The sequence below is a fragment of the Halomonas sp. 18071143 genome, from assembly GCF_019211725.1.
GTDB lineage: Bacteria > Pseudomonadota > Gammaproteobacteria > Pseudomonadales > Halomonadaceae > Vreelandella > Vreelandella stevensii.
Map to the genome: position 1 here is coordinate 624716 of NZ_CP078120.1, position 57671 is coordinate 682386.

Annotated in this window: 48 protein-coding genes and 2 tRNA genes (1 of these 50 cut by a window edge); 29 read left to right on the forward strand and 21 right to left on the reverse strand. The window is 62.4% G+C overall.

Annotated elements, in window-relative coordinates; genetic code table 11:
- From ubiB to KVY02_RS03090, 9 genes are all read right to left on the reverse strand, one after another.
- Positions 1-265, reverse strand: the 5' end (the start) of a protein-coding gene (ubiB, locus tag KVY02_RS03050) for a ubiquinone biosynthesis regulatory protein kinase UbiB (RefSeq protein WP_081192698.1). The gene continues 1358 nt to the left of window position 1, outside the view; the window shows 265 of its 1623 coding nt (coding positions 1-265); the start codon lies at positions 263-265; its stop codon lies beyond the left edge, outside the window.
- The gene (locus KVY02_RS03055) at positions 262-924 is read right to left on the reverse strand and encodes a ubiquinone biosynthesis accessory factor UbiJ (RefSeq protein WP_039181658.1); all 663 of its coding nucleotides are present in this window, start codon (positions 922-924) and stop codon (positions 262-264) included. The genes ubiB and KVY02_RS03055 overlap by 4 nt, the downstream gene beginning before the upstream one ends.
- Positions 925-961: 37 nt before the next feature.
- A complete protein-coding gene (gene ubiE, locus KVY02_RS03060; protein WP_100730994.1) occupies positions 962-1717 on the reverse strand; it encodes a bifunctional demethylmenaquinone methyltransferase/2-methoxy-6-polyprenyl-1,4-benzoquinol methylase UbiE in 756 nt (251 codons plus the stop codon).
- 121 nt (positions 1718-1838) lie between these two features.
- Positions 1839-2267, reverse strand: a complete 429-nt coding sequence (locus KVY02_RS03065) for a gamma-butyrobetaine hydroxylase-like domain-containing protein (protein ID WP_016916133.1) — start codon at positions 2265-2267, stop codon at positions 1839-1841.
- Positions 2268-2353: 86 nt separating this feature from the next.
- Positions 2354-3676: an ATP-dependent protease ATPase subunit HslU gene (gene hslU, locus KVY02_RS03070; protein WP_081192694.1), complete on the reverse strand. Its 1323-nt coding sequence runs from the start codon at positions 3674-3676 to the stop codon at positions 2354-2356.
- Positions 3677-3685: 9 nt separating this feature from the next.
- Positions 3686-4219, reverse strand: coding sequence for an ATP-dependent protease subunit HslV (gene hslV, locus KVY02_RS03075; RefSeq protein ID WP_039181652.1), 534 nt, complete (start codon positions 4217-4219; stop codon positions 3686-3688).
- Between the two features lie 170 nt (positions 4220-4389).
- Positions 4390-5184, reverse strand: a complete 795-nt coding sequence (locus tag KVY02_RS03080; RefSeq protein ID WP_081192692.1) for an SPOR domain-containing protein — start codon at positions 5182-5184, stop codon at positions 4390-4392.
- A gap of 3 nt (positions 5185-5187) precedes the next feature.
- Positions 5188-6873, reverse strand: a complete 1686-nt coding sequence (gene argS / locus KVY02_RS03085; RefSeq protein ID WP_218314309.1) for an arginine--tRNA ligase — start codon at positions 6871-6873, stop codon at positions 5188-5190.
- 144 nt (positions 6874-7017) lie between these two features.
- Positions 7018-9273 (reverse strand): primosomal protein N', encoded by a 2256-nt coding sequence (locus KVY02_RS03090; protein ID WP_256357554.1) that lies wholly within the window; start codon positions 9271-9273, stop codon positions 7018-7020.
- 144 nt (positions 9274-9417) lie between these two features.
- Between KVY02_RS03090 and rpmE the strand changes: the two genes are divergently transcribed.
- Positions 9418-9633, forward strand: a complete 216-nt coding sequence (gene rpmE / locus KVY02_RS03095; protein ID WP_016916139.1) for a 50S ribosomal protein L31 — start codon at positions 9418-9420, stop codon at positions 9631-9633.
- A 451-nt stretch (positions 9634-10084) separates the two neighbouring features.
- Positions 10085-11356, forward strand: coding sequence for a malic enzyme-like NAD(P)-binding protein (locus KVY02_RS03100; RefSeq protein WP_218314311.1), 1272 nt, complete (start codon positions 10085-10087; stop codon positions 11354-11356).
- Between the two features lie 99 nt (positions 11357-11455).
- Here KVY02_RS03100 and KVY02_RS03105 read toward each other — a convergent pair whose 3' ends face one another.
- Positions 11456-12277, reverse strand: coding sequence for an acyl-CoA thioesterase (locus tag KVY02_RS03105; RefSeq protein ID WP_218314312.1), 822 nt, complete (start codon positions 12275-12277; stop codon positions 11456-11458).
- Between the two features lie 130 nt (positions 12278-12407).
- Between KVY02_RS03105 and tadA the strand changes: the two genes are divergently transcribed.
- Complete coding sequence (gene tadA, locus KVY02_RS03110) at positions 12408-12839, forward strand: tRNA adenosine(34) deaminase TadA (RefSeq protein WP_256357555.1); 432 nt, start codon at positions 12408-12410, stop codon at positions 12837-12839.
- A 14-nt stretch (positions 12840-12853) separates the two neighbouring features.
- On the opposite strand, the gene mltF is transcribed toward tadA, so the two are convergent.
- Positions 12854-14320, reverse strand: coding sequence for a membrane-bound lytic murein transglycosylase MltF (gene mltF, locus KVY02_RS03115; protein WP_218314314.1), 1467 nt, complete (start codon positions 14318-14320; stop codon positions 12854-12856).
- 175 nt (positions 14321-14495) lie between these two features.
- Here mltF and purL point away from each other — a divergent pair, with 175 nt between their 5' ends.
- A complete protein-coding gene (gene purL / locus KVY02_RS03120) occupies positions 14496-18422 on the forward strand; it encodes a phosphoribosylformylglycinamidine synthase (RefSeq protein ID WP_218314316.1) in 3927 nt (1308 codons plus the stop codon).
- Positions 18423-18517: 95 nt separating this feature from the next.
- On the opposite strand, the gene KVY02_RS03125 is transcribed toward purL, so the two are convergent.
- Entirely contained in the window at positions 18518-18748 is a 231-nt protein-coding gene (locus KVY02_RS03125; RefSeq protein WP_218314318.1) for a hypothetical protein, read from the reverse strand.
- Positions 18749-18870: 122 nt separating this feature from the next.
- Between KVY02_RS03125 and KVY02_RS03130 the strand changes: the two genes are divergently transcribed.
- The 7 genes from KVY02_RS03130 to nadA all read left to right on the forward strand — a co-directional run bounded on the left by KVY02_RS03130 (position 18871) and on the right by nadA (position 25010).
- On the forward strand, positions 18871-20658 hold the full coding sequence (locus KVY02_RS03130; protein ID WP_218314319.1) for a DEAD/DEAH box helicase: 1788 nt from the start codon (positions 18871-18873) through the stop codon (positions 20656-20658).
- Between the two features lie 48 nt (positions 20659-20706).
- Positions 20707-21651, forward strand: coding sequence for a segregation and condensation protein A (locus tag KVY02_RS03135; protein WP_189462511.1), 945 nt, complete (start codon positions 20707-20709; stop codon positions 21649-21651).
- The gene (gene scpB, locus KVY02_RS03140) at positions 21648-22436 is read left to right on the forward strand and encodes an SMC-Scp complex subunit ScpB (protein WP_016916148.1); all 789 of its coding nucleotides are present in this window, start codon (positions 21648-21650) and stop codon (positions 22434-22436) included. The genes KVY02_RS03135 and scpB overlap by 4 nt, the downstream gene beginning before the upstream one ends.
- Entirely contained in the window at positions 22423-23292 is an 870-nt protein-coding gene (gene rluB / locus KVY02_RS03145; protein ID WP_016916149.1) for a 23S rRNA pseudouridine(2605) synthase RluB, read from the forward strand. Before scpB ends, rluB begins: the two co-directional genes overlap by 14 nt.
- A gap of 115 nt (positions 23293-23407) precedes the next feature.
- Positions 23408-23483 (forward strand) — tRNA-Lys (locus KVY02_RS03150).
- Between the two features lie 85 nt (positions 23484-23568).
- A tRNA-Lys gene (locus KVY02_RS03155) sits at positions 23569-23644 on the forward strand.
- Between the two features lie 337 nt (positions 23645-23981).
- Positions 23982-25010 (forward strand): quinolinate synthase NadA, encoded by a 1029-nt coding sequence (gene nadA / locus KVY02_RS03160; RefSeq protein ID WP_218314321.1) that lies wholly within the window; start codon positions 23982-23984, stop codon positions 25008-25010.
- Positions 25011-25097: 87 nt separating this feature from the next.
- Here the strand turns inward: nadA and KVY02_RS03165 are convergent, their stop codons facing one another.
- Positions 25098-26558, reverse strand: coding sequence for a M48 family metalloprotease (locus tag KVY02_RS03165; RefSeq protein ID WP_081136330.1), 1461 nt, complete (start codon positions 26556-26558; stop codon positions 25098-25100).
- Positions 26559-26807: 249 nt separating this feature from the next.
- Here KVY02_RS03165 and KVY02_RS03170 point away from each other — a divergent pair, with 249 nt between their 5' ends.
- Together KVY02_RS03170 and KVY02_RS03175 are read left to right on the forward strand one after the other, a co-directional pair.
- Positions 26808-27086 (forward strand): sulfurtransferase TusA family protein, encoded by a 279-nt coding sequence (locus KVY02_RS03170; protein WP_016916152.1) that lies wholly within the window; start codon positions 26808-26810, stop codon positions 27084-27086.
- On the forward strand, positions 27083-28183 hold the full coding sequence (locus KVY02_RS03175) for an AI-2E family transporter (RefSeq protein ID WP_081136328.1): 1101 nt from the start codon (positions 27083-27085) through the stop codon (positions 28181-28183). The genes KVY02_RS03170 and KVY02_RS03175 overlap by 4 nt, the downstream gene beginning before the upstream one ends.
- Before the next feature lie 60 nt (positions 28184-28243).
- On the opposite strand, the gene KVY02_RS03180 is transcribed toward KVY02_RS03175, so the two are convergent.
- The gene (locus KVY02_RS03180; RefSeq protein WP_016916154.1) at positions 28244-28717 is read right to left on the reverse strand and encodes a peroxiredoxin; all 474 of its coding nucleotides are present in this window, start codon (positions 28715-28717) and stop codon (positions 28244-28246) included.
- 271 nt (positions 28718-28988) lie between these two features.
- Here KVY02_RS03180 and dapA point away from each other — a divergent pair, with 271 nt between their 5' ends.
- The 3 genes from dapA to purC all read left to right on the forward strand — a co-directional run bounded on the left by dapA (position 28989) and on the right by purC (position 31685).
- Positions 28989-29873, forward strand: a complete 885-nt coding sequence (gene dapA, locus KVY02_RS03185) for a 4-hydroxy-tetrahydrodipicolinate synthase (RefSeq protein WP_016916155.1) — start codon at positions 28989-28991, stop codon at positions 29871-29873.
- Between the two features lie 83 nt (positions 29874-29956).
- A complete protein-coding gene (locus KVY02_RS03190; RefSeq protein WP_081136326.1) occupies positions 29957-30937 on the forward strand; it encodes an outer membrane protein assembly factor BamC in 981 nt (326 codons plus the stop codon).
- A gap of 31 nt (positions 30938-30968) precedes the next feature.
- Positions 30969-31685, forward strand: a complete 717-nt coding sequence (purC, locus tag KVY02_RS03195; protein WP_016916157.1) for a phosphoribosylaminoimidazolesuccinocarboxamide synthase — start codon at positions 30969-30971, stop codon at positions 31683-31685.
- 40 nt (positions 31686-31725) lie between these two features.
- Here purC and tsaA read toward each other — a convergent pair whose 3' ends face one another.
- Complete coding sequence (tsaA, locus tag KVY02_RS03200; protein ID WP_016916158.1) at positions 31726-32466, reverse strand: tRNA (N6-threonylcarbamoyladenosine(37)-N6)-methyltransferase TrmO; 741 nt, start codon at positions 32464-32466, stop codon at positions 31726-31728.
- Between the two features lie 174 nt (positions 32467-32640).
- Here tsaA and KVY02_RS03205 point away from each other — a divergent pair, with 174 nt between their 5' ends.
- Positions 32641-33171 carry a GNAT family N-acetyltransferase gene (locus KVY02_RS03205; RefSeq protein WP_218314323.1) on the forward strand — a complete coding sequence of 177 codons (531 nt, stop codon included), beginning with the start codon at positions 32641-32643 and terminating at the stop codon, positions 33169-33171.
- Positions 33172-33174: 3 nt separating this feature from the next.
- Here the strand turns inward: KVY02_RS03205 and nadC are convergent, their stop codons facing one another.
- The gene (nadC, locus tag KVY02_RS03210; RefSeq protein WP_016916160.1) at positions 33175-34029 is read right to left on the reverse strand and encodes a carboxylating nicotinate-nucleotide diphosphorylase; all 855 of its coding nucleotides are present in this window, start codon (positions 34027-34029) and stop codon (positions 33175-33177) included.
- An 83-nt stretch (positions 34030-34112) separates the two neighbouring features.
- Between nadC and ampD the strand changes: the two genes are divergently transcribed.
- The 7 genes from ampD to KVY02_RS03245 all read left to right on the forward strand — a co-directional run bounded on the left by ampD (position 34113) and on the right by KVY02_RS03245 (position 43412).
- Complete coding sequence (gene ampD, locus KVY02_RS03215; protein ID WP_218314325.1) at positions 34113-34712, forward strand: 1,6-anhydro-N-acetylmuramyl-L-alanine amidase AmpD; 600 nt, start codon at positions 34113-34115, stop codon at positions 34710-34712.
- A gap of 387 nt (positions 34713-35099) precedes the next feature.
- Positions 35100-37772: a pyruvate dehydrogenase (acetyl-transferring), homodimeric type gene (aceE, locus tag KVY02_RS03220; RefSeq protein WP_100730984.1), complete on the forward strand. Its 2673-nt coding sequence runs from the start codon at positions 35100-35102 to the stop codon at positions 37770-37772.
- A gap of 58 nt (positions 37773-37830) precedes the next feature.
- Positions 37831-39825 (forward strand): pyruvate dehydrogenase complex dihydrolipoyllysine-residue acetyltransferase, encoded by a 1995-nt coding sequence (gene aceF / locus KVY02_RS03225; protein WP_218314328.1) that lies wholly within the window; start codon positions 37831-37833, stop codon positions 39823-39825.
- A 247-nt stretch (positions 39826-40072) separates the two neighbouring features.
- Positions 40073-40726 carry an adenylate kinase gene (adk, locus tag KVY02_RS03230; RefSeq protein WP_016916164.1) on the forward strand — a complete coding sequence of 218 codons (654 nt, stop codon included), beginning with the start codon at positions 40073-40075 and terminating at the stop codon, positions 40724-40726.
- Positions 40727-40841: 115 nt separating this feature from the next.
- A complete protein-coding gene (tsaB, locus tag KVY02_RS03235) occupies positions 40842-41546 on the forward strand; it encodes a tRNA (adenosine(37)-N6)-threonylcarbamoyltransferase complex dimerization subunit type 1 TsaB (protein ID WP_016916165.1) in 705 nt (234 codons plus the stop codon).
- On the forward strand, positions 41543-42253 hold the full coding sequence (locus KVY02_RS03240; RefSeq protein ID WP_218314331.1) for a class I SAM-dependent methyltransferase: 711 nt from the start codon (positions 41543-41545) through the stop codon (positions 42251-42253). Before tsaB ends, KVY02_RS03240 begins: the two co-directional genes overlap by 4 nt.
- Positions 42254-42290: 37 nt before the next feature.
- Entirely contained in the window at positions 42291-43412 is a 1122-nt protein-coding gene (locus KVY02_RS03245; protein ID WP_218314335.1) for a phospholipase D-like domain-containing protein, read from the forward strand.
- 3 nt (positions 43413-43415) lie between these two features.
- On the opposite strand, the gene KVY02_RS03250 is transcribed toward KVY02_RS03245, so the two are convergent.
- Positions 43416-44090 carry a YecA/YgfB family protein gene (locus KVY02_RS03250; RefSeq protein WP_096921457.1) on the reverse strand — a complete coding sequence of 225 codons (675 nt, stop codon included), beginning with the start codon at positions 44088-44090 and terminating at the stop codon, positions 43416-43418.
- Between the two features lie 58 nt (positions 44091-44148).
- On the opposite strand from KVY02_RS03250, the gene KVY02_RS03255 reads away from it, so the two are divergent.
- The 3 genes from KVY02_RS03255 to KVY02_RS03265 all read left to right on the forward strand — a co-directional run bounded on the left by KVY02_RS03255 (position 44149) and on the right by KVY02_RS03265 (position 47749).
- Positions 44149-44685, forward strand: coding sequence for a SprT-like domain-containing protein (locus tag KVY02_RS03255; protein WP_218314338.1), 537 nt, complete (start codon positions 44149-44151; stop codon positions 44683-44685).
- 181 nt (positions 44686-44866) lie between these two features.
- Positions 44867-46816 (forward strand): acetate--CoA ligase, encoded by a 1950-nt coding sequence (gene acs / locus KVY02_RS03260; RefSeq protein ID WP_218314340.1) that lies wholly within the window; start codon positions 44867-44869, stop codon positions 46814-46816.
- 270 nt (positions 46817-47086) lie between these two features.
- Complete coding sequence (locus KVY02_RS03265; RefSeq protein ID WP_016916171.1) at positions 47087-47749, forward strand: LuxR C-terminal-related transcriptional regulator; 663 nt, start codon at positions 47087-47089, stop codon at positions 47747-47749.
- Between the two features lie 84 nt (positions 47750-47833).
- Here KVY02_RS03265 and KVY02_RS03270 read toward each other — a convergent pair whose 3' ends face one another.
- The 4 genes from KVY02_RS03270 to KVY02_RS03285 all read right to left on the reverse strand — a co-directional run bounded on the left by KVY02_RS03270 (position 47834) and on the right by KVY02_RS03285 (position 54554).
- Complete coding sequence (locus KVY02_RS03270; protein ID WP_218314343.1) at positions 47834-51775, reverse strand: NahK/ErcS family hybrid sensor histidine kinase/response regulator; 3942 nt, start codon at positions 51773-51775, stop codon at positions 47834-47836.
- A gap of 90 nt (positions 51776-51865) precedes the next feature.
- Positions 51866-52393 carry a hypothetical protein gene (locus tag KVY02_RS03275; protein WP_218314344.1) on the reverse strand — a complete coding sequence of 176 codons (528 nt, stop codon included), beginning with the start codon at positions 52391-52393 and terminating at the stop codon, positions 51866-51868.
- A 97-nt stretch (positions 52394-52490) separates the two neighbouring features.
- Positions 52491-54287, reverse strand: a complete 1797-nt coding sequence (locus KVY02_RS03280; RefSeq protein ID WP_218314346.1) for a sodium:solute symporter family protein — start codon at positions 54285-54287, stop codon at positions 52491-52493.
- Between the two features lie 6 nt (positions 54288-54293).
- Positions 54294-54554: a DUF4212 domain-containing protein gene (locus tag KVY02_RS03285; protein ID WP_039181551.1), complete on the reverse strand. Its 261-nt coding sequence runs from the start codon at positions 54552-54554 to the stop codon at positions 54294-54296.
- 618 nt (positions 54555-55172) lie between these two features.
- Between KVY02_RS03285 and KVY02_RS03290 the strand changes: the two genes are divergently transcribed.
- A complete protein-coding gene (locus KVY02_RS03290) occupies positions 55173-57008 on the forward strand; it encodes a DUF294 nucleotidyltransferase-like domain-containing protein (RefSeq protein ID WP_218314349.1) in 1836 nt (611 codons plus the stop codon).
- Between the two features lie 26 nt (positions 57009-57034).
- Complete coding sequence (locus KVY02_RS03295) at positions 57035-57649, forward strand: DNA polymerase III subunit epsilon (protein ID WP_371317396.1); 615 nt, start codon at positions 57035-57037, stop codon at positions 57647-57649.
- Positions 57650-57671 lie beyond the last annotated feature (22 nt).

Below are 57671 nucleotides of genomic sequence, written 5' to 3' on the forward strand. Positions count from 1 at the left end.
GACGTTTCAGCTCGTCGGCAATGTCTTCCGGCAGCAGGTCGCGGCGGGTCGAGAGCATTTGGCCGAATTTGATGAAGATCGGGCCCAGTGCCTCCAACGCCAGCCGCAGCCGCTCGCCGCGGCTGCGCTTGCCCACCGGCACCAGTTGGAGGGGCGAAAAACGGGTCAGCAGCCGCAGCCAGAGTGGCATGCGCTCGGCAGGTACGAGCGTGTCCAAACGGTGCCGCGTGACTACCCAGAGAATCTTGAACAGCCGCAGGCTCATTCGCTCGGCTCCTCGGGCGCATTGGCCTTGGCCAACTGCGTGAGACGCCGATTCAGGCGCTGCAGTCTGGCATCCAGGCGGTCGGTGGCGATTTCCAGCTCGGTGAGGTGGTCGCGCAGCACGTCGCGCTGCTGGCGGCCTGGCAGCAGGCGTGCCTCTTCGAAGACATACTCCGACACATCCTGCAGTAGCTCGTCCTTGGCGCGTAGCCCCCAGCGTGCCGCGCGGCGCAGCCCTTCGGCCAGCGAATGGGCAGGCATGTCGCCCAGCCAGTGTGCCAGCTCACCTTCCCAGTCGACCTCCAGGTCCAGCAGCAGCTCTCGGGTAGCTTCCAATAAGTGGACATGCCCCCGAATGGCCAGCTTGCCCTCGAACATCAGCCGCTCCACGGAGGCACCGCTGAGCCACTCCGAGAGGGTTTCCGGGGTCAGTTCGACCACCGCATCCACGTCGCTTTCATCGACGTCGTCGCCGTGCTGCAGATCCAGTCCGGCATTGTGGTAGCAAAGCAGCAGCGCCAGCTGTGGCTTTTCCAGACGCACCAGCAGGCGGCTGCCCGCCAGCGCGGCCAGCCGCCCAGGGGCAGCAGGGTCACGGGCAAGCAGTGCGTTCAGCGTGCGTTCACAACCGGCCAGCAGCAGGGTCGGGGTGACTAGCATGCGGGCCTCATCGTTCGGTGGGTCAGCGTGCGAGGCGTCATAGCTTGATGCCGCGGTGCAGGGCGACGATGCCGCCGGTCAGGTTGGTGTACTCCACTCGATCGAGCCCGGCGGTTTCCATCATGCCCTTCAGGGTTTCCTGGTCGGGGTGCATGCGGATCGATTCGGCCAGGTAGCGGTAGCTTTCGCCGTCGCCGGCGACCAGTTCGCCCATCTTGGGCAACAGCCGGAACGAGTACTCATCGTAGGCCCTGGAGAGTAGCGGGTTGTTGGGCTTGGAAAACTCCAGCACCAGCAGGCGGCCGCCGGGCTTGAGTACCCGTGCCATGGAGCGCAGCGCGGCGTCCTTGTCGGTCACGTTGCGCAGGCCAAAGGCGATGGTGATGCAGTCGAAACTGTTGTCCGGGAAGGGCAGACACTCGGCATTGGCCTGGACGTACTCAACGTTGCCACCGACGCCGTTGTCCATCAGCTTGTCGCGGCCTACCTTGAGCATGGAGGCGTTGATGTCGGCCAGCACGACCTTGCCGCGGGGGCCGACCAGACGCGAGAACTTGAGGGTCAGGTCCCCCGTGCCGCCAGCGATGTCCAGCACATGATGGCCGGGGCGAACGCCAGCACGCTCGATGGTGAGGCGCTTCCACACACGGTGGATGCCCAGGGACATCAGGTCGTTCATGACGTCGTAGCGGGCGGCGACCGAGTGGAAAACATCGGCGACGCGTGAGGCTTTTTCGTCGACCGGGACTTCCTGGTAGCCAAAATGGGTGGTGCGTTTTTCCGTGGGGCTCATGGGGCTTCAGCTCCCGAGTTCGAGGCGGTAGTAGTCGACCATAAGGTCATCGCAATCATTGATGGCCAACATTGTAGCCTTCTCGAGCCTGCTTTGTCTGCGCCTCAACTGGGGCGTGGCGTCACAGCTGCTTGAATTGAATGCCCGCAGGCTCGCGAGAGGCACCCGCTGCTTCCAGCCGCTCGAGGTAGTTGTTCCAGTAAGCGTGTTGATGCGTCGCGAGGTCGTGCAGGTAGTTCCAGCTGTAGAGGCCGCTGTCGTGGCCATCGTCGAAGTGCAGCTTGAGGGCGTAGTTACCCGCTTGGGTGATGTTCTGCAGGCCGACGTCCTTCTTGCCCACTTGCAGTACCGCCGTGTCGCCACCGTGGCCACGCACTTCGGCAGAGGGAGAGTAGACGCGCAGCAGCTCCACGGGCAGCCGGTAGGTGTCCCCCGAGGCGTAGCCGAGTTCCAACTCGCGGGCCTGCTTGTGGTAGTGCACTCGGGTGGGGACCGGGGCATCGGGAGTAGAGGGGGTGTGGGTAGACGTGTGGGTGTTGGAGGCGTTCATGGTCGGGGCACTCATGGTTGGCGTGACGTCGCTCAGGCACGAGCGACACCTGGCCGGGGTGGCCAGGTGTCGGGGTGCGGCAGAGGTTACAGAATATAGCGGGAGAGATCTTCGTCTACCGCCAGTTCTCCCAACTGCGCGTTAACGTAATCTGCATCGATCACCAGCGGGCTATCCATATCGCCGCCCTTGAACGAGGCCTCTTCCAGCAGCCGCTCCATGACCGTGTGCAGGCGGCGCGCGCCGATGTTCTCGGTCCCTTCGTTGACCTGCCAGGAGATCTCCGCAATGCGCTCGATGCCGTCGGGAGTGAACTCTACGTCCAGCCCTTCGGTGCCCAGCAGCGCCTGATACTGCTTGGTCAGCGAGGCGGAAGGCTCGGTGAGGATGCGCTTGAAATCGCCGGGAGTGAGAGCGTCCAGCTCCACGCGAATGGGCAAGCGACCCTGCAGCTCGGGGATCAGGTCGGAAGGCCGCGCCAAGTGGAAAGCACCGGAGGCGATGAACAGGATATGGTCGGTCTTCACCATGCCATATTTGGTCGACACCGTGGAGCCTTCGATCAGTGGCAGCAGGTCGCGCTGCACGCCCTCGCGTGATACTTCACCACCGCTGGACTGGCCACTGCCCTTGGCCACCTTGTCGATCTCGTCCAGGAAGACGATGCCGTGCTGCTCGACGGCCTCGACGGCGCGGGCCTTGATCTCCTCTTCGTTGACCAGCTTGCCCGCTTCCTCGTCACGCAGCAGCACCAGGGCTTCCTTGACGGTAACGCGACGCTTTTCACGCTTTTGCTGGCCCATGTTGGAGAACAGGCTCTGCAGCTGGCTGGTCATCTCCTCCATGCCCGGCGGCGTCATGATGTCGATGCCCTGGCTCTGGGCGGTGATTTCGATGTCGATTTCCTTGTCGTCCAGCTGGCCTTCGCGCAGTTTCTTGCGGAACAGCTGGCGCGTGCTGTTATCGTCCCGGGGCTGCTCTTCCTGGCCGCGGGGCGGCGGCAGCAGCGCATCGAGAACGCGGTCTTCGGCGGCATCTTCTGCGCGGTGGCCGACTTCTTCCTTGGCGTGCTCGCGCACCATCTTGATGGCGGCTTCCATCAGGTCGCGGATGATCGATTCCACGTCGCGACCCACGTAGCCCACTTCCGTGAACTTGGTGGCTTCGACCTTGATGAAGGGCGCACGGGCCAATTTGGCCAGGCGGCGGGCGATTTCGGTTTTACCCACGCCGGTGGGGCCAATCATCAGAATATTCTTGGGGGTGACTTCCGGGCGCAGATCATCGTCGAGCTGCATGCGCCGCCAACGGTTGCGCAGCGCAATGGCAACGGCGCGTTTGGCATCCTGCTGGCCGATGATGTACTGGTCCAGCGCATGGACGATTTCACGGGGTGTCATCTGAGTCATAAAGGGGCCTCAACGGTCGTCGATGTTCAGCTCTTCGAGCGTGACGTGGTGGTTAGTGAATACGCAGATGTCACCCGCGATTTGCAGGGATTTTTCGGTGATTTCACGGGCGGAGAGATCGGTGTTTTCGAGCAGCGCGCGGGCGCTGGCCTGGGCAAAGTTGCCCCCCGAGCCGATGGCGATGATGCCGCGTTCGGGTTCGACCACGTCACCGTTACCGGTGATGATCAGCGAGGCGCTGTGGTCGGCTACGGCCAGCAGTGCTTCCAGACGGCGCAGGGCGCGGTCGGTGCGCCAATCCTTGGCAAGCTCCACGGCCGCCTTGGTGAGATGGCCCTGATACTTCTCCAGCTGAGCTTCGAAACGTTCGAACAGGGTAAAGGCATCCGCAGTGCCGCCGGCAAAACCGGCCAGTACCTTGCCGCGATAGAGGCGGCGAACCTTGCTGGCGTTGCCTTTCATCACGGTGTTGCCCAGCGATACTTGGCCGTCGCCAGCAAGAGCGACCTGGTTACCGCGGCGAACGGAGACAATGGTGGTCATGGAGATAACTCCTTGGGGGAGACGCGCTCCCGATGACTGATCGGCCACCCTGGGTGGCCGTAAAAAAAGCGATTCCCAACAAAATGCGGGCGGCTGATGAAAAATCAACCGCCCGCTCGAGAAAGCCAGGTGATAAAACCGCGCCTTCAGGCGCGGTCAGGGGGGGTAGCTCAGTTCTGCAGCTGTATCAGCAGGGGTTCGATCCCTTGAGTGCTCATCAGGTCCTGGGCGCGGTTCAGCTCCCGGGTATCCTCGTAAGGGCCTACCTGCACGCGGTGCCAGGTGTCGCCATTGGCCTGCACTTCGCTGATTTGTGCCAGCAAACTCAGGTTGCGCAGCCGGCCGCGCAGCTGCTCGGCGTCGCTGAGGTCGCGAAACGAAGCGGCTTGCAGCATGTAGCGGTTCGGCGTGCTGGCACTACTGCTGGTGCTAGTGCTGCTAGCGGCAGGCGGCTGGGTAGCCGCCACGGCGGCCTGCTCGTTGGGTCGCGTGTTGGCGGCAATGACCTGAGCAATCGGGTCGTTGGCGCTGCTGCCGGTGCTGCCCGGCGAGGCGTCGTCCGCGGCTGCCGCGTTGCTGGCAGCCTCTGTGGCGGCTTCGGCGATCTCAGGCCGAGTGATATTGGCCGGAATGGCGCCTCCCGGAGCGATGACCTCGGTTTCGGGGAGCAGCGTGTAGAACTCGAAGGTGGGCATGGCAGGCTCGGCCGAGGCTGCCTGCCCCGTGCCCTGGGCGTCTCCGCGCTCATCGCTGGAGGGCTTGGGCAGCACCGTGGCCTGGGGCGTGCTGCTCTGCTCCTGCCACGGGGCGGTGCCGTGCTGATGCTGCGCCAGGAAGAAGCCGGCGGCCACCCCGGCCACCCCCCACAGCCAGCCGGGAATACGCCACCCGTCGCCGGAGCGGCGAGCAGATTTACGCTGCGAGGTGGCGCCTCGACGGGACGGCTTGTTACGCGGGCTGGCCATGAATTACATCTCCTCTGGGGCACTGACCCCCATCAGATCCAGCCCGTTGCGCAGCACCTGACGTGTGGCCAGGCCGAGCGCCAGGCGGGTGTTGCGCAGCGTGTCGTCTTCGACCATGACCTTGACGGCGTTGTAGCAGGTGTGGAAGTCGCCCGCCAGATCCAGCAGATACTGGGCCACCTGCTGGGGCTCGCGATTGCGGGTCGCATGTTCGACCACTTCCGGGTAGCGGGCCAGGCGGTTGAGCACGGCTTTTTCCTGATCGCTGTCCAGCAGCGCCAGGTTGGCCATTGCCACGCCGTGGTCGAAGGGCTGGCCTGCCTCTTCGGCCTTGCGCAGCATGCTGCATACCCGAGCATGGGCATACTGGATGTAGTACACCGGGTTATCGTTGGACTGGGAGCGCGCCAGGTCGATATCGAAGGTCAACTGCGAGTCGGCGCGGCGCGCGGCCAGGAAGAAGCGGGTGGCGTCACGGCCGACTTCGTCGATCAGGTCGCGTATGGTGACGTAGCTGCCTGCGCGCTTGGACAGTTTCACTTCCACGCCCGAGCGGGTCACCATGACCATCTGGTGCAGCACATAGTCGGGCCAGCCCTGCGGAATGCCCACGCCGAGTGCCTGCAAGCCTGCACGTACGCGGGTAACGGTAGAGTGGTGATCGGCGCCCTGTTCGTTGATCACGGTCTTGAAGCCGCGCTGCCACTTGTTCAGGTGGTAGGCCACGTCGGGCAGGAAGTAGGTGTAGCCGCCTTCACGCTTGCGCATGACGCGGTCCTTGTCGTCGCCGAAAGCGGTGGTGCGCAGCCACAGCGCGCCATCCTGCTCGTAGGTGTGGCCGTTGGCGACCAGGGTCTCAACAGTGGCCTCGACCTTGCCGTCCTCGTAGAGGGATGATTCGAGGAAGTAGACGTCGAATTCGACGCCGAAGGCCTTGAGGTCCAGATCCTGTTCGCGGCGCAGCCAGGCCACGGCGAACGCCTGAATGGCTTCCAGGTCGTCGGCATCGGCCTTGGCCGTCACCTTGCGGTCGTCGGCGGTGACCGTCTTTCCGGCCATGTAATCGTTGGCCACATCGACGATGTATTCACCGCGATAGCCATCGGCAGGCCAGCTCTCATCCTCGGGGCCCAGCCCCTTGGCACGGGCCTGCACGGAGAGCGCGAGGTTGTTGATTTGCGCGCCCGCGTCGTTGTAGTAGAACTCCCGAGTGACGTCATAGCCGCTGGCTTCCAGCAGGCGGCAGAGGCAGTCGCCAATCGCGGCGCCGCGACCGTGGCCCACGTGCAGCGGGCCCGTGGGGTTGGCCGAGACGAACTCCACCTGCACTTTTTCGCCCTTGCCGATCAGGCTGCGACCAAAGGCGTCGCCGCTATCCAGCACCTGAGCAACGATCTGGGCGGCGGCATCGGCGGCGGCGAAGAAGTTGATGAAGCCGGGGCCTGCAATGTCGGTTTTCTGAATGGCGTCGCTGGCGGGCAGGGCGGCTACCAGGGCGTCGGCCAGCTCTCGGGGCTTCATACTGGCGGGTTTGGCCAGCATCAGGGCCAGGTTGGTGGCGTAGTCGCCGTGGGCTTTGTCCTTGGTGGGGTCGACCTTGATGACCGGCTGTACATCGTTGGGCAGCACGCCTTGGTGTTTGAGCGCATCAACGGCGCCTTCGAGCAAAGCAATAATCGTGTCTTTCATGTCAATATCCGGGTGTCTTCGGTGGCGGCGTGTGCAAGCGCCCAAATGGTGCAGCGTCAAAACGGCCATTATCGGCAATTGGCGCGCAGTTTCAAAGCCGTATTCCCGGCCGGGGCAGGCTGGGCGTCGCGGGTGTGGTCATGGCTAGGCCAGTGTTTGTGGGTCGATGTCCACGGACCAGCGCACCTTGCGCGCATCGCGATGAGCTTCCAGCCACTGTACCAGCCAGTGGGCCGCCGTGTGTCGGTGGCTGCGTTTCTGGGCCGTGATCATGACATGCAGATGGTAGCGATTCTGGCGGCGCTCCATGGGGGCTGGCACTGGCCCCAGGCAGCGTACCGGCAGGTTGGCATCCGTGAGCCAGTGGCGCAAGGCCTGTGCAGCCTGCTGAGCCAGCGCCATGGCAGCAGGCTCCTGGGGGCTTTCGACGCGCAGTAGCGCCATGAAACAGAACGGGGGAAGCTGTGCCAGCCTTCGTTCTTCCAGCAGGTTGCGGGCCAGGGCGCCATAGCCATGTTCGGCCAGCTGGCCCAGATGGGGGTCGTCGGGGTGCAGGGTCTGCACCAGCACGCGGCCGGGATGAGCGGCCCGCCCGGCTCGGCCAGCCACCTGCTCCAGCAGCTGGGCGCTATGCTCCAGCGCGCGGAAATCGGCGGCATAAAGGCCGCCATCGGCATTGACCACCACGACCAGGGTGACGTGGGGCAAGTGGTGGCCCTTGGCCAGCATTTGCGTGCCCACCAGCAGGCAGGGTTCACCGCGATGGATCTCCTTGAGCACCTGTTCGAAGCTCTCTTTCTTGCGGGTGCTGTCGCGGTCGATGCGGTGCACGACGGTGTCAGGAAAGAGCCCCTGCAGGGTCTCTTCGGTACGTTCGGTGCCGCTCCCCAGTGCGCGCAGGTCGCCGCTGCCGCACTCGGGGCAGGCATCGGGCAGGGCGCGTCGGCTGTCGCAGTGGTGGCAGGCCAGCAGAGGGGGCTGCCTGTGCAGCGTCATGCGGGCATCGCACTGATGGCACTCGGCCAGCCAGCCACAGCTGTGGCACGCCAGGCTAGGGGCAAAGCCACGCCGGTTGATGAAGACCAGCGCCTGCTTGCCAGCTTTCAGCGTCTGGCGGATGGCTTGCAGCGCGCCGGGCAGCAGGCCTCCCTGGCGACGTTGATGGCGCATGTCCAGGAGTTCCAGCTTGGCGGGCGGGTGGCGGCTGGGGCGCTGGGTCAGGCGCAGGTGCCGATAGACGCCCGAGAGCGCTTGCTGAAGGCTTTCCAGCGAAGGGGTGGCGCTGCCCAGCAGCAGTGGGATCTGGTGGTGGTGTGCCCGGGCCACGGCGAGATCCCTGGCGTGGTAACGAAGCCCGTCGTGCTGCTTGTAAGAGCCGTCGTGCTCCTCGTCGACGATGATCGCGCCAGGCTTGGCCAGCGGTGTGAAAATGGCCGAGCGGGTGCCGATGATGACCATGGCGCGCCCGCTGGCGGCGGCTTCCCAGACGTCCAGGCGCTCCGGGTCGGTGAGGCCCGAATGTAGGGCCACCACGGGCACCCGGAAGCGGCTCTTGAAGCGCGCCAGGGTTTGCGGCGTCAGGCCGATTTCGGGCACCAGCACCAGCGATTGCTTGCCCTTGGCGGCCAGTGCCTCGATCAACTGCAGGTAGACTTCGGTCTTGCCGCTGCCGGTCACGCCTTCCAGCAGGCATGGGTGGTAGCCGTCCAGCTTTTCGTGCAGCGCCGCCAGGGCCGTGGCCTGCTCACGGTTGAGGGGTAATGACGGCGTTGCCAGCAAGCTGCCGGAGGCGGGCTGCCCCGCCGTCAGGGTGATCTCCTGGGGCTCGGCCAGGCCCTTTTTTTGCAGCGCCTGGAGCTGTTCACGGGTGAACCCGTGGGCACTGATGGCCCGCCCTGCCAGCCCGTGGGGGTGCTGGCGCAACAAGCGGTAGAGCTCGGCCTGCCGCGGCGCGCGCTGTAGCGGCGTGTCATCGCCCTGACGCGCATACCACAGGGTTTGCGTGCGGCCCGCCATGGGGTGGCCCTGGCGCAGGCGTGCGGGCATGGCGTGCTGCATGGTGTCGCCCAGGCTGTGCTGGTAATAGCGGGCGGTGAACTGGCACAGCCACTGCCAGTCTTCGGGGAGCGGCGCGTCGTCCAGCGCTTCACTGACCGCGCGCAGTTGGGCGCGGGGCAGTTCGCTGCCGGACGCCAGAGAGACGACGACCCCCACCACGTCGCGGCGGCCAAACGGTACCCGCACGCGCAGCCCCGGCAGCCAGCCGCAGGCGGGCGCGCGGGGTGCCGGCAGGTAGTCGAACAGGCGGCGCAGCGGCGATGGCAAGGCCACTTTCAGCACCTGGAAAGCGCCCGGAGCGCGCTCTGTCGTGGCGGGTGGGGATGAAACAGAATCAGACAATTGGCCTCCGGCGTTTAGTTTGCTAGAATGCGCGGCCGCTCTCAATCTATCGGATCGAGCGGTTAACCGGTTAGCAGTTTTTCACACCCGTATGCGGTGCCTGGCAGCGGATCAGGTGGCGGCATATAGCTCATGAGGCTCAAGATGAAACAAGGTATCCACCCGAATTACAACACGGTCACCGCCAACTGCTCTTGCGGTGCCAGCTTCCAGGTTGGTTCTACTTCTGGTCAGGACTTCTCTCTGGACGTATGCTCCAACTGCCACCCCTTCTACACGGGCAAGCAGAAGCAGGCGAGCACTGGTGGCCGCGTAGAACGCTTCAACAAGCGTTTTGGCGCTGCTGTCAAGCGCGGCTGATCCCGACGACGGATTCAGCCATCGCAGGCACGCCATGTGCCCTGTGCAAAAACCCACGCTACGGCGTGGGTTTTTTGTCCCTGCCTTATTTTGCCGCTCCCTGGCGGCACCAGCATATGAACGCTGGCCGAACGCTGTGTGATGAAGCCATGGCCCTGAGCCTCCTGTCGTGACATTGTCCACAGCCGCTATTGCGCGGCGGGTGTGGATAAGTCCGAATGTCGTTTTGGAATCTATTTCCAGCTTATGCTGCAGTGCATCCATAATGAAACCGTTATGGGTCAGGGTGCTATGCATAACTTGCAGCAAATGAAGCTGAAAAGTTACGAATGGATGGGAAAAGCCGCTAAAACGCAAGTTTCATAGGCTGGTTGACTAGCGGCTTGAGACGCTTGGGTTTTTTCTATATTCTGATATGACTTTTCTACTTTAGATTGATTGGGCCTTGACCATGACGGATGCAAACAAGCAGGCAGCTCTGGATTATCACGCTAAACCGATCCCCGGTAAGCTCTCCGTGGAGCTGACCAAGCCCACCGCGACGGCGCGGGATCTGGCCCTGGCGTATAGCCCGGGGGTGGCTGAACCGGTTCGCGAAATCGCTCGCGAAGCGGAAAATGCCTACCGTTATACCGGCAAGGGAAATCTGGTAGCGGTCATTTCAGACGGCAGTGCCATTCTGGGCCTGGGGAATCTGGGGCCGCTGGCCAGCAAGCCGGTGATGGAAGGCAAGGGTGTGCTGTTCAAGTGCTTCGCGGGCATCAACTCGGTGGACATCGAAGTGGATGCCGAGAATCCGCAGGCGTTCATCGATACCGTGGCACGCATCGCCGATACCTGGGGCGGTATCAACCTGGAAGACATCAAGGCCCCCGAGTGTTTCGAAATCGAAAAGGCGCTGATCGAACGCTGCAACATTCCCGTGTTTCATGACGACCAGCACGGTACGGCCATCGTCACCGCTGCCGGCATGCTCAATGCCCTGGAAATCGCTGGCAAGCGCATCGAAGACGTGAAGATCGTCTGCATGGGCGCGGGTGCGGCGGCGATTGCCTGCATGCGCCTGCTGATCTCCTGTGGTGCCAAGAAAGAGCATCTGGTCATGCTCGACCGTCGCGGCGTGATCCACACCGACCGCGATGGCATCAACGAGTACAAGGCCGAGTTTGCCCGTGATACCGACATGCGCACCCTGGACGATGCCATCGACGGTGCCGACGTGTTCATCGGCCTGTCTGGCCCCGGGCTGCTGTCTGCCGAACAGGTGAAGAAGATGGCGGCGGATCCGGTCATTTTTGCCTGCACCAACCCGGACCCGGAAATTCATCCGGATGTGGCTCGGGCAGCGCGCCCAGACGTCATCATGGCCACCGGCCGCTCGGATTTCCCGAACCAGGTCAACAACGTGCTGGGCTTCCCGTTCATCTTCCGTGGTGCCCTGGACGTACGCGCCACGCGCATCAATGAAGCGATGAAGCTGGCCGCCGTGCATGCGCTGAAAGATCTGGCCCGCGAGCCGGTGCCCCAGGAAGTGCTGAACGCCTACGAGCGTACCGAGATGAGCTTTGGTCGTGAGTACATCATCCCCACGCCGGTCGATATTCGCCTGCTGGAGCGTGTCTCCTCGGCGGTGGCCCAGGCGGCGGTGGACTCCGGGGTTGCCCGCAAGCCCTACCCGGCGCACTATCCGCTCAAGACCATCAGCGATGTCTACGGCAGTTGAGCGCCGCTCGACACGAGATTGGCTGTTCGAGACGTCATGACGACAACGCCCGCTTTCTGCGGGCGTTGTCGTGTGTGGTGTTCGTGTGGGTGCCGGGCGTCAGGTGAGCGGGTAGCGTACCAGCCCCTCTTGTGCCGTCGAGGCAATCAGCTGCCCATCGCGGCGATAGATATGGCCTCGCGCCAGCCCTCTGGCACTGCCGCTCCAGGGAGAGTCGATGGCGTACAGCAGCCACTCGTCCAGCCGCGTATCTTCGTGCAGCCACAGCGCGTGGTCGAGGCTGGCGATGCGCAGCTTCGGGTCCGTGTACTTGATGCCGTGAGGGATCAACCCGGTGGTCAGCAGGTTGAAGTCCGACGCGTAGGAGAGCAGGTGGCGATGCAGGGCGGGGTCGTCGGGCAGCGGGCCGCCCGCGAACCGGAACCATAGGCACTGCCCGGCAGGCGAGGCGCTGTCCGGATTGTTCTTCAGGTGCAGGAACTCGATGGGGTGGCCTGGGAAACGGGCATGTTTGGCGTCGCCGCTCTCCAGCAGCGCTTCGGGCGTGGGCACGTCAGGCATGGCGCGCTGATGGCTGATGCTCTCTTCAGGGCTTTGAAACGAGGCGCTGCAGAAGAAGATGGGCCGCCCCTTTTGAATGGCGGTGACTCGGCGGGTGGTGAAACTGCCGCCGTCGCGAATGGTATCGACCTGGTAAACCACCGGGCGATGGGGGTCGCCGGGGCGCAGAAAGTAGCCGTGCTGGGAGTGAGGGCGACGCTCCTCGGGGACGGTGCGGGCGGCGGCGGCCAGCGCCTGGCCAAGTACCTGCCCTCCGTACAGCTGGGGAAACCCGAGGTCCTGGCTTTGGCCGCGAAACAGCGTCTCTTCCAGGGGTTCCAGCTCCAGCAAGCTAACCAGTGTCTTCAGCGCATCGTTCATTCTCGGTATCCTTGGTGCTGTCTGCTTGATCACTGAGGAGGCCGCCCTCAGCGTTTGGCGATCACGCCATTGAAACGATCGTTTCGCTACCTTAACGGAGTTCGTCTTGATACGCAGCGATGAATTTTACATGCACCGTGCGCTGGACCAGGCGCACCTGGCGATGGCCGCCGGAGAGGTACCGGTGGGGGCCGTGGTGGTGGACGCCAGGGGGGAGATCGTCGGGGCGGGCCACAATGCACCGCTGTCCAGCTGCGACCCCAGTGGCCATGCGGAAGTGCGTGCGCTGCGCGATGCCGGGCAGCGGCTGGGCAACTACCGTCTGGAGGGCTGTACGCTCTACGTGACCCTGGAGCCCTGCATGATGTGCACCGGCACCATGGTGCATGCCCGCATTCAACGGCTGGTGTACGCTGCCGCCGAGCCACGGGCGGGAATGGTGGAGTCAAAGGCCAATCTGCTCGCCCAGCCCTGGTTCAATCACCATATCGACGTCACTGGCGGGGTGCTGGCGGCGCAAGCCAGCAAGCTGCTCAAGCAGTTCTTTGCCGACAAGCGCTAGCGCTGTCCCCGGTATCACGGGGTGAGCGGTGGCACGATCTCGAACAGCAGCAGCGGTTCTTCACTGGCCGGTATCTGTTCCAGTTGGAAAAACTGCTGTCGACTGCGCTCCACGTATTCGATCATTTCGTAGTAGCGGCGAATGTTGCGCACGTAGATCACCGGCTCCCCGCCACGGGCGTACCCGTGGCGCGTCTGGCTGTGCCACTCGCGTTGTTGCAGCAGCGGCAGCGCGGCGCGCACGTCCTGCCAAAGGTTGGGGTCGCCGCCGCGTCGTTCGGCAATGTTGCGGGCATCATACAGGTGGCCAAGCCCCACGTTGTAAGCCGCCATGGCCATATAGAGGCGGTCTTCGCCGGTGATGCTGTCCGGTAAGCGGTCCTTGATACTGCGCAGATAGCGGGCACCGCCGTCGATGCTCTGGGCGGCATTGGTGCGGTCCGTGACGCCCATCTCACTGGCCGTGGGGTTGGTCAGCATCATCAGGCCACGCACCCCCGTGGGGGAGACGGCATTAGGGTCCCAGTGGGACTCCTGGTAGCCCACGGCGGCCAGCAGTTTCCAGTCGAACCCTGTGTCTCGGGCGGCCTGCTTGAAGAGCTCGGTGTAGCGGGGCAGGCGCTCATCCAGATGGTCTAGAAACGTGCGCGTGCCCACATACTCCAGGTAATCGTCATGGCCAAAATAGCGGCTGATCAGGCGGTCCAGGGTGCCGTTTTCATGCAGCTCCTGCAGGAACTGGTTGGCCGCGTCGAGGAGCCCCAGCCCGCGCCCGCTGGGCAGCGCCCAGACCAGCGAGAGGGGCTCGCCCAGATAGAAACCGCGCTCGACATTGGGAAAGAACAGCCGGTTCAGGCGGAACTGGTGGTCGAAGATGATGGCCGCATCCAGGGTGCCATTCTCTACCTTGGCCATCAATTCGGCTACTTCCAGTTCGTTGGACTCCTTCCAGCTCAGGTTGGGATAATCGCTTTGCAGGGCTTTCAGGGCATCGCTGGTGCCCGCTTCGCTCAGCGTGCCGATGGACAAGCCGACGAGGTCTTCGGGTGCGTTGATGCCATAGAGGCCGCGCCGGTAGACCACCAGTGGCTGCATCTCGATGATCGGACGGGTGTAGTGAATGCCGGGGGTATCGGCCATCAGCGGCAGCGACGCCGCCCCCAGGTCGCCCTGTTCGCGAACGGCAGGCAAGACACCATCCGGGTGGTGGCTGGCGTTCAGGTTGAGGCTGACCCCCAAGGCGTCTGCAAAACGGTGCATCAGTTCATATTCGAACCCGGTTGGCCCCTGGCGGCCTTCGTAGTAGGTGGTGGGGGTATTGCGGGTATGTACGGTGATGAAGTCTTTGGCCAGCACGCGGGCGAGGTGTTCGCCGTCGGGAAAGGTCGATGGGCGCGGTGTCAAAACCAGCAACAAAGTCGCGATCATCGCGAAATATGCCCGATAAAAGGCGCTAAAATGTCGGCAAATCAATGTCGGCATGGTGTCTTGTCGGCGTGGGACGAGCTGCCACGATACCCAGCCTTTATCGCCGTGTCACCTTGTTGATTTCGTGTGGCCGCCGCTTTCCAGTATCATAGTGCGCAGTCCGTGTGTCGGTCGCTTAGCGGCCCGGTGATTTCCTGCTCGACTCTTCCTGCTTTAGAGGCTCCCAGATATGCTCGAACTTCGAGGCGCGCCCGCCCTTTCTGCCTTCCGTCATGAACGGCTGCTAACGGTGTTGCGTGAATGTGTTCCAGAGGTGGAAGCGTTGTCCGCCCACTACGTCCACTTCATTGACCACCACGAAGAGCTCGATACCGCCTCTCAGGAACGGCTGGCCAGGCTGCTCGATTACGGCAGCCGAGCCGCCCAGGAACCCCTTGAACAAGCCCTGCGTTTTCTGGTGGTGCCGCGTCTGGGCACCCAGTCGCCCTGGTCTTCCAAAGCCACGGACATCGCCCATAACTGCGGGCTGAGCCAGATCCATCGCATCGAGCGCGGCGTCGACTACCGCGTCGCATTGCGTGGCACGGCGACGGCAGAGCAGTGGGACGCCATCGGCGCACTGCTCCACGACCGCATGACCGAAAACGTGCTGGCCGACACGGCGGCGGCCAGCCAGCTGTTTGCCCACCACTCACCGGCACCGCTGGGCAGCGTGGATATTCTGGAGGGCGGGCGTGCCGCGCTGGAAGTCGCCAACCGGGAGCTGGGTCTGGCGCTGGCAGACGACGAGATCGACTATCTGGTGGCGGCCTTCGTCGAGCTGGGGCGCAACCCCAGCGACGTGGAGCTGATGATGTTTGCCCAGGCGAACTCGGAGCACTGCCGCCACAAGATCTTCAACGCTGACTGGATCATCGACGGCGAGGCCCAGAGCCATTCGCTGTTCAAGATGATCAAGAACACCTTTGCCACCTCACCGGACAACGTGCTGTCGGCCTACAGTGACAACGCGGCGGTGATCAAGGGCAGCCACGGCGGTCGCTTCTTTCCCACACCGCTGACCGGTGCAGAGGGTGAACGCGCTCACTACGACGCTCATCAGGAGCCCATTCATATCCTGATGAAGGTGGAAACCCACAACCACCCCACGGCGATTGCGCCTTTCCCGGGGGCGGCGACCGGCTCCGGCGGCGAGATTCGCGACGAAGGCGCCACCGGCATCGGCGGCAAGCCGAAGGCGGGCCTGGCGGGTTTCACCGTCTCCAACCTGCGTATCCCCGAGTTCGTGCAGCCCTGGGAGGCTTTCGATTACGGCAAACCCGAGCGCATGCAGTCGGCGCTCAACATCATGCTGGAAGGCCCGATTGGTGGCGCGGCCTTCAATAACGAGTTCGGCCGCCCCAACCTGACCGGCTACTTTCGCACCTACGAGCAGGATGCCCTCAGTGCCAATGGCATCGAGCGGCGCGGTTACCACAAGCCGATCATGATTGCCGGTGGGTACGGCAACATTCGTGCCCAGCACGTCCAGAAGGGCGAGATTCCGGTGGGCGGCAAGCTGATCGTGATGGGCGGTCCGGCGATGCTGATCGGTCTGGGCGGCGGTGCGGCGTCCAGCATGGCGTCGGGGGAATCGAGCGCCGATCTGGATTTCGCCTCGGTGCAGCGGGAAAACCCGGAAATCGAGCGCCGTGCCCAGGAAGTGATCGACCGCTGCTGGGCAATGGGTGAGAAAAACCCCATTCGCTTCATCCACGACGTGGGTGCCGGTGGCCTCTCCAATGCGTTGCCGGAGCTGGTCAAGGACGGTAACCGTGGCGGCCTGTTCGACCTGCGCGCCGTGCCCAACGCCGAGCCGGGCATGAGCCCGCTGGAAATCTGGTGCAACGAAGCCCAGGAACGTTACGTGCTGGCCGTGGCCCCGGAAGACCTCGATACCTTCGATGCGCTGTGCAAACGCGAGCGCTGCCCCTATGCGGTGGTGGGCGAAGCTCAGGCAGAGCACCATCTGGAAGTGCGCGATGGCCACTTCGAAACCAAACCCGTCGATTTGCCCATGAGCGTGCTGTTCGGCAAGCCGCCGAAGATGACCCGCTCGTTCGAGCGCCAGACGCCCGAGCTTTCCGGCGTGATGCTCGACAACCTGGACCTGCGCGAAGCCATGGACCGGGTGCTGCGTCTGCCCACGGTGGCCTCGAAAAGCTTTTTGATTACCATCGGCGACCGTTCGATCACAGGCCAGGTGGCTCGTGATCAGATGGTCGGCCCCTGGCAGGTGCCGGTCGCCGACGTGGCAGTGACCACCGCCAGCTTCGATACCCATGCCGGTGAAGCCATGGCCATGGGCGAGCGCCCGCCGGTGGCGCTGATCGACCCGGCTGCCAGCGCCCGTTTGGCGGTGGCAGAAGCGATTACCAACCTGGCCGCCGCGCCGATCGCCAAGCTCTCGGACATCAAGCTCTCCGCCAACTGGATGAGCGCCGCCGACCACCCTGGTGAAAACCAGGCGCTGTACGACGCCGTGCACGCGGTCGGTATGGAGCTGTGCCCGGCGCTGGGGATTGCCGTGCCGGTGGGCAAGGACTCCATGTCGATGCGTACCGCCTGGCAGGAGGGCGATGATGCCGAAGAGAAGAGCATCACCTCGCCGCTGTCGCTGGTGGTCACTGGCTTTGCGCCGGTCACCGATGCGCTGGCCACGCTGACGCCGCAGATCAACCTGGAGCAGGATGAGTCGGACCTGATCCTGATCGACCTGGGGAACGGTCAGAATCGCCTGGGTGGCTCGGCGCTGGCTCAGGTGTATGGCCAAGTGGGCGACGAATGCCCCGACGTGGACGACCCAGAGGACCTGAAAGCGTTCTTCGAGGTCATTCAGGGCCTGAACCGGGATGGCAAGCTGCTGGCCTACCACGACCGCAGCGACGGTGGCCTGCTGGTCACGCTGCTGGAGATGGCCTTTGCGGGTCATGCCGGTCTCGAAATCAAGCTCGACTGGCTGATCGACGAGCCGGTGGAAGCCTTCAATGCGCTGTTTGCAGAAGAGCTGGGGGCGGTGATCCAGGTCAATCGCCAGCACACCGAAGAAGTGCTGACCCAGTTCGCCATGGCCGGTATCGAAACCTGCGGGGTGATTGCCCGACCGCGCTACGACGATCAGGTACGTGTGACGCTGTTCGAAGAGCCACTGCTGGAAACCACCCGCCAACTGACCCAGCGCACCTGGGCCGAGACCAGCTACCGGTTGCAGGCGCTGCGCGATAACCCCGAATGCGCCAAGAACGAATTCGACAATTTGCTCGACGTGCGCGACCCGGGTCTCAGCGCCGCGCCGACCTTCGATGTCAATGACGACATCACCGCGCCTTACGTCAACACTGCCAAGCCAGCGGTGGCCGTCCTGCGGGAGCAGGGGGTCAATGGTCAGGTGGAAATGGCCTGGGCCTTCCACAAGGCCGGGTTCGATGCGGTGGATGTGCACATGAGCGACATCCTGGAAGGTCGTGTCTCGCTGGATACCTTCCAGGGCCTGGTGGCCTGTGGGGGCTTCTCCTATGGCGACGTGCTGGGGGCAGGCGGCGGCTGGGCCAAGTCGGTGCTGTTCAACGAACGCGCCCGCGAGCAGTTTGCGGCGTTCTTCACCCGAGATGACAGCTTCTCGCTGGGCGTATGCAATGGCTGCCAGATGCTGTCGCAGCTCAAGACGCTGATCCCGGGCGCCGAAAACTGGCCCAGCTTCGTGCGCAACGAATCCGAGCAGTTCGAAGCCCGCGTGGCCATGGTGCGGGTAGAGAAAAGCCCCTCGATTCTGCTGGCCGGCATGGAGGGCTCGACGCTGCCCATCGCCGTGGCCCACGGCGAAGGGCGTGCCGAGTTCCGCGATACGGCGCACCTGCGCAGCATGCAGTCGAGCAGCCAAATTGCCCTGCGCTACATCGACAACTACGGTCAGGTCACCACTCGCTATCCGGCCAACCCCAATGGTTCCCCGTCGGGGATCACGGGGCTGACCACGCCGGATGGCCGTGTGACCATCATGATGCCTCACCCGGAGCGGGTGACGCGGGCAGTGACCAACTCCTGGCGTCCGGCAGAGTGGACCGAGGACGGCGCCTGGCTGCGGCTGTTCCGCAATGCGCGGGTATGGCTGGGTTAAGCGACCTTAAACGGCAAGGCGATCCCTACCCTAACGGCGGCTTTTGGCCGCCGTTAGCGACTGTGCGTTCGATACCCATGGTTTGCTGTGAGACGCTATGAGGATGCGCTGGCGGGCGGCTCCTCGGTGCTGGCCGGTGTGAGCCCCAGCCTGGATTCCAGCGTTTCGAGTTCCAGGCGATAACGCTCGACGAGATACTCGAAGCGTCCCAGGTCGTGGCCGCAATCCATGCAGAAAACATGTGCCGTATCGCGACGGGTGGCGGGCAAGCGCTTCTGGCGGCTACCGCATTTTGGGCATTCGAGGCTGAAATGTTGAGTTGCCATGGTAAACCTCTTTCTCAAGCGACTGCGTAATGGAAGGAGTCGTCAGCGGGGAGCAATAGCCCCTCACTGCTCAGACGCGACGAAAGTCGCAATAGTTCAATAGCAGGCTAATTAATTTGCCGATGCCCAAAACACCCACGTCCTCCCCGCAGCTGCGCGCCTACCAGCAGGAAGCGGTCAAGCGGGTGGTTCACCACTTTCGCGCCACCAGCGACCCGGCGGTGGTCGTGCTGCCCACGGGCAGCGGCAAGTCGCTGGTGATTGCCGAGCTGGCGAGGCTGGCCCGTGGGCGGGTGCTGGTACTGGCCCACGTTCGCGAGCTGGTGGAGCAGAACCACGCCAAGTACCAGGCCTATGGCCTGGTCGCGGATATCTTCAGCGCCGGGTTGAAGCGCAAGGAGGCCAGTCGGCAGGTGGTGTTTGGTTCGGTGCAGTCGGTGGTGCGCAACCTGGCGCAGTTCAACGACGCCAGCTTCACGCTGCTGGTAATCGACGAGTGCCATCGGGTGTCGTTGGAGGAGGATTCCAGCTACCGCCAGGTGATCGACCACCTGCAGCGGCAAAACCCGCAGCTGAAGATTCTCGGCCTCACCGCCACGCCCTTTCGGCTGGGTCAGGGGTTTATCTATCACCGCCACTACCACGGCATGGTGCGCGGGGGAGAAGAGAGTTTCTTCACCGACTGCGTGTTCGAACAGCCGCTGCGCCTGATGGTCAAGCAGGGTTTTCTGGCCGCTCCTCGGCGGCTGGACATGGCCATTGAGGGGTACGACTTTTCGGCGCTTGCTCCCTCTTCCAGCGGGCTGTTTCGGGAAGAAGAGCTTAATCGGGTGGTGGCCGGAAGCCGCGCCACGCCGGGCATCATTGCCCAAGTGGTCGAGCAGGCGGCCGACTGCCAGGGGGTGATGATTTTTGCCGCGACGGTCGCCCACGCCGAAGAGATCATGGGGTATCTGCCTGCCGACCAATCCGCGCTGATCACCGGTGCGACGGTCTCCGCCGAGCGCACCGCGCTGATCGATGCGTTCAAGGCGCGCAAGCTCAAGTATCTGGTCAACGTGGCGGTATTGACCACCGGGTTCGATGCCCCCCATGTGGATCTGATCGCGATCCTGCGCCCCACCGAGTCGGTGAGCCTCTATCAGCAGATCGTGGGGCGCGGACTGCGCCTCTCGCCGGGGAAGGAGGCGTGCCTGATCCTGGATTATGCAGGCAACCCCTGGGACCTCTATGCCCCTGAGGTTGGCGAGCCGCGTCCCGACAGCGATAGCGAGCCGGTGCAGGTCGAGTGCCCCGAGTGTGGGCATGCCAACCTGTTCTGGGGCAAGCGCGACGGTGAGCTGGTGATCGAGCATTTTGGCCGCCGCTGCCAGGGGCTGGTGGAGGACGACACCGGACGCCGTAGCCAGTGCACCTTTCGCTTTCGCTTCAAGGTCTGCGATGCGTGCGGGGCAGAGAACGATATCGCTGCCCGGCGCTGCCATGGCTGCGAGAAGCTGCTGGTGGATGCCGATGACAAGCTCAAGGAGGCGCTGCGGCTCAAGGATGCCAAAGTGCTGCGGGTGAGCGGCATGCAGCTGGAGGCGACCACCAACGGGCGCGGCTTGCCGCGTCTCAAAGTGACCTACCATGACGAAGACGGTGCCAGCCTGAGCGAATGGTTTGCCCTGGAGACCGCCGCCCAGCGCCGCGCCTTTTATGCGGTCTTCTTGCGCGCCCACCTGCGCGCGCCGGGCGTGCCGTGGCAGCCAGCAACGTCAGACGACGTGGTGGCTGCCCAGTCCCGCCTGCGCCATCCCGACTTTGTGGTGGGCAGAAAGGTAGGCCGCCACTTTCAAATCCGCGACAAGCTGTTCGACTATCAGGGCCGCTATCGTAAAGCCGCCGAGGCGGCCGAGATGCCGCGTTGATGGAGCGCTGTTACACTGCCGTTTTCAACTGACAAGGACTCGACCCGCGTGAGCGAGACGCCCAGCGCCGTGCCGGATCAAGACGCGATGCCCTCTACGGTGGAGCCCACCGTGGAGGCCCTTGGGCGCCTGTTCGATGAGCCCATTACGCAGCTGCCGGAAGATCTCTATATTCCCCCCGAGGCGCTACGGGTTTTCCTGGAAGCGTTCGAGGGGCCGCTGGATCTGCTGCTGTATCTGATTCGTCGGCAGAATCTCGACATTCTGAGTATCAACGTGGCGGTGATCACCCATCAGTACATCGAGTACGTGGAGATGATGAAGGCCATGGAGATCGAGCTGGCCGGCGAGTACCTGTTGATGGCGGCCATGCTGGCCGAGATAAAATCACGCACGCTGCTGCCGCGCCCCCCCAAGGCGGAAGGCGAGGAAGAAGAGGACCCCCGGGCGGAGCTGATACGCCGCCTGCAGGAGTACGAGCGTCTCAAGGAGGCCGCTGAAGCGCTGGATGCCCTGCCCAGGGTGGGCCGGGACTGGTTCAGCGTGCAGGCGGGCCTGCCACCGCTGGAAACCCGCGTGATTCATCCCGATGTCGAGCTGGACGAGCTGCTGGGCGCGCTGTCGGACATTCTCAAGCGGGCCGAGCTGGCCCAGGCCCACCAGATCAGCCGAGAGGTGCTCTCGACCCGGGAGCGCATGCTGAAGATCATGGAGCGCTTGCACGAAGATGGCACCCATGGGCGCTATACCCCCTTCGAAGCGCTGTTCTCCCTTGAGGAGGGGCGGGCAGGGGTCGTCGTGACGTTCATGGCCATTCTGGAGCTGGCCAAGGAGTCGATGATCGAAATCGTCCAGAACGCGCCGCTGTCGCCGATCCATGTGCGTGCTCGGCAGGCGGCGCTGGCCGATGAGGACGAGGACCCCTTTGCGCGGGAAAGTGATGACCCTGCGGACGAAGAGTCTGCCTTCGAACCTGACGAGGAGTCACGGTGAGAGACACCACGTTGGACGATATTGTCGAAGCCGCGCTGCTGGCGGCCGGAGAGCCACTGCCCGTGGAGCGGCTGGAGACGCTGTTTCTGGCGGATGAGTGCCCGTCTCGCAAGGCGCTGCGCGACGCCCTCGCGCGGTTGGCCCGGCGCCACGAGGACGGGGCGCTGGAACTGGTCGAAACGGCCTCGGGCTTTCAGCTGCGCATTCGCCCGCGGCTGTCGCACTGGGTGTCGCGTCTGTGGGATGAGCGCCCCCAGCGCTACTCCCGTGCCCTGCTGGAAACCCTGGCGCTGATTGCCTATCGCCAGCCGGTGACCCGGGGCGATATCGAGGAAGTACGGGGCGTCAGCGTCAGCAGTTCGATCATTCGCACGCTGATGGAGCGGGGCTGGGTACGCATCGTCGGGCACCGCGACGTGCCGGGGCGTCCCGCCGTGTATGCCACGACGCGCAGCTTTCTGGATGACTTCGGGCTCAAGACGCTGGATGCCTTGCCGCCCATGCACACGCTGGTGGCCGCCGACGAAGCAGCATTGGCGGAGGAACCGCCCGCTGCGACGCATGTCGCACTGGACGAAGCCGTCGAAACCGTGCAGGATGCGCCACCCCAGCAAGATCAGAACACGTCGGCAGCGAGTGCCGACCCCCACGCCGAGACGGCGTTAACCCAGCCGCTGAGCTTTGCCGATCTGGAGGCACGGCTTGCGGCACGTGCCCAGCGTCGAGATGAGGACGCGGGCACGCAGACCAACGATGTGAGGTCAGACGACCATGAGTCAGAGTAACAACACCACGCCGCCCACCAGCGAAAAACTGCAGAAAGTGCTGGCCCGTGCGGGCCTTGGCTCCCGCCGTGAAATGGAAACCGCGATTGCCGATGGCCGGGTGAAGGTGAACAGCCAGGTGGCCAAGCTGGGTGACCGCGTGGAAGCCCGCGACAAGGTCAGCTTCGATGACCGCCCGGTCACGCTGCGCCCGGAAGAAGAAGTGCCGCGCCGGGTCATCATGTACAACAAGCCGGAAGGCGAGCTGTGTACCCGCAAGGACCCGGAAGGCCGTCGCACGGTCTTCGAGCGTCTGCCGCGCCTGAAAGGCGAGCGCTGGATTGCCATCGGGCGGCTGGATATCAATACCAGCGGCCTGCTGCTGTTCACCACCGACGGTGAACTGGCCAACCGCTTGATGCACCCCTCCACCCAGGTGGAGCGTGAGTACGCGGTGCGGGTCATGGGCGACGTCAAGCGAGAGCATATCGTCGCCATGGTGGATGGCGTCATGCTGGAAGACGGCCCCGCCCGTTTCACCGACGTGCAGGAGTTTGGTGGCGAAGGCATCAACACCTGGTTCCACGTGGTGATTCTGGAAGGCCGCAACCGCGAAGTACGCCGCTTGTGGGAGTCCCAGGGGCTCACCGTCAGCCGCCTGAAGCGCGTGCGCTACGGTAATATCTTCCTCGACAAGCGTGCCAAGGCAGGCGAGTGGGTCGAGCTTTCCCAGGACGAAGTCGACGATCTGGCGACCCTGGCCCACCTGGAAACCCGCAAGGTGCCCGAGCTGACGCCGGACGAGAAAAACCGCTGGAGTCGCGACAAGCACAAGCGTCGCCCGGTTCAGGCCATGCGCAAGCCCAAGCGTCGTTAAGCGATGCTCGCCGCGCGGTGGGGGCACGCCGAGCACCGCGCGGTTTTTTTAGACGAAAGACAAAAAAGGCTTGCTATTGTCGGGTGTGATCCGTACTATATGCATCCGTTCGGACGGGTCGTTAGCTCAGTTGGTAGAGCAGTTGACTTTTAATCAATTGGTCGTAGGTTCGAATCCTACACGACCCACCATTCGAACAGCGGCGATGTTATCAGGTGATACACTACGGTAACGCCGTACAGAGCGGCGAAAGCCCTCAGAAAAGCAGCAGGATTTGGGTCGTTAGCTCAGTTGGTAGAGCAGTTGACTTTTAATCAATTGGTCGTAGGTTCGAATCCTACACGACCCACCAAATTCAACGCCCCTGGTAGCTTGCTGCCAGGGGCGTTCTGCTATGCGCGTTCTGCCCTGGCGATGGGCAGGGTGCATCGGCAAATCATGCCGCACTGCAGCGTGCGGTTCTGCTTGCAGCAGGCAATACTTGTCCACCACAATGGACCTGTAACGATGTGTGGATTTGGCTGTCGATCATGCTCGGCAGCGCTGGCCCGCAGTAGCAGGCCAGATCGGCAACCGGCGAGTGCGACAGACGCAGCGGCCAGTTGCCCCGAGGGCGGCGCATGCGGAGCGCATACGTCGCAACTGGTGTTTAACGGGGGGATTCCCTGTTCGTCACAGTGGTAGACACGATGACTATTCTGACTTCTCAAGTGGCGCTGGAGGCACCGCTTCCCAGCCCGTACTGCCCAACGCGCATCCCGGCGGAAGACGAAGCCCGCGTGGCTGAGATCAAACAGCTGCTCAAGGCCCACAACGCCGTTCTGGTGGCGCACTACTATACCGATGATGCCATTCAACAGCTGGCCGAAGAGACCGGTGGCTGCGTGGCAGACTCCCTCGAAATGGCCCGGTTTGGCGCTCGCCACGACGCCACTACTCTGGTGGTGGCAGGGGTACGCTTCATGGGCGAGACGGCCAAGATCCTCTCCCCGGAAAAGCGGGTGCTGATGCCCACCCTGGAGGCCACCTGCTCACTGGATATCGGCTGCCCCATCGACGAATTCAGCGCGTTCTGTGACGCCCACCCGGATCGCACGGTGGTGGTCTACGCCAACACTTCGGCGGCCGTCAAGGCGCGTGCCGACTGGGTCGTGACCTCCTCGATCGCCGTCGAGGTGATCGAACATCTGCAGGCCAAGGGGGAAAAAATTCTCTGGGCGCCCGACAAGCATCTGGGGGGCTACATCCAGAAAAAAACCGGCGCCGACATGCTGATGTGGGATGGCGCCTGCATCGTCCATGAGGAGTTCAAGGCCAGAGGGGTCGAGGACCTGAAACGCCTGTACCCCGAGGCAGCCGTGCTGGTGCACCCGGAGTCGCCGGAAGCGGTCGTCAAGCTCGCCGATGTGGCTGGTTCGACCTCGCAATTGATCAAGGCAGCGCAAACGCTGCCCAACGACAAGCTGATCGTGGCCACCGACCGCGGCATCTTCTTCAAGATGCAGCAGGCCGTGCCGGGCAAGACGCTGTTCGAAGCGCCGACCGCAGGCAATGGAGCCACCTGCCGTAGCTGTGCCCACTGCCCGTGGATGGCGATGAACGCGCTGGATAACCTGGCGGGCGCGCTGCGCGAAGGCAGCGGCGAAATTTTCGTCGATGCGGCCTTGCGTCAGCAGGCGCTCAAGCCGCTGGAGCGGATGCTGAACTTCAACGCCTAGGTTCTGCCTGGCGTGAATGCACAAGGCCCGGCGCCCTTTGGCGCCGGGCCTTGTCGTATTTGGCTGAGCGGTGGCTGGGCGGCGTGGCTAAAATTTTTCCAGCGCTTCCCGGTACTCGATGAACGCTTCGCGGCGCTGCTCGATGCGCGCCAGTGCCTGCTGGTCGTTCTCCTGCTGGGCAGCGTCTCGGGCGATGCCTAGCTGGCGAATGCCGCTATCCATTCGGCCGGTGAGCTGCAAATGTTCGGCCCGGGCCAGGTGCCCCCAGCCATTGTGGCCACTGCGGCCAGCCGCTTCCGCCAGCAGGTTGAACCCCTGAGGGTTGTCCGGGTGGCGCGCCGTGACTTCTCGCAGCAGCGTGTAGGCTGCCTGAGGGTCGCGCTGCAGCTGCGCTTCTGCCAGGGTGAGCTGAGCGGGCAGGTAGTTGGGCATCAGCCGCAGCAGCCGCTGGCTGCGCTGGATGGCATCGTCATAGCGCTGGGCCTGCAGGGCCACCTGGGCGGCCGAGGCGGGCAGCATGGCGTAGTCTGGCAGCTCGCTGGCCAGCCGATCCAGAGTCTGGAGCGCCTGATCGGTCTGGCCATTCTGCGCATCGATCAGGGCTGAAACATAGCGCAGGGCGGGCTCCTCGGCGCTCTCCTGTTCGAGGCGGGCCGCCGCTTGCTGGGGGCTGTTACGATGGATGCTGAGCAGTGCTCGGGCGCGCATCATGTCGTACAAGGTATCGCTGGTGTATCGATTGGCGACGCTGAGCTGTGCCGCCCGGGCCTGGGCATCGCTCAAGCGGCTGTCGGAGACCGGGTGGGTCAGCAGAAATTCCGGGGGCGTGCCGCCCTGCAGGCGCGCCATGCGCTGCATGGCGCCAAACATGCGCACCATGGCTTCGGGGTCGTAACCGGCGGCGGCCATGGCTTGCAGGCCCACACGGTCGGCCTCCTGCTCGAAGCGCCGCGAGTAGCTGAGCTGGTCCTGAATCAGCGCCGCCTGGGAGCCCATGGCGGTGGCGATACCGGCATCGCCACCGCCGCTGGCGGCAATCAGCATGCCTGCCAGCATGGCGGCCATGGCGGGCAGTTGCGTCTGCTCCGCCCGAGCGCTGCCGCGCGCAAAGTGGCGCTGGGAGAGGTGCCCCAGCTCGTGGGCGATGACCGAAATGAACGCGCCTTCATCCTCGGCAAAGGCAAACAGCCCCGAGTTGATGCCCACCACGCCACCGGGCACGGCAAAAGCGTTGAGCGAGCGGTTATCGACCATTACCGTGGTCGTCTGCAGATTGCCCAGCTGGCTATGGGGCGCCAGCCTGGCCACCAGGCTCTCCAGGTAGTCGTTGACGATGGGGTCCTGCCACTGAGGGGCATGGGCCCTGAACTGGCGCAGCCAGGCACGGCCCAGGCGATACTCCTCGTTGCTCACCGAAGTGGAGGCGCCCCCCAGGGTGGGCAGCTGATAGCTGTCACTGCTCTGAGCAGGCGCGCTGAGGCCCACAGTGCCCAACAGCAGGGCCAGTGCGCAGGCCAGGCGTGGCGTAACAGTCTTAAGGTGCGCCATGGCATCCCTCGTGATGGTTCTCGATTCGCACGATCATTGCGGTGATGGATGTTGCAAACACAGGCTGTGACATTGATTCAGGCAAGGAAGTGCCGTTAAATCGAGACAGGCTGGTCATCGTCCGAACAGTGTATGCAACAATACCGTGGTTATGTAGCGGTGAACGGTTGTCGTTATGAATCGCTGTATGAGTAGCTGTGTCATGGGTCGTTTCGTTATGGGTAAAAGCGCTTTCACAAGGGAGAGGGTATGTCTGAGCAAATAGCATCCGCGCTGGCCGAGGGGGTAGAGCCCGATGCGGTACTGGACGCTACCGGGCTGCACTGCCCGTTGCCGCTGTTGAAGGCCAAGCAGGCGCTAGCCGGGTTATCGGCAGGCCAGTTGCTGGAGATACGTGCCACCGATGCGGGCTCCTGGCGCGATGTCGCTTCCTTCGCCGAGCTGAGTGATCATCGGCTGGAAGCCAGAGTTCAGCAGGGCGAGATCTACGTGTTCTGGCTGCGTAAAGCCGGGGCGGCTCGCTCATGACCATGCGCGCCATTCTCAGAAGCTGGATCGAACGCTATTTCTCCGATGAAGAGGCACTGGTCCTGCTGGTGGTGCTGATCGCGGGGCTGGCAGCCATCGTGCTGTTTGGCCGCATGCTGGCGCCTTTCTTCACCTCATTGGTGCTGGCGTTTTTGCTGCAGGGGCTGGTCAGTGGGCTGACCCGGCGAGGCGTGCCCCACCTGTTGGCGGTCATCATCGTGTTCGTGGCCTTTGTCAGCGTGCTGCTGTCCATGGCGTTCATTCTGATGCCGTTGATATGGAACCAGCTGGTGGGGCTGGTGCAGGAGACACCGCGCATGTTTGCCACGGCGCAGATATGGCTGGACGAGCTGCAGGCGCGCTTCCCCAACCTGATCACGCCTGACCAGATGCAGAGCTGGATCGGGGTGGCCGGGCGCGAGATCAGTCAGGTAGGGCAGCGTGCCTTGACGCTGTCGCTGTCGTCGCTGGGTAACGTGATGTCGTTGATCATCTACCTGGTGCTGGTGCCCATTCTGGTGTTTTTCATGCTCAAGGATCGCGAGGCGCTGGTAGGGTTTGCGCTCTCGCTGCTGCCGCAAAAGCGTTCGCTGTTGACGCGTATCTGGCAGGAGATGGATCAGCAGATTGCCAACTATATTCGCGGCAAGGCCATCGAGATCGTGATTGTCGGTACGGTCTCGTATCTGACCTTTGCCCTGTTTGGGCTGCCCTATACGGCGCTATTGGCCGTGCTGGTGGGCTTCTCCGTGCTGGTGCCTTACATCGGTGCTGCGGTGGCCACCATTCCCGTGGCGGCGGTGGCGGTCTTTCACTTTGGTGTCAGCGAGCAGTTTGCCTATGTGCTGCTGGCCTACGGCATCATTCAGGCCCTGGACGGTAACGTGCTGGCGCCGGTGCTGTTTTCCGAGACCAACAACATTCATCCGGTGTCGGTCATCCTGGCGGTGCTGTTTTTCGGCGGTATCTGGGGGTTCTGGGGGGTGTTCTTTGCCATTCCCTTGGCCACCCTGTTGAAAGCCCTGGTGACCGCATGGCCCAGAGGGTTGGAAGGGCACCAGGAGTTGCGTGACCAGATAGAGCTGAAGGCCGACTAGCCCCAACAGGCTGACGGCGTCGAGGGGCTCGATGCCGTCAGCCCGAGTTGTCAGAACGCGTTATTCGCCATTCAGTGCCTGAGCGGCTGCCAATACCTCCTCCGCGTGACCGGGGACCTTGACGCCACGCCACGCTTTGGCGAGCTTGCCATCCCGGTCGATCAAAAACGTGCTGCGCTCGACCCCCAGGTGCTCCTTGCCGTACATCTTCTTCAGCTTGATGACGTCAAACAGCTGACAGACCGCTTCGTCCTTGTCCGAAATCAGCGCAAAATTGAAGTCCTGCTTGGCTTTGAAGTTCTCCTGGGCACGCAGGCCGTCTCGAGAAATGCCGATGACCACGGTGTTGGCGGCATCGAAGGCCGCCTTGCGGTCACGAAAGTCGCCGCCTTCGGTGGTACAGCCCGGGGTGCTGGCCTTGGGGTAGAAGAAAATCACCACCTGCTGGCCGCGCAGTTCGGACAGCGTGATGGTGGTGTCGCCAGTGGCGCTGGCCGAAAAGTCGGGAACGGGTTGACCGAGTTCGAGTGACATACAAGCTCCTCACAGATAGGGGTTCGCCAAGATTACACGCATGCGCCGCCGTGCTGTCAAAGCGAATCGTTCTGGTTTGGCCCGGCTCAGTGGTAAACTCTGCGTGCTTTACGCTGTACAGGCTCGAATCGCCTGAGTACCATTTGCTGTTTACAGGCGGGGTCATCGTGTTCCTTCGAGGTATCCGCGCCGCGTCTTTTGCTCGATCATGGGCCATGCCACCCCGCCTGGCCGGGCGAGTTCCACTTTTTTGCAGGTGAGGAAAATACGGATGATCACAGGCAGCATTGTCGCCCTGGCGACCCCGATGAAGGTCAATGGCGACATCGACTGGGAGGCGCTTCGTCGCCTGGTGAACTTCCATCTCGAGAACGGTACCGATGCCATCGTGGCCGCAGGCACTACCGGTGAGCCCACCACCATGTCGTTTGCCGAGCACTTCGATGTGATCCGCAGCGTCGTGGAAGAGGTCAATGGGCGTATCCCGGTCATTGCCGGTACCGGCGCGAATGCTACCTCGGAAGCGGTCGAGCTGGCGCGCTATGCCAGCGAAGTAGGCGCCGATTACTGTCTCTCCGTGTGCCCTTACTACAACAAGCCTACTCAGGAAGGCCTGTACCAGCACTTCAAGGCGGTGGCCAAGGGCAGCAAACTGCCGGTCATCCTCTATAACGTGCCGGGACGTACCTGCTCGGATCTCTACAACGAAACCGTCATTCGCCTGGCCGAGGTGGACAATATCATCGGCCTGAAGGATGCCACCGGGAACCTTGAGCGCGCCGAAGATCTAATCTCTCGCCTGAAGGGCAGCGACTTCATGCTCTACTCCGGTGACGATGCCACGGCCTGTGATTTCATGCTGATGGGTGGCCATGGTGATATTTCGGTCACCGCCAATGTGGCGCCCAGGGCGATGCACGAGCTGTGCGCCGCCGCGGTGGCTGGGGATGCCGACAAGGCGCATCAGATCAATACGCGCCTGATGCCGCTGCATACCAACCTGGGTATCGAGTCCAACCCGATCCCCGTCAAGTGGGCGCTGAATCGCATGGGTTACATGGAGCAGGGCATCCGCCTGCCGCTGACCTGGCTGTCCGAAAAGTACCACGGTACGGTAAACGAAGCGCTGCAACTGGCGGGTTTGATCAAGGAGTAACCCTAGGCGCTGCGAACGCATTTGCTACCCGGTGACGATGTACCTTGCCGGGTAAATGACCTGATGACTGTTAAGGTGGCTTGATGAGCTCTGTGCTAGAAAAACGTGCGCTGAAATGGATTCCGCTGGCGCTGGCTGCAACCGTCACGCTGGCGGGCTGCGCGCGTGACGGGTACTACCACGACCGTAACCTGGACTACACCGAAGCCGCGCCAGCGCCGCCTCTCGTTTTGCCGGAAACGCGCAATACTCAGCGTTATCGGGATGCCATGCCGGTTCCTCAAGCGGGCCTGCAAGGGTCGCGTGTCGATGAAGTCGCGCGTATCGGTCCGCCACCTTCTCTGGCGCTAGGCAGCGGGCTGGAGCCGGAGTACGTCGAGCGGCGTCAGGCGGGTGACCAGGTCTGGCTGGTGGTAGCCGCAGACCCCGGCGCGGTATGGCCTCAGTTGGAGGGGTTCGTGCGCAGTCGCCAACTGGGCGTTCAGGAGAGCAGCGCGACCCAGGGCGTCATCGTGACGCCTCAAGCCACGTTACGCTTGCAGAGCGCCCTGCGTGCCGGCAGCAGCGAAGTGCGCTGCGAGCAGGGTGGACAGAGCGTCGAGAGCTGTGTGGCGGCGCTGGAGCAGTACCTCGGTGCGCGTAGCGCAACGGCCAGCGCTTCCTCCTGGACTGCGCAACGCCTTGCCAGCGAGCAAACGCTGCAAATGCGTCAGCAGGGCGATGAGTGGGAGGTCCTGATTCCGCAGCCCATCGAGCGCGTCTGGGCCGAAATGAACCACTACCTGGCGCTGGATTTCACCCAGGAAGGCCAGCGTGATCTGCTGGAAGCCTCGGCTGACGACTACGAGTTCCTGGTCGAATACATGACCCAGACCGAGCGTGGACGTAACCCGCTGCAGATCGTGTTCAGCCAGGACGTGCGCCGCATGTCCCAGAATATTCGCCTCGTGCTCCAGCCGGAGGGCAACCAGACCGTGCTGCGTGCCGTCAATGCCAGCGAGCGTGGATTCAGTGCAGATGACCAGCGCGAGTTGCTCGAGCGTGTCTCCGGCTACTTACGTTAACTCTTAGACCTTGATTTTAGACGGAGCCCCCATGGAAAAGCGCCAGGAACTCTATGCCGGTAAGGCAAAATCCGTATACACCACCGACGACCCTGACTTGCTGGTACTGCATTTTCGTGACGATACCAGTGCCTTCGATGGCAAGAAGAAAGAGGCGCTCGCCCGTAAAGGCATGGTGAACAACATCTTCAATGCCTACATCATGCAGCGCCTGGAAGAGGGCGGCATCCCCACCCACTTCGAGCAGCAGATTTCCGACACCGAAAGTCTGGTCAAGAAGATGGAGATGATTCCCGTCGAGTGTGTCGTGCGTAACATTGCTGCGGGTGGGCTGGTGAAGCGTCTGGGCGTGGAAGAGGGCATTGCGCTCAATCCGCCTACCTTCGAGCTGTTCCTGAAGAACGACGAGAAGGGCGACCCGATGATCAACGAGTCGCTGGCCGAAACCTTTGGCTGGGCCACGCCGGAACAGCTGAGCAAGATGAAGGCGCTCACCTTCAAGGTGAACCACATCCTCAAGCAGCTGTTCGCCGAAGGCGATATGCTGCTGGTGGACTACAAGCTGGAGTTCGGCCTCTTCAAGGGTGAGGTCGTGCTGGGTGACGAGTTCTCCCCGGACGGCTGCCGCCTGTGGGATGCCAATACCCGTGAGAAGCTCGATAAGGATCGCTTCCGTCAAGGGTTGGGCGGGGTCATCGAGGCCTATGAAGAAGTCGGCCGTCGCCTGGGTATCACCTTCCCCGCCTGATCCGTCAGGCTTGCCATGGGGCCGCTCGCTGGCGCCATGGTCACTTGCGGTCTTCGGGCTCTATCGCCACCACCTCCAGGGTGGTGGCGTCGTTTTCGGCGGCGGTCAGCGCCCGAAAGCGCACATCGACATTGCGCAGGCGCACCCCGTAAAGACGTTCGGCCTGTCCGCCCCGCTGATAAGCAGGGCGGGGGTCCTGGCCCAGCACCTGCTCGATCAGCGCCCGCAGCGACGCGCCATCCTGGCGTAGGGATAGCACGCCGTGAGCCTCTGGCGAGAACACCACGGCCACCGTCTCCGGCGGTTGAGGGGCAAACCCCGCCTGGGCGCTGGGAATGGCCTCTGCCCAGGGCAGGTATGGCTTGATGTCCACCACGGGGGTGCCGCTGACCAGATCGCAGCCCGCCAGGTGAAGCGTCACGCCGGGCCCGGTCTCGATACCGGAGAGCGCGACCAGCGACAGCCCCAGCCGGTTAGGGCGATGGGTGCTGCGGCTGGCGAAGACGCCCACTTTGCGATTCCCCCCCAGCCGAGGCGGGCGTACCAGGGGCGACCAGCGTTCGGGGCTTTGGTGAAAGATGAACGATAGCCACAGGTGGCTGAAGTCTTCCAACCCGCGTACGGTCAGTGGGTCGTCGAAAGGGTGGGCCAGTACCAGGCGCGCATGGGCTGCCGGGGCCAAGCCAGGCTGGCGAGGCACGCCAAACTTGTCCGGGTAGTCGCTGATGATATGGCCAATGGGCGTGATCGAAAACGGCCCGTGGCCCCGAGAATCGTGCATGGCACTCCCTTTTGCGTGTCAGCGCGCTTGTGCATGGTGGCATGGCGACGCACGCTCGATGAATTCAAGCTCGGCTGGCACGGGTTGCCCGCCAGGGCGATGAGTATAGACTAGCCAACGGAACCGACACAGCGCTGCGCTTGACGGCCAGCGGTCACCCCATTGAGGCAACGTATGTCCAACATCGACCCTTCTTCACCGGCATCCACGCCAATGGCCCGCGTCACGTATCGCGCGGCGCTGGCCAAGGACGCCGCCGACCAGGCCGAAGTGTTCTATCATGCCGTCATGCAAGGCGCGGCCAACCATTATGGGCTGGCCGAGCGGCGCGCCTGGGCCCATGCGCTGCCCCGTGAAGGCACCGCCTGGGCGGCGCGTCAGGCGCTCTACACGACGCTGGTGGCCGCCTGCGATGGCCGCTGCGTTGGCTTTCTCGAGCTGGACGTGAGCGGTGGGCGCATTGAAACGCTTTACGTCTGGCCGTCGCTGGCGGGGCGTGGCATCGGCACCACGCTGTTGATCCATGCCGAGCGCATTCTGCTGGAACATGGCGTGGCGCAAGTGGAAATCGAGGCCAGCCGGATGCTGCTCGAACGACTGCAGCGCCGTGGCTACGATAACCTCGGCGAGCAGTGGGTCGAGCGCAGTGGTGAGATGCTCCAGCGCTACCGGCTGGTCAAGCAGCTCAGCGCGGTGGAAACCTGACGATCAAACGTTGAAGGTTTGAGTGATGCGCATCGACAGATCGACGGAGGCCACATCCTTGGTGAGGGCGCCGCTGGAAATGCAGTCCACGCCGGTGTCCGCAATGGCTTTCAGCGTCGAGTCATCGACGTTGCCGGAGGCTTCCAGGGTGGCGCGACCCCCATTGATCTCTACCGCTACGTGCAGGTCTTCGATGTCGAAGTTGTCCAGCATGACGATATCGGCGCCCGCCGCCAGCGCCTGGTCCAGCTCTTCGAAGGTTTCGACTTCCACTTCCACCGGTACGTCGCTGGCCAGCTTGCGGGCCTGCGCCACGGCGGCCTGAATGCCACCACAGGCCGCGATGTGATTCTCCTTGATCAAGAAGGCATCCCACAGGCCCAGGCGGTGATTATGGCCACCGCCGCAGGTGACCGCGTACTTTTGTGCCAGGCGTAGCCCCGGCAGCGTTTTGCGGGTGTCCAGCAGGCGCACACTGGTACCCTCGATCAAGTCCACGTAGCGGCGGGTGGCGGTGGCCGTGGCAGACAGCGTCTGCAGAATGTTCAGCGCGGCGCGCTCGCCGGTCAGCAGGCTGCGGGCGGGGCCTTCTAGTTCCAGAAAGCAGTGCTGGGCCTCCAGCAACTCGCCATCGCTGGCCTGCCAGCGTAGCGTGACGCGCTCGTCCAGACAGCGGAAAATTTCCTCGACCCAGGCAACGCCACAGAGGACCGCCGGTTCGCGGGTAATCACCTTGGCGGTGGCCCACTGGTTTTCAGGGATCAGCTGTGCGGTGATGTCCCCGGTGCCCAGGTCTTCCGCCAGCCAGCGGGGAACGCAGGTGCGAATCTCTTCATCAAGCGCGGTTTGATAATGCATAGCAGTGGGTTCTCGAAGCGTGATCTTGGGTGAAAGGCATTATAGTGAAACACAACGCGAACGTAGAGGAGCAAGTCAGCCGAATGAACCAGCTCGCATCCCAGGGCCAGTGGGCCAAGGCTCGGCAGGTCGTGTCACCCAACCAGGATGCGCGGCCCGAGCAGGAAGTGTCGCTGCTGTTGCTTCACGCGATCAGCCTGCCCCCCGGGCAGTTCTCGGGTCACGCCGTCGAGGCGCTGTTCACCAATCGGCTGGTGCCCGACGAGCACCCCTTCTTCGCTACGATTGCGCACCTGCGGGTGTCGGCGCACCTGCTGATTCGCCGCGATGGCGAGTGCGTTCAGTTCGTCGACATCGACCAGCGCGCCTGGCACGCCGGGCAATCGCGCTGGTGGGACCCGGCTGAACAGGCGTGGCGGACACGCTTGAACGACTTCTCCGTAGGAATCGAGCTGGAGGGCGATGACCAGACGCCGTTCAGCGAGGCGCAGTATGTGGCGCTTGCCGAGGCCACGCACTGGCTGATGGCGCGTTACCCGGCGCTGACCGCTGAGCGGATCACCAGTCATGCTCATGTGGCCCCCTTGCGCAAGACCGACCCGGGGCCCGCCTTCGACTGGGCCTATTTCCGCCAGCGCCTGTTTCCGCCAGCGCTTGATGGCGCCCACCCAATAGACGGTTAAACGGGGCAAATAAGTGGTTCTTTTAGCAACAAATGAAACGGTAGTTTGGTTACAGGAAGGTATCCTAAGTCGTAGCGACCAAGGTCCTATAAAGCGCTTATGTTGCAGTGCAATAGTTTGTTTTCGATGGCTTTTTGCGGCGTGCCGCAATTGGCAGCGTGACGACTTTGCGGTATCTTCGCATATACAAAAGGCTAATTTTTACCAAAAAACTGTAGCTTAACTACATTCATGAAAGCGTAGCTCATTGAATGTAGGGTGAAAATCCCCTGCTCGATGCATCGCGTCGGCTATTCACAGGCCTGTGGTGGCCACACACCGCAGCCGCCCCAGGCCCGAAGGGTTGGCGGGGCTCATTGTCATTTATCGTCATTCGGAGAGACCTCTATGAGTCTGGAGACAAGAGAAGATCTCGATCCGGTCGAAACCACGGAGTGGCTGGAATCCCTGGAATCGGTGCTGGATCGTGAGGGCGAAGATCGCGCCCGCTACCTGATGACCCGCTTGGCGGATCGCCTGCGCCGGGACGGGATGAAGGTGCCCTTCTCGGTGACAACCCCCCACCGCAACACGATACCGGTTCATCGCGAAGCCCCGATGCCTGGCGATCTGTTCATGGAGCGTCGTATTCGCTCCCTGATCCGTTACAACGCCATTGCTCAGGTCATTCGTAACAACCGTGCCAATCCTGGGCTGGGTGGTCACATTGCAAGTTTCATGTCGTCGGCCACGCTGTACGATGTGGGCTTCAACCACTTCTTCCGCGCCCCCAAGGGGGACTTCGAAGGCGACCTGATCTATATCCAGGGCCACGTGGCACCGGGTATCTACGCGCGTTCCTACCTGGAGGGCCGTCTGACCGAAGAGCAGATGGACAAGTTCCGCCGTGAAGTGGATGGTGACGGCCTGTCGTCTTACCCCCACCCCTGGCTGATGCCGGACTACTGGCAGTTCCCCACGGTATCCATGGGCCTTGGCCCGATCCAGGCCATCTATCAGGCTCACGTGATGAAGTATCTGCATCACCGTGAACTGAAAGACATGAAAGACCGCAAGATCTGGTGCTTCATGGGCGACGGCGAGTGCGACGAGCCGGAATCGCTGGGTGCCATCTCGCTGGCTGGCCGCGAGAACCTGGACAACCTGATCTTCGTCATCAACTGCAACCTGCAGCGTCTGGACGGCCCGGTACGCGGCAACTCCCGCGTCATGGACGAGTTCGAAGGCGTCTTCCGCGGTGCCGGCTGGAACGTCATCAAGGTGGTGTGGGGTCGTCACTGGGATCCGCTGTTCGAGAAGGACAAGAAAGGCATCCTTCAGAAGCGCATGGACGAAGCGGTCGACGGCGAGTACCAGAACTACAAGGCCAACGGTGGCTCCTATACCCGCGAGCATTTCTTCGGCAAGTACCCGGAAACCGAAGCGATGGTCAAGGATCTCTCCGACGAGGATATCTGGAAGCTCAACCGTGGCGGTCACGACCCGTTCAAGGTCTATGCGGCCTATCACGAAGCGGTCAACACCACCAACGGCAAGCCCACGGTGATCCTGGCGCATACCGTCAAGGGTTACGGTATGGGTAGCGGCGATGGCGAAGCGGCCAACGAAGCGCACCAGGTCAAGAGCATGGAATACGAAGCGCTGAAGAAATTCCGCGACCGCTTCGGCATTCCGCTGACCGACGAACAGCTCAAGGAAGTCCCGTACTACAAGCCGGAAGAAGACTCTCCCGAACTCAAGTACATGCACCTGCAGCGCGAGCGTCTCAACGGCTACCTGCCGAGCCGCCGCAGCGATTTCGAAGCGCTGGAAATCCCCAGCCTGGAAGACAAGACGTTTGCTTCCCAGATGGGCGGTTCCAAAGGCCGCGAAATCTCTACCACCATGGCTTTCGTGCGTATCCTGAACGGCCTGGTGAAGGACAAGCAGCTGGGCAAGCAGGTCGTACCGATCATCCCCGACGAAGCGCGTACCTTCGGTATGGAAGGCATGTTCCGTCAGCTGGGTATCTACACCTCGGAAGGTCAGAAGTACGAGCCGGTCGATAAAGGCCAGATCATGTACTACCGCGAGGACCAGAAAGGTCAGGTTCTCGAAGAGGGTATTTCCGAAGCTGGCGCCATGTCCGCGTGGATTGCGGCCGCTACTTCCTACAGCAACAACAACGTCACGCTGCTGCCGTTCTACATCTACTACTCGATGTTCGGCTTCCAGCGTATCGGTGATCTGGCCTGGGCCGCAGGCGACCTGCAGGCACGCGGCTTCATGGTCGGCGGTACCGCCGGGCGCACCACGCTGAACGGCGAAGGTCTGCAGCACCAGGATGGCCACAGCCTGATCCAGGCATCTACCATCCCCAACTGCCGCAGCTACGACCCGACCTATGCTCACGAAGTCTCGGTCATCGTGCAGGATGGTCTGAAGCGCATGTTCACGGACAAAGAGAACTGCTTCTACTACCTCACCGTCATGAACGAGAACTACGAGCACCCCGAGCTCGAGAACGTCCCCGCCGACGATATCGTCAAAGGCATGTATCTGCTCAAGGAGACTCAGGGCGACAAGGGCCGCGTTCAGTTGCTGGGGTCGGGCACCATCCTGCGTGAAGTCGAAGCCGCTGCCGAGCTGCTGGCCAACGACTGGGGTATCGGGGCCGATATCTGGAGCGTCACCAGCTTCAACGAGCTGCGCCGCGAAGCGCTGCTGCTGGAGCGCGAAGCCTTCCTGAACCCGGACGCCGAGGCCAGCAAGCCTCACGTGACCCAGTGCCTGGAAGGTCGTGATGGCCCGGTGATTGCCTCTACCGACTACATGAAGCTGTATGCGGACCAGGTACGCGCCTGGGTACCCAACGACTACACCGTGTTGGGCACCGATGGCTTTGGCCGTTCCGATACCCGCGAGAAGCTGCGCTACTTCTTCGAAGTGGATCGCTACTTCGTGACCGTTGCGGCGCTGCGCGCGCTGGCCGATCGCGGTGAGATTGATCGCAAGCACGTTGGCGAAGCGCTGAAGAAGTACGGCATCGATGCCAACAAGCCGAACCCGCTGACCAGCTAAACCGCTGCCCGGCGGGCCACTGCCCGCCGGCTCGATCCGATTTGGAAGGAGCGCGACCTTGAGTAGCGAAATCATCAAAGTTCCCGATATCGGTGGCGATACCGATGTCGAAATCATCGAGATTGCGGTGTCAGAAGGCGACGTCATTGAAGCGGAAGACACCCTGATCACTCTGGAATCCGACAAAGCCAGCATGGATGTACCGGCCCCGAAAGGCGGCAAGGTGGTCAAAGTGTTGGTGAAAGAGGGCGACAAGGTCTCCGAAGGCGACGACATCGTCGAGCTGGAAGTGGAAGGTAGCGGCGATGCCGAACCGGAAGCAAAAGCTGACAGCGCCGCCGAGGAAGCCCCCGCGCCCAAGCAGGAAGAGGCCCCTGCACCGGCAGCGAAAAAAGCCAGCGGTGGCAAGCAGACCGTTGACATCAAGGTGCCTGACCTGGGTGGTTCCGACAACGTCGAGATCATCGAAGTGGCCGTTGGCGAAGGCGACGACGTCAACGCCGAAGACACGCTGATCACGCTGGAGTCAGACAAGGCTTCCATGGACGTGCCCAGCCCGCATAGCGGGAAAATCGTCTCCTTGACCGTCAAGGAAGGCGATACCGTGTCGGAAGGCGATGTCATCGGCAAGATGGAAATCGCCGGTGGCGATGACGCTGCCGACGAAGAGCCTGCCAAGGCCGAACAGCCTGCCCCTGCCAGCGAGCCCGCCGAAGAAGAAGCGGCTGAAGAAGAGAGTGGCAGCGGTGAGCCAGAGCGCAAGGAGATCCGCGTGCCGGATCTTTCCGGCTCTGCAGACGTGCCCATCATCGAGATGGGTGTGTCGGTAGGCGACGAAGTCGACGTCGAAGACCCGCTGATCACGCTGGAGTCCGACAAGGCTTCCATGGATGTGCCCAGCCCTTACAAGGGCAAACTCGTCGAGCTGACAGTCAAGGAGGGCGATACCGTCTCCGAAGGCGACGTGATTGGCTACATGGAAGTGGCGGGCGCCAGGAAGGCCGCGCCGAAGAAAGCGGCGCCTGAAAAGGCAGCGCAAAGCAGTGCCAGCCCGGCCAGCGCCAAGCCTGCGGCCAGTGGCGGCACGCCGAGCCCAGAAGCGCAAATGGCAGCACACAAGCCCCGTGACGGCAAGCTGGTACATGCTGGCCCGGCGGTACGCATGCTGGCCCGCGAACTGGGTGTCGACCTGGGGCTGGTGAAGCCCAGCGGCCCGAAAGAGCGCGTGCTCAAGGAAGACGTGCAGGCCTACGTCAAGCAGGTGTTGGCCAACCAGGGCAGCGCCCAGGCCGCCGCACCGGCAGCGTCAGGTGGCGCGGGTATTCCTGCCGTGCCGGAAGTCGACTTCAGCCAGTTCGGTGAAGTGGAAGAGAAGCCGATGGGCCGCCTGCTCAAGATGGGCGCGACCAATCTGCATCGCAGCTGGCTCAACGTGCCTCACGTCACCCAGTTCGACGAAGCCGATATCACCGAGCTGGAAGACTTCCGCAAGGCGATGAAGGCCGAGGCCGAAGCCCAGGGGGCGAAGCTCACGCCGCTGCCATTTTTGGTCAAGGCGTGCGCCTTTGCTCTGCGCAAGTACCCGCAGTTCAACGTCAGCCTGAAAGGCGACGGCGATACGCTGGTCTGGAAGAAGTACGTGCATATCGGTATCGCGGTGGATACGCCGGATGGCCTGATGGTGCCCGTACTGCGCGATGCCGACAAGAAGTCCTTGATCGAGATCGCCAAGGAAATGGCAGAGCTGGGCAAGAAAGCGCAGACCAAGAAGCTCAAGCGCGACGAGATGACCGGTGGCTGCTTCACCATTTCGAGCCTGGGCTCGATCGGTGGCACGGCCTTCACGCCTATCGTCAATGCGCCTGAAGTGGCGATCCTGGGCGTGTCGAAAGCGCAAATGAAGCCGGTGTGGGATGGCAGTGCCTTCCAGCCGCGCTTGATGATGCCGCTGTCGCTCTCCTATGACCACCGGGCGATCAACGGTGCCGATGCGGCACGCTTCACTGCCTTCCTGGCAGACGTGCTCACCGATATCCGTCGTCTGTTGCTGTAATCAGACCACGAGCAAGCCACAAGCGGCGCCCCTATGGGCGCCGCTTGTGTTTCTGTGGCGTCAGCAGAAAACCAGCGTGACCAAAGTACTAGCCATCGCCACTTTGCTGTTTTCGCTTGAAAAAACGCAAAATAATCGGCCTTTCAGGCTTTTGGGGAGTTGTGTCGCCTGAACGGCACGGTTATTGTCGATTCATTGATTTATTCGATCACCACCAATCAAGTACGAACATTCAAGGAGCAGTGCCATGCGTTTAATCCTGTTGGGTGCCCCCGGCGCGGGGAAGGGGACTCAAGCTCAGTTTATTTGTGAGCAGTTCAAGATTCCCCAAATTTCCACCGGGGATATGCTGCGCACCGCCATCAAGGACGGCACTGAGCTGGGACTCAAGGTCAAGGAGATCATGAACAGTGGTGGGCTGGTGTCCGACGAAATCATCATCGACCTGGTCAAGGAGCGCATCAGCCAGCCGGACTGCGCCAACGGTTTCCTGTTTGACGGGTTCCCCCGCACCATTCCCCAGGCCGATGCCATGAAAGAAGGCGGCGTGAAGCTCGATCACGTGCTGGAAATCGCCGTGCCGGACGAAGAGATCGTCAGCCGCCTGGCCGGACGTCGCGTTCACCCCGCCTCGGGCCGTGTCTACCACATCGACCACAATCCGCCCAAAGAGCCGGGCAAGGACGATGTCACCGGGGAAGCCCTGATCCAGCGGGAAGACGATCAGGAGTCTACCGTGCGCAACCGCCTGTCGGTGTACCACGACCAAACGGCTCCGCTGGTGGACTACTACCAGCAGTGGGCCAAAGAGGACCCGGCCGCTGCACCCCAGTACCACCGTGTGGAAGGAGTGGGCAGCGTGGCCGATATCACCCGCCAGGTGAAAGAAGCGCTGAACTGAGCCTGGTAACAGACTGCTCGACTGACGATGGCCCGCAGGTTTCCTGCGGGCCATCGTCGTCAAGGCCGCCAGACGGTATACTGGCGGCCTATTTTTTTCGGAGTGCCACACGGTTATGTCGTCGCGATATCTTCTGGCATTGGATGCCTCCTCCAGTGCCTGCTCTGCCGCGCTGCTGCGTCAGGAGAGTGATCAGTCCGAGTGCCTGGCGCGTTACGAAATGACGCCGCGCGCCCATACCAAACGCTTGATGCCGATGGTCGACGAGCTGCTGGCTACTGCTGCCATTGCGCCTGGGCAGCTGGACGCCGTCGCGTTTGGCCGTGGGCCGGGCTCATTTACCGGCCTGCGCATTGCCGCCGGAGCGGCCCAGGGGTTGGCCTTCGGCCTGGAGCGCCCGCTGCTGGGTATCTCTACCCTGGAAGCGCTGGCCCTGCAGGTGCATCGCCGTTATCACTTTCGCCATGTGGTGACCGCGCTGGATGCCCGAATGGGTGAAATTTATGTGGCCAGCTGGCACTGCCTGAACGACGTGGTCAGCCCGCAAAGCGAGGAGCGTGTGCTGGCTCCAGGCGCTTTTAGACTGCCATCCGACGAAGCCGACTGGGTCGGAGTCGGCTCGGGCTTTGCGCTTTGGGACGCTTTCGATGTGGGAGTGCATGTGGGCATGACCCAGCACCTCAGCGACGACCTGGAGCCGCGCGCCGAAGAGATGGCCTGGCTGGCCGCGCGGGACCTGGACGCAGGGTTGGGTGTCGCCGCCCATGAAGCGCAGCCCGTCTACCTGCGTAACGACGTGGCCTGGAAAAAGCCGGCATGAGCTCGGCGCGCCCACCGATAGCGCTGCCCGCGGGGCTGACGCTGGAAGAGCGCGATGGCCGATTGGCGCTGGTCGGTGACGAGCGCCAGTACGGCAAGCCCTTGAGCGTCGATTTCGTGTCCGGCAAGGCGGCCCATCGGCGTCAGTTCGGCGGTGGGCGCGGCCAGCTGGTGGCCAAGGCGTGCGGGCTTTCCAAAGGCGTGACGCCGAGCATCGTGGACGCCACGGCAGGGCTCGGGCGTGACGCGTTCGTGTTGGCCAGCCTGGGCGCCGAGGTGCTGATGGTCGAGCGCGTGCAGGCCATTGCCGCACTGCTGGAGGATGGCCTGGCCCGGGCGGCCAGGGACGCCGAGACGGCGCCCATCACCGCGCGCATGCAGCTGCGTCATGGGGATGCCTGTGAGGCGCTGGCGGCGCTGGTGGCCAGCGCCGAGTTCACCCCGCAGGTCGTGCACCTGGATCCCATGTTTCCCCATCGCGAGAAATCGGCGCTGGTGAAGAAGGAAATGCGCCTGTTTCGTGAACTGGCCGGGGAGGACGATGACGCCCCGCGCCTGCTGGAAGCGGCGCTGACGGTGGCCACTCACCGGGTGGTGGTCAAGCGCCCCCGTAAAGCGCCGCCTATTGCTGGCCCTGCGCCGCAGCATACAATCGAAGGCAAAACCAGCCGCTATGACCTGTACGTTCACCGCTCCTTGAGCCGCTGAGGCGGTCTGCAGGCATGGCGCAAGAGAAGGAGTCTCTATGCAGTACGCGTGGCGAGAAGGTAACCGTGTGGCGCTTCTGCCGGAAGCATCGCGCTTTCTGCCAGCCATGTTCGACGCCGTCCATCAGGCCCAGCACTATGTTTTCGTAGAGCTTTATCTGATGGAGTCGGGGGCGTTGGCCGACCAGATGATCGATGTGCTGGTGGCTGCGGCCGAGCGTGGCGTGCAGGTGTATGTACTGCTGGATGGCTATGGCGCCATGGGGCTGAAGCGCGAGGATCGTGAACGGCTGCAGGAGGCAGGTGTAGCCTTGCAGCTGTTCAATCCGATTGGCTTCCACTCGCTGGCACGCAACCTGAGCCGTGACCATCGCAAGATCGTGGTGGTGGATGGCGAGGTAGCCTTCACGGGCGGGTTTGGCGCGGTGGATGAATTCCTGGAGGCCTGGTACGAAATCGCCGCCCGGGTCCAAGGGCCCGTGGTGGCCGATTGGGAGGCGCTGTTTCGTCGCTTGTGGCGCTCACGGCTGACCCGCTATGCGTCCCCGCAAGGGCCGCGCCTGGCGCTGCCGGAAGCGCGAGTGGCCGAGCCTTATGATGCCGGCGTCAGTGGCCGCGTGATGTCGGGCCGTGGCTATCGCTACCAGGCCATTCGGCACTCACTCTACGCGCGGGTCCACCAATCTCGCCAACGACTGTGGCTATGTACGCCCTATTTCGTGCCGACCTTTTCGCTGCGTCGGCGGCTGGTGCGCGCGGCCCGGCGCGGGGTGGACGTTCGCCTGCTGCTGCCCGGTGCCAAGCATGATCACCCTGGGGTGCGTTACGCAGGCCAGCGCTTTTATCACAGCCTGCTGAAGGCGGGCGTGCGTATCTTCGAGTTCCAACCCACGTTCATTCATGCCAAGTTTGCTCTGGCAGACGACTGGGTGAGCCTGGGCTCCTGCAACTTTGACCACTGGAACCTGCACTGGAACCTGGAGGCCAATCAGGAGGTGGAAGATGCTGCCTTCGCCAACGACGTGCGCGAGCTGTTCGAGCGCAATTTTGCTGCCAGTGACGAGGTGGATGCCCAGGCCTGGGCCGCGCGGCCCTGGTGGCAGCGCGCCCGGGAGTGGGTGTATGGCGCGCTGGATGGCCTGGTGACGCGGCTCAAGTAGCGGCTACTTGCGCTTTTTGCCCTTGGCAGGGGTTTTCTTGCGGGGCTTGGGTTTGGGCGTTTCCGGGGGCACGCGGTAGTGCAGGTACAGGTCGAGCACCAGTTCGGGCAGCTGGGCCACCAGCGCTTCCTGATTGGCCTGGTCGCTGGCCATCTCGGCCATGTCGGGTTCGTCGTCAAACAGACCCGAGAGCAGCATGAAGGGCAGCAGCAGGGTGGCTGCAGCCTCTTCGTCTTCCTGGAACCAGGCGCTTTCGTCGCTGAACACGCCTTCCATGAAGCCTGCGCACCAGTCGCCGATGGGCGTCTCTTCGGCGGGCAGGCCATCCAGGGTCAGCTCGAAGGGCAGCTCCGGCAGGCCGCCTTGCTCCAGCACCGCCATGGCGTTATCACGCAGCAGGCAGAGGAGGTGCGTGACCTCATCGCGTTCGGCGTCGTCCTGGTAGTTGGGCTCGCCCTGAAAGAGCTCGGCAAGCCACGTGTCGCGGGGCTGTTCGCTGGGTGCCACGGCCAGGGCCACCAGAAAGCCATGGGCCGAAATCAGGTCCAGGGCATCTTCGCCCACGCGGTCCGAATCGAGAAAGTCGTCCAGCCTGTCCAGCTGCTCATCTTCCAGCAGCGGCTGGGGTGGCACGCTGTCGGAAGCGGTTGCGGGGGGCTCGTTGTTGCGCTCTGCCATGAAAAGCCTCATCGGGTATCTTGAATCGAACAACATCTTGACGGTTAGTTTATCACTAATGAACACCACACCACTGCCTTCCTGGCCTGTTGATGAGCTAGAAGCGTTGTCACCACCCGCGCTGGCTTCCGCCGCCCGTGAACGGGTCGCGGAAGCGCTGGCCCGCTGCCGGGAAGTGTATCCGACGCTACCTACTCCCGGCGTCTGGTTCGACCTGAAGGGCGCAGGGGCTGGGCAGGCCCACTGGGGCCGGCAAGGGCTGCGCTTCAATCCCGTGCTGATGGCGGCCAACCGCATGGCTTTCTTCGACGAGGTGATCCCCCATGAAATGGCCCACTGGCTGGTCTTTCACTTGGCCAACGGCACCCGTTTGAAACCCCATGGCCGGGAGTGGCAGACCGTCATGCGTGACCTGTTTGGGCTGGAACCCCGGGTTACCCACCGTTTCGATATCGGGCAAGCGCAGTCGCGGCCCTACCGCTACCAGTGCGCCTGCCAGACCCACGCTTTTACGGCCAGACGTCATGCCTTAGTGGTAAAAGGGCAGCGATATCGCTGCCGACATTGTCATCAGACCTTGGTCTACAGTACTTGATGAATCCCGGAAATATGTTTTAAGTGTATGTTTTTTAAAATAAAAATGTTAATACCAATGTCTAAGGGGAAGCCGTCATCGGGAGGTTTATGCTAGGTAAAGATTAGCCGGGTCGGTGCCACCAATAACAAGACCGACACAACTTCCACGAGAGTGCATTTTCACGGACAGAGGCAATTTCATGAGCGAGCATCAGAACGTCTATCCAGTGCGCGATAGCATCGCAGCCAAGGCATGGGCCGACAAAGACAAGTATGCGGCAATGTATCAGCAGTCCATGGAGGACCCTGAAGGCTTCTGGGCCGAGCAAGCCAAGCGTCTCGACTGGATCAAGACCCCCAGCAAGATCAAGAATACCTCGTTCGCCCGCGACAACGTCGATATTCGCTGGTTCGAAGACGGCGAGCTGAACGTCAGCGCCAACTGCCTGGACCGCCATTTGGCCACGCGTGGCGACCAGACGGCGATCATCTGGGAAGGCGATGATCCCAGCGAATCCAAACACATCACCTACCGTGAGCTGTACGAGCGTACCAACCAGCTGGCCAATGGCCTGAAATCGCTGGGCATTCAGAAAGGCGATACGGTCACGCTGTATATGCCGATGATTCCCGAGGCCGCCATGGCCATGCTGGCCTGTGCGCGGATTGGCGCGGTGCACTCGGTGGTCTTTGGTGGCTTCTCCCCGGACGCCGTGGCTCAGCGAGTGATTGGCGCGGACTCCAAGCTGGTGATCACCGCCGATGAGTCGGTGCGCGGTGGCAAGCATGTGCCGCTGAAAGAGAACGTCGACTCGGCGCTGACCCGTGACGGCACCGACGTGTGCAAGAACGTGCTGGTCGTCAAACGCACCGGAGGCGATATCGACTGGCAGGCAGGCCGTGACCTGTGGTTCGACGAGCTGGTCGATCAGCAGTCGACCGAGTGCCCGGCGGAGCCCATGAACGCAGAAGATCCGCTGTTCATTCTGTATACCTCAGGCTCTACCGGCGCGCCGAAAGGGCTGAAGCATACCACTGGCGGCTACCTGACCTATGCCGCCATGACCCACCAATATATCTTCGACTACCAGGAAGGCGAGATCTACTGGTGTACCGCCGACGTGGGCTGGGTCACCGGGCATAGCTATATCGTGTACGGGCCGCTGGCCAACGGCGCCACGACGCTGATGTTCGAAGGCGTGCCCAGCTATCCGACCCATGGCCGGATGGGCGACATCGTCGACAAGCACCAGGTCAACATCCTCTATACCGCGCCGACCGCCGTCCGTGCGCTGATGGCCCATGGCGATGGCGTGATGGATTCCAGCAAGCGCGACTCGCTGCGCCTGCTGGGCTCGGTGGGTGAGCCGATCAACCCGGAAGCCTGGGAGTGGTTCTACCGGGTCATCGGCAACGAGAAGTGTCCCATCGTGGATACCTGGTGGCAGACCGAGACGGGCGGCATCATGATTGCGCCGCTGCCGGGGGCTACCGACCTCAAGCCGGGCTCGGCCACGACGCCGTTCTTCGGGGTCAAGCCCGCACTGGTGGACAACGAGGGCCAGACCCTGGAAGGGGCCAGCGAGGGCAACCTGGTGATTCTCGACTCCTGGCCGGGGCAGGCGCGCTCCATCTGGGGTGATCACGAGCGCTTCGTGCAAACCTACTTCTCCACCTACGACGGCATGTACTTCACCGGTGACGGCTGCCGCCGCGACGAGGACGGCTACTACTGGATCACCGGCCGTGTGGACGACGTGCTCAACGTCTCTGGCCACCGCATGGGCACCGCCGAAATCGAGTCGTCGCTGGTCGCTCATTCCGCCGTGGCCGAGGCCGCCGTGGTGGGCTTCCCCCATGACATCAAGGGGCAGGGCATCTATATCTACGTGACCTTGAACGATGGCATGGACCCCACCGACGAACTGAAGAAAGAGCTGACCCAGTGGGTGCGTAAGGATATCGGCCCCATTGCGTCGCCGGATGTCATCCAGTGGGCGCCGGGGCTGCCCAAGACCCGTTCGGGCAAGATCATGCGCCGCATCCTGCGCAAGATCGCGGCCAACGAGTGTGATGGGCTGGGCGATACCAGTACGCTGGCAGACCCGTCGGTGGTCGATGACCTGATCGAACATCGTGCCAACCAGTAAGGGAAGCACCCCCATGAATCGTCTTGTGGGGGCTGTTTTCAATGACCAGCGTCACGCCTGGATTTATTAAATCAGGGCAAACTGCGTTAGTCTGTCGCGGTGCCGGCCATGAGCCGGCACCGCTGTTTCTGTTTGAATGACGTTCCAATGACAAATTGTGCATGTGATGCTTGGGCATGATGAAGCCCATGGGGTACCATGCCTCAACCGTATGAGCCTAGCGTCGCGGCGGCAGGCAACCCCGCTGCTCGAGGAACCGGAGGAAAATCCATGGCAGTAGCCCATAAGTTTATCGTCGCTGACGACCATCCGCTGTTTCGCGCAGCGCTTACCCAAGCGTTGCGCCAGTTGGCCCCCCAGGCCGAGATCGTCGAAGCCGACACCATGGAAGCCACCACAGAGGTCGTCAACCGACATCCCGATGCGGATTTGATCCTGCTGGATCTGCACATGCCGGGAGCCCACGGCTTTTCGGGGTTGATTCAGCTGCGCGGGCAGATGCCCGATATTCCCGTTGCCGTGGTGTCCGGCAGCGATGAGCCTTACGTGGTGCGGCGCGCCATCGACTACGGGGCGTCCGGGTTCATCCCCAAATCCTCCTCACTGCAGCTGATTGCCGAAGCCGTGGGCGAAATTCTGCAGGGGGAAGTCTGGTTGCCTGAAGCGCTGGCCAACGTATTGGAAGAGACCAGCGAAGAGGAGTCGCGTTTTGCCGAAGCGATTGCGTCGCTGACTCCCCAGCAGTTCCGGGTATTGAACATGCTCACCGAAGGTCTGCTCAACAAGCAGATTGCCTATGAGCTGAATGTCTCGGAAGCCACGATCAAGGCGCACGTCACGGCAATTCTGCGCAAGCTGGGCGTTCACTCGCGCACCCAGGCGGTCATCGCCGCGCAAAAGCTGGAAGTGGAGCCGCCCAAAGTCGAGTCCTGATCGCGACGGTAGGCAACCAAAACGCCGCGCCTGGAATTCTCCAGGCGCGGCGTTTTGTTAGCTATGGCTTTGTCAGGGGCAGGGTCAGAGTTTGGCCCGACTGGCCTGCAGGGTGCGTGTCAGCAGAGCACGCAGGGCGGCGGGTTTCACGGGTTTCAGGAGCATGTGGTACCCCGCCCGCTTGATCTCCTCGGCCACGGTTTCGGTGCGGTCAGCGGTGATCACGATGCCCGGCACGGCCCCTTCGAAGCGCTCGCTGAGGGCTTCCAGAGCCATCAGGCCGGTGACTTCGTTATCCAGATGGTAATCCGCCAGAATGGCATCCGGGTCGCCATCCATGTTGCGCAGAATCGACTTGGCCCCTCCGATGCTGGTGGCGGTGAAGACCTCACAGCCCCAGCCGTTCAGCATGGCGGTCATGCCCTCCAGAATCAGGGTTTCATTGTCGATACAGACGATGCGGGTGCCCGCCAGCTTGTTGCCACTGCGGCGATGGCCAGCCTCTTGCTCTATCGGCGCCATCTCCTTGGCCGCCACGATGGGCACGCTCACCGAAAAGACCGTCCCGACGCCTTCCCAGGAGCGTACCTTGATGGGGTGGTCCAGCACGCGACTCATGCGGTCGGCGATGGACAGTCCCAGCCCCAGCCCTTTTTCGCTCTCCTTGTGACGCGACACCTGATCGAGACGACGAAACTCCTGGAAAATCTCGGTGAGCTTGGACTCGGGAATGCCGGGGCCGCTATCCCATACCTCGATCAGCAGCCGTTCGCCCTGGCGGCGGCAGCCCAGCAGCACGCGCCCTTCCTGAGTGTAGCGAATGGCGTTGGAGAGGAAGTTCTGTACGATACGGCGCAGCATTTGCGGGTCAGAGTCGACCCACTTCTGGGTGGGGACGACGTCCAGGTCCAGACCGCGGTCGTCGGCCATGACTTCGAACTCGGCCCGCAGCGGGCGGAAGATGTCGGCTAGCGCGAAGTGGCTGCGGCGTGGGGTCAGCGCGCCCGCATCCAGCTTGGAGATATCCAGCAGCGTACCCAGCAGCTCTTCGGCGGCCTGAAGCGAGTTGTCGATATGCCCAATGGTGCGCTGGGTATCGCTGGCGGTGACGTTTTGCATCAGCGCCGAGGTAAACAGGCGCGCAGCGTTCAGCGGCTGCAGCAGATCGTGGCTGGCGGCGGCCAAAAAGCGCGTTTTCGAGGCGTTGGCATCCTCGGCCAGCTGCTTGGCCTGGCGCAGCGCCTGCTCCGCTTCTGCGCGCACCCGGTTCTCCTGGCGCAGAGCGGCGTTGGCCTCTGAAAGCGCCTGGGTGCGCTCCCTGACGCGCTCCTCCAGGGTTTCATTGGTCTCCTTGAGCGCAATCTCGGCCTGGCGGCGTTCGGTAATATCCTGATACAGCGCAAAAAAGCCTAAAATCGACTGGCTGTCGCCAAAGTGGGGCGTATAGGTCACCAGCATGTAGCGCATGGCGTCATTGACGCGCATGGAGACTTCGAAGCTGACACGCTCACCGGCCAGCGTTCGCCGTACCCAGGGCAGCCGCTCTTCGGCCTGCTTGACCGGCAGCACGTCTTCATAGCGACGCCCGATGACCGCGTTACGATCGATGCTGAAGGCCTGCTCGTAGGCGCGGTTGGTGAACAGATAGCGGCTCTCCTTATCGAAGTAGGCAATCAGCGCCGGTACGTTATCGGTGTAGATACGGATATTGTTTTCTGAGCGGATCAGCGCCTCTTCGATACGCTTTTGCTGGGTAATATCCTGATAGGTGTAGACAAAGCCGCCGCCGGGCATCGGGTTGCCCTGTACTTCCAGCACGCTGCCATCCTGGCGGTAGCGCACGTAGCGGTGGGGTTGACCATCGCGAATGTTATCCAGCAGCAGTTGCACGTGCTCTTCCGGGTCGCCAGGGCCGTACTCGCCATTATGGGCGTTGTAACGGAAGATGCGATCCATCGGTGCGCCGACGCGAATGATGTGGTCGGGGAAGCGGAATAGCTCTAAATAGCGCTGGTTCCACACCACCAGCCGCAGGTTCTGGTCGACCACACTGATACCTTGGTTGATGTTTTCGATGGTGGCCTGCAGCAAAGCGCGGTTGAACTCCAGCACCTGGGAGGCTTCATCGACGATGGAGATCACATCGGAAATGCCGATGCCGCGCCCCTGCAGCGCCGAGTTCACCACAATACGGGCCGACGAGGCGCCCAGCACCGATGCCAGGAAGCGTTCGGTGAACTGGATGACGTCGATGGAGGCACGGGTGCCATCGTCCAGCGGTTTGCCCACGCGACGGGCGTAGTCTTCGAAGGCGCGGTCCACCTGGCCTGCACCGAGGAAGCGCTCACACAGTACCTTCAAGTCGCCTACCGTGGTCGCGCCCGTCCAGGGACGGTTCACCGAGGTCTGGCGGGTCTCGACGCTATCGACGAACAGCGACGCCTGAATGCGCTCGACCACGCGCTGGGAGGTGATCTGCGAGACGAAGATATAGCAGAACAGATTGATCCCCAGCGAGAGCATTACCCCGTGGGTGAACGGGTCGCCCAGGTTGAGGCCGAACAGGGCCGTGGGCGAGAGCCACGAGATGCCCAGTGGCCCGCCGAACAGCCATGCCTGGGGCAGCACACCGGCGTTGATCATGGCCGGCATCAGCAGGCTGTAGGCCCAGATGGCAAAGCCGGCATTCATGCCGATGACGACGCCCAGCCGGTTACCACGCTTCCAGTACAGCCCACCGATCAAGGCAGGCGCAAATTGCCCGGCCGCGGCAAACGAGAGCATGCCGATGGAGGCCAGCGAGGTGAACTCGCCAATCAGCTGATAGAAACCGTAGGCCATGGCCAGCACGGCGATGATGGTCAGGCGGCGAGCGCGCAGCACCAGCCGTCCGTAGTCTCGGGCCTTGGTGTCGAACCAGCGCAGTCGGAACAGGGCCGGAATGACGATTTCATTGGAGATCATGATGGACACCGCCACCGCGGCCACGATGACCATGCCGGTGGCTGCGGAAAAGCCGCCAATGAAGGTCAGCAGGGTCAGCCACTGCTGGCCTGAAGCCATGGAGAGCGCCAGCACGTAAGTGTCGGGCTCGACGCCGCTTTCCGAGAACAGCATCAGCCCTGCGGCGGCCAGCGGTACCACGAAGAAGGCAATGGCCAGCAGGTAGAGCGGGAATAGCCAGCGCGACTTGCTGGCGTCGTCCGGGTGAATGTTCTCGACTACCGCTACGTGGAACTGACGTGGCAGGCAGAGGATGGCCAGCATGGCCAGTAGCGTTTGTGCCCAGAAGCTCTGGCCGAAATCCTGGTTGGCCAACTGGCGCTGCAGCTCCAGCTGGCTTTCCGCATGGCCCATCAACTCTCCCAGCCCGCCGAACATGCCCCAGGTGACGAAGGCCCCCAGCACCAGGAAGGCCAGCAGTTTGACCAGTGACTCGAAGGCGACCGCGTGAATCAGCCCCTCATGGTGCTCGGTGGCATCGGTATGGCGTGTGCCAAACAGGATGGCAAAGATCGCCATGACGATAGCCACATAAAACGCCGTATCGGCAAACAGCGGGGTGTGAGTGATGTCCTGTGCATCGGTCAGCACGCTGAAACTGGTCGAGACGGCTTTTAGCTGCAGGGCGATATAGGGCAGCGTACCGATCAGCGCCACCAGGCTGGCAAAGGCGGCCAGCGACTGAGTCTTGCCGTAACGCGACGCAATGAAGTCGGCGATGGAGGTGACGTTCTGGTGCTTGGCAACGCGAATCATCTTGGCCAGTACCGGCCAGAACAGCAGGAACGTCAGAATTGGCCCGACGAAAATGCTGGCAAACGACCAGCCTGCCGTGGCGGCCTGGCCCACCGCGCCGTAAAACGTCCAGGACGTACAGTAAATTGCCAGCGCCAGGCTGTAGATGATGGGGCGGCGGCGGCTGGCGCCATGGGTGCGCGCTCGGCGGTCGCCGTACCAGGCAATGCCGAACAGCACGGCAATATAGAGTAGTGATACGGCTACCAGCAGCCCGCCGTGAAACATGCTTCTCTCCCTGTCTTGTTATCTGCGCCCCATGCGGCGGTGCGTTCGGTGAGGCTCCATTCTAGGGGAATTGCCCTGCAGCGCCAGTGCTCAAGATGAATGAGCAGGCTCGGCGCAGGCTTGTTCGAGCAGCGTGGAGGAGGTGCGCAACGTGCGGATGCCGGTGATGTCCGGCGAACGGGTGTCGATATCCACCGGCACCAGCTCACGGCTGCTGCAGTTCAATAGGTAGGCCTGGGGAATCACCAGGTCCGTATGGTGGCGCTCGAAGTGGTAGAGCATGAACTCGGCAAGCAGGGCACCTTCGTGCTGGGTGCTCTGCAGGCTATCGCGGTCGAGCACGCTGAAGCGCGTGGTCATGGGAAACACGAAGGTCCAGGGGCGCCATACTTCGGTGCCGGTACTGCTGTCCACGACCACCGCCGAGACGGGCAACTGCTGCTGCTTGTGATCGAACCAGGAGTACTCCACGTGAATCTGGTAGCTCAGCATGCCGAGTCCGGCAAAGACCGGCACGATCCATTTGGGCAGACGGCGTCCTGACAGGTGGCGCAGTATCAGGGCAATACCCGCCGCCGCCAGGGCGGCGAAGACAGCGGCAATCAAGTGCCAGATCATAACGATGCTTCCTAAAACAGCTCGGGCTTCCCATGGGAAGCCCGATGCGTGATGGGTTCCAGGGCTAGCCCGTTGGCTAGCCAGGAACGATTATGGCTTAGTGATCGACAGCGACACCAGCCCCTTTCGGGTAACGCACGCTTTCGACAAGCTCCTGAATCTCCTTGGGCGGCGCTGCCGTGACGCTGGAGACAGCGAAGGCGACCGCAAAGTTGATCAGTGCGCCGACGGCACCGAAGGAGAGCGGGGAAATACCGACGAACCAGTTGTCAGGCGTGTTCGGCAGCATGTTGGTACCGGGGATGAAGAACCAGCCCAGGTAGGTGAAGATGTACAGCAGGGTCGCCACCAGGCCCGCCAGCATGCCGCAGATTGCGCCAGCGCTGTTCATGCGGGTGGAGAAGATGCCCATCATCAGCACGGGGAACAGTGAGGCCCCTGCGATACCGAAGGCCAAAGCGACCGTCTGTGCCGCAAACCCGGGAGGGTTCAAGCCCAGATAGGTGGCCAGCAGAATGGCGCCCCCCATCGAGATCCGTGCCGCCAGCATCTCGTTTTTCTCGGAAATGTTGGGGTTGATGGTGTTCTTGATCAAGTCATGACTGATGGCCGAGGAGATCGCCAGCAGCAAGCCTGCGGCCGTGGAAAGAGCTGCGGCGATACCCCCTGCCGCGATCAAACCGATGACCCAGCCGGGCAGGTTGGCAATCTCCGGGTTGGCCAATACCAGAATGTCATTGTTGACGTTCAGCTCGTTACCTTCCCAGCCGCGTGCTTCGGCGGTGGCTGCAAACTCCGTGTTGCTGTCGTTGTAGAACTGGATACGGCCATCGTTGTTCAAGTCATTGAAGGTGATGAGGCCGGTATCTTCCCAGGTTCTGAACCAGGTGGGACGGTCTTCATACAGCAGAGGCTCGGCCGCTGCCATTTCGTAATCCTCTACCTGTCCGGTCATCTCGGGATAGACGGTGGTCATCAGGTTCAGACGTGCCATGGAGGCCACCGCAGGCGCGGTGAGGTAGAGCAGGGCGATGAATACCAATGCCCAGCCAGCTGACCAGCGCGCGTCAGCCACCTTGGGCACCGTGAAGAAGCGAATGATGACGTGGGGAAGACCCGCCGTACCGATCATCAGCGACAGGGTGAACAGCACCATGTTCAGCTTGTTGTCCACATCTGCGGTGTAGTCGCGGAAGCCCAGCGCGTTGACGACGTCATCCAGCTTTTGCAGCAAAGGAACGCCCGACTCGGTGTGGGTGCTGAACATGCCGAACATCGGGATCGGGTTGCCGGTCAGCTGCATGGCGATGAACACCGCCGGAATGGTGTAGGCCACGATCAGTACGATGTACTGAGCCACCTGGGTGTAGGTGATGCCTTTCATGCCGCCAAACACGGCGTACAGGAAAACGATCGCTGCGGCGATCCAGATACCCCAGGTGCTGGGCACTTCGAGGAAGCGAGAGAACGCCACACCAGCGCCGGTCATCTGGCCGATAACGTAGGTCACTGACGCGATGATCAGACACACCACCGCTACCACGCGGGCGGTGCGGCTGTAGAAGCGCTCACCGATGAAGTCCGGCACGGTAAACTTGCCGAACTTGCGCAGGTAAGGTGCCAGCAGCATCGCCAGGATAACGAAGCCGCCCGTCCAACCCATCAGGAAGGTGGAGTTGGCGTAGCCACCCGAGGCAATCAGGCCTGCCATGGAGATGAACGACGCGGCAGACATCCAGTCGGCGGCCGTGGCCATACCGTTGGTCACGGGGTGAACACCTCCCCCCGCCACGTAAAAGTCCTTGGTAGACCCGGCCCGCGCCCAGATCGCAATGCCGATATAGAGCGCGAACGATGCGCCTACGAACAGAAGGTTAATGGCAAATTGGCTCATGCTTGCTTACTCCCCCAGGCCAAATTTCTTGTCGAGCTGATTCATTCTCCAGGCATAGAAGAAAATCAGGCCGATAAAGGTAAGAATGGAGCCTTGCTGAGCGAACCAGAAGCCCAGGTCCGTACCGCCAACGGAAATGCTGGCCAGCAGGGGGCGGAAGAGGATGGCGCATCCGTAAGAGACGAAGGCCCAAACGATCATGCACCCGAAGATCAGGCGTACGTTGGCCTTCCAGTACTCAGCAGCATTGGTCTTGTCGTCTGCCATTGTGTTGCTCTCCAGTTGTGATTTTTAGGGTTGGAAAGTGAACTCAAGATAGCGTGTGATCCATCAGGGCAACGTAGACAAGAGATCCTGTCGGTGGTGGATTCCTTGAATGGCGTTACCAGGCACGTCACCTTATTATTGTTAAGCCGTCAGCGTTGAGGTGTTCTCGAGTGGTTGTCAGCGGCTCTGGATACATGGCTAGGGTGGTGTGCTTTAACCCTGTATGACTCACTAATAATACTGGGCAATAAATACAAAAAATAAATCCCAGACTTTGGTATCACGCCTTGGTAAGGGCTTTTTTTGAACCTGTGTTGTTTTTATATCTTACTGTTTTTTAGAGAATAAGCGACCTTTTTTGCAAGCTGGGGTATGACGATAGGACAATGGTCTATGGCTCTGGCTAAACCAATGTTTGCTACCTTGGTAAAAGTGACCAAAGAGCGTTAAAGAGAAAATAAAAAGCGCGACTTTAGTCGCTAAACAAAGGTCGTTAAGACGTTAGCTTTATAGCGGAAAGTAGCAGGTTGTAAAGCAGGTCAAAGAGAGTGACAGGTTAATAATAATCACAAAAGCCATTGCGTGGCGCGAGACAAGGCGCTTGATCGAGGTTGCTACATGGTAGAAGTAGAGCTGTCTCAACTGCCCTTCACCCTGCTGGACGAGGAGGGTCGGGATCACGTGCGCCGGGGCATGGACCTGGCCTATTTCGAACGTGATGAGGTCATTCTGGAAATGGGCCAGCCTGGCGCCTCGGTGTTCTTGATCCACAAGGGCGAAGTGGCCGAGCTGGATCCGACGCTGCCTGCCGCCAGCGCGCGTATCGGTCACTATACGGCGGGCGACCTGTTCGGCGCGATCAGCATTTTGAATGGCAAGAGCCGCTACCGTTTTCAGGCTGAAGACGAATGTCTGTGTTATGTCATGCCCAAGGCGCTGTTCAGCCAGCTGTGCCGACACTACCCGGCGTTCGAGCAGTTTTTCAAGCAGTCGCTGTCTCACAAGGCGCGCCTGTTGACCGAGAAGCGTGCCGATGGGGGAGTCACCATGGCGGGGTTCATGCTGGCCCGCGTCAGCGAGTGCATGCGTCAACCGTTGATGATGGATGCCCAGGCGTCCATTCAACAGGCCGTCCGACAGTTGAATGAAAGTCATGCCGACAGCCTGCTGGTGGCCACCGAACGCGGCCCAGGCATGGTCACCAAAACGGATTTGCTCAACGGTCTGGTCCTCGATAGCGCTTCATTGGACACCCCGGTGGCTGCGCTGGCCAACCTTGCGCTCGTCACTGTTGCCCCCGGGCAATATCTGTTCGAAGCCTTGATCACCATGACCCGCCATCAGGTATCACGCGTCGTGGTGATGGAGGAGGGCAGGGTGCAAGGGGTCGTAGAGCTGACGGACGTACTGGGGTTCTTCTCCAGCCGTAGCTATGTGATCAGCTTGCAAGTGGAGCAAGCCGATAGCTTGCCTGCCCTGGCATCGGCCAGTCAGCGCACGCCCGAGCTGGTCAAGGCGCTCATGGCCCAGGGCGTCAAGCTGCGTTTTGCCATGGACCTGCTGGCCGCGTTGAATGGCCGCATCATGAGCAAGGCGTGGGCCTTGACCGTACCCGAGCAGTATCACCCGCAAAGCTGCCTGATGGTCATGGGCAGCGAGGGCCGTGGCGAGCAGATTCTCAAAACCGATCAGGACAACGGGTTGATCCTGGCTGACGATTGCCAGTGGCCGGACGTGGCCGAGTGCATGAACGCCCTGTCAGAGACGCTGGTGCAGCTGGGCTACCCGCCATGCCCTGGCAACATCATGGTGTGTAACCCTGAGTGGGTGGGAACGGTGTCGACGTGGGAGTCGAACATCGCCAGGTGGGTGTCGGCCCGGGATGGCGACAGTCTGATGAAGCTGGCCATTTTGCTGGATGCCCACGGCGTCGCGGGCAACCCCGCGCTGCTGGACCGTGTGCGTGAGGCGCTGTTTGCGCGCTGTTCCCATGATGAGCTGCTGCTCTCCTATTTCGCCCGCGCAGCGCTGCGTTTCTCGACGCCGTTGACGCTGTTTGGTTCGCTGAAAAAGCCCCAGCACGGCATCGATATCAAGAAAGGCGGCATTTTTCCGATTGTTCATGGGGTGCGCACCATGGCGCTGGAGCGGCGCATCAAGGCGACCTCTACGCTGGATCGGCTCGATGCGCTGGCCGCCGATGGCCGTCTGGACCGCCGCTTTGCCGACGACCTGGGTGAGGCGCTGGCGCTGTTTACCGAGCTGCGTCTGAAGCAGCAGTTGCAGGAGCTGAAAAGCGCGGGCGCCCGCGATGCCGATACCGGCAAACGCACCAACCGAGTCGTGGTCCAGGAGCTTTCATCGCTGGAGCGTGACCTACTACGCGAAGCGCTGCACATCGTCAAGGACTTCAAGCAGCGGCTGTCCCATCGTTATCATCTGGAGTATTCGTGAGTGGAATGCGGCTATTGGATAGGCACGTGGGTCTCTTGAGCGGCTCACTGAGAACCCTGGTGCAGCGTGAAAGCGATCGACGGCGGTTCGCGGACACGCCGCATGGCTGGCTGTTCCAGCCTTATATGGGCGAAGAAGCAGTGGCGTTGGCGTGTCGTGAAAGCCAGGCTCGCCCGGGCGAGCTGCGCGTGGCCGCTGTCGTATTGACGCCGCGCCGGGTGTTGACCAGCCATGCCTGGAGCGACACGCTGACCATGAAAGGCGAACACATGCCTCATCGTCAGGAGCGAGACGATGCACCTGCTTCGTCAGTTGACTCGGGAACTCGGATCGAAGTGCTGGCGGGGTTCATCGGTAACCGGCCCGTGGTGGGGTGGCAGTTGGATGCCCTGCTGGCGCCGCTTGGCCGGATGTTCAAAGCCACGCTGGGGTTTGGGCTACCCAATGCTCAGGTCGATCTGGCCAGGCTGCACGCTCGTCAGCTACGCCGCTTGCATCCCCAGGCAGAGGTCGGCCCGAGCATCAACGAAGCGCTGTCATGCTGGTCTCTGCCGCTGGCCTGGCCCTCGGTACAAAGCGAGGCCACGGCGGCGGCGCTGCTCTATCAGCGCTTGCAGAGTGAACGCCTTTTCACGGTGTGAGCCGACGCGCTGGCCAGAGGTC

Coding starts and splice junctions, on each gene's coding strand:
- KVY02_RS03080 (WP_081192692.1), bottom strand. CDS start 5,184: ATGGCCAGCCCGCGTAACAAGCCGTCCCGTCGAGGCGCCACCTCGCAG.
- hslU (WP_081192694.1), bottom strand. CDS start 3,676: ATGACTCAGATGACACCCCGTGAAATCGTCCATGCGCTGGACCAGTAC.
- KVY02_RS03290 (WP_218314349.1), top strand. CDS start 55,173: ATGGTAGAAGTAGAGCTGTCTCAACTGCCCTTCACCCTGCTGGACGAG.
- KVY02_RS03175 (WP_081136328.1), top strand. CDS start 27,083: ATGACCATGCGCGCCATTCTCAGAAGCTGGATCGAACGCTATTTCTCC.
- KVY02_RS03170 (WP_016916152.1), top strand. CDS start 26,808: ATGTCTGAGCAAATAGCATCCGCGCTGGCCGAGGGGGTAGAGCCCGAT.
- KVY02_RS03130 (WP_218314319.1), top strand. CDS start 18,871: ATGCCCAAAACACCCACGTCCTCCCCGCAGCTGCGCGCCTACCAGCAG.
- aceE (WP_100730984.1), top strand. CDS start 35,100: ATGAGTCTGGAGACAAGAGAAGATCTCGATCCGGTCGAAACCACGGAG.
- purC (WP_016916157.1), top strand. CDS start 30,969: ATGGAAAAGCGCCAGGAACTCTATGCCGGTAAGGCAAAATCCGTATAC.
- tadA (WP_256357555.1), top strand. CDS start 12,408: ATGCACCGTGCGCTGGACCAGGCGCACCTGGCGATGGCCGCCGGAGAG.
- adk (WP_016916164.1), top strand. CDS start 40,073: ATGCGTTTAATCCTGTTGGGTGCCCCCGGCGCGGGGAAGGGGACTCAA.
- KVY02_RS03125 (WP_218314318.1), bottom strand. CDS start 18,748: ATGGCAACTCAACATTTCAGCCTCGAATGCCCAAAATGCGGTAGCCGC.
- mltF (WP_218314314.1), bottom strand. CDS start 14,320: ATGCCGACATTGATTTGCCGACATTTTAGCGCCTTTTATCGGGCATAT.
- purL (WP_218314316.1), top strand. CDS start 14,496: ATGCTCGAACTTCGAGGCGCGCCCGCCCTTTCTGCCTTCCGTCATGAA.
- KVY02_RS03250 (WP_096921457.1), bottom strand. CDS start 44,090: ATGGCAGAGCGCAACAACGAGCCCCCCGCAACCGCTTCCGACAGCGTG.
- KVY02_RS03270 (WP_218314343.1), bottom strand. CDS start 51,775: ATGTTTCACGGCGGGCTGCTGGTAGCCGTATCACTACTCTATATTGCC.
- KVY02_RS03205 (WP_218314323.1), top strand. CDS start 32,641: ATGTCCAACATCGACCCTTCTTCACCGGCATCCACGCCAATGGCCCGC.
- KVY02_RS03245 (WP_218314335.1), top strand. CDS start 42,291: ATGCAGTACGCGTGGCGAGAAGGTAACCGTGTGGCGCTTCTGCCGGAA.
- KVY02_RS03055 (WP_039181658.1), bottom strand. CDS start 924: ATGCTAGTCACCCCGACCCTGCTGCTGGCCGGTTGTGAACGCACGCTG.
- acs (WP_218314340.1), top strand. CDS start 44,867: ATGAGCGAGCATCAGAACGTCTATCCAGTGCGCGATAGCATCGCAGCC.
- KVY02_RS03100 (WP_218314311.1), top strand. CDS start 10,085: ATGACGGATGCAAACAAGCAGGCAGCTCTGGATTATCACGCTAAACCG.
- argS (WP_218314309.1), bottom strand. CDS start 6,873: ATGAAAGACACGATTATTGCTTTGCTCGAAGGCGCCGTTGATGCGCTC.
- KVY02_RS03165 (WP_081136330.1), bottom strand. CDS start 26,558: ATGGCGCACCTTAAGACTGTTACGCCACGCCTGGCCTGCGCACTGGCC.
- dapA (WP_016916155.1), top strand. CDS start 28,989: ATGATCACAGGCAGCATTGTCGCCCTGGCGACCCCGATGAAGGTCAAT.
- KVY02_RS03065 (WP_016916133.1), bottom strand. CDS start 2,267: ATGAACGCCTCCAACACCCACACGTCTACCCACACCCCCTCTACTCCC.
- KVY02_RS03240 (WP_218314331.1), top strand. CDS start 41,543: ATGAGCTCGGCGCGCCCACCGATAGCGCTGCCCGCGGGGCTGACGCTG.
- KVY02_RS03105 (WP_218314312.1), bottom strand. CDS start 12,277: ATGAACGATGCGCTGAAGACACTGGTTAGCTTGCTGGAGCTGGAACCC.
- KVY02_RS03285 (WP_039181551.1), bottom strand. CDS start 54,554: ATGGCAGACGACAAGACCAATGCTGCTGAGTACTGGAAGGCCAACGTA.
- hslV (WP_039181652.1), bottom strand. CDS start 4,219: ATGACCACCATTGTCTCCGTTCGCCGCGGTAACCAGGTCGCTCTTGCT.
- ampD (WP_218314325.1), top strand. CDS start 34,113: ATGAACCAGCTCGCATCCCAGGGCCAGTGGGCCAAGGCTCGGCAGGTC.
- tsaA (WP_016916158.1), bottom strand. CDS start 32,466: ATGCACGATTCTCGGGGCCACGGGCCGTTTTCGATCACGCCCATTGGC.
- nadA (WP_218314321.1), top strand. CDS start 23,982: ATGACTATTCTGACTTCTCAAGTGGCGCTGGAGGCACCGCTTCCCAGC.
- ubiE (WP_100730994.1), bottom strand. CDS start 1,717: ATGAGCCCCACGGAAAAACGCACCACCCATTTTGGCTACCAGGAAGTC.
- rpmE (WP_016916139.1), top strand. CDS start 9,418: ATGAAACAAGGTATCCACCCGAATTACAACACGGTCACCGCCAACTGC.
- KVY02_RS03190 (WP_081136326.1), top strand. CDS start 29,957: ATGAGCTCTGTGCTAGAAAAACGTGCGCTGAAATGGATTCCGCTGGCG.
- KVY02_RS03265 (WP_016916171.1), top strand. CDS start 47,087: ATGGCAGTAGCCCATAAGTTTATCGTCGCTGACGACCATCCGCTGTTT.
- KVY02_RS03280 (WP_218314346.1), bottom strand. CDS start 54,287: ATGAGCCAATTTGCCATTAACCTTCTGTTCGTAGGCGCATCGTTCGCG.
- rluB (WP_016916149.1), top strand. CDS start 22,423: ATGAGTCAGAGTAACAACACCACGCCGCCCACCAGCGAAAAACTGCAG.
- nadC (WP_016916160.1), bottom strand. CDS start 34,029: ATGCATTATCAAACCGCGCTTGATGAAGAGATTCGCACCTGCGTTCCC.
- KVY02_RS03275 (WP_218314344.1), bottom strand. CDS start 52,393: ATGATCTGGCACTTGATTGCCGCTGTCTTCGCCGCCCTGGCGGCGGCG.
- KVY02_RS03255 (WP_218314338.1), top strand. CDS start 44,149: ATGAACACCACACCACTGCCTTCCTGGCCTGTTGATGAGCTAGAAGCG.
- tsaB (WP_016916165.1), top strand. CDS start 40,842: ATGTCGTCGCGATATCTTCTGGCATTGGATGCCTCCTCCAGTGCCTGC.
- KVY02_RS03180 (WP_016916154.1), bottom strand. CDS start 28,717: ATGTCACTCGAACTCGGTCAACCCGTTCCCGACTTTTCGGCCAGCGCC.